Origin of the sequence: Jonquetella sp. BV3C21 (assembly GCF_000468895.1) — a bacterium.
Lineage (GTDB): Bacteria > Synergistota > Synergistia > Synergistales > Dethiosulfovibrionaceae > Jonquetella > Jonquetella anthropi.
The window spans coordinates 54,961-111,006 of record NZ_AWWC01000018.1 but is presented as its reverse complement, the minus strand read 5'-3'; the positions used below and the strand labels follow the sequence as shown (position 1 = coordinate 111,006).

Here is a 56,046-nt window from a genome sequence, read left to right as displayed (position 1 = left end):
CGACGACAGAACCTGAGCCAAGTCGTCCGGCCCGACCCTGCTGCCGCTCATACGCCGGCCTCGGCGCCAAACCGAAAGGTTTTCTTCCAGCTGCTGGGCCGTCTCGGCCTCGTCGCTGCGGAACCGTCCGGCTAGCTCAAAATCAGCGGCCAGAATAGCCGCTTCTTTGTCGCGCCTCAGTTGGCCGAGCCGAGTCTTAACCTCTTTCAGCTCTGGGGGCCAGTCGGACCGATCAAGTTGAGCTTTCGCGCCAGCCTCGTCAATCAGGTCAATGGCCTTGTCGGGGAGCCGCCGGTCCGTCAAAAAGCGAGACGAAAGCCGAACCGCTGTCTCGGCGGCTTCCGGCGCGTAAACCACGCCGTGGTGTTCCTCATATCGGGGAAGCAGGCCGGACACGATGGCCACGGCCGAGTCAAAGTCAGGCTCGGCGATGTCGATCGGCTGAAACCGCCGTTCCAGCGCCCCGTCGCGTTCGATATAGCGCCGGTATTCGGCCGCCGTTGTCGCGCCGATGATCCGCAGCTCGCCCCGAGCCAAGCTGGGTTTGAGCATGTTGGCGGCGTCAAGGGAGCCTTCGGCGTTGCCGGTCCCGATCAGGGTGTGTATCTCGTCGATAAACAGGATGTCCTTGGACTTGGAGGCCTGAGCGATGAGCTTTTGGAAACGCTCCTCAAAGTCTCCCCTGTATTTTGCGCCGGCCACGAGGCTGCCCACGTTTAGCTGAAGGATTTTCTTTCCCTTCAGCGGGTCCGGCACCATTTCGGACTGAATCAGCTGGGCCAGCCCTTCCACGACGGCGGTCTTCCCGACTCCGGGATCGCCTACCAGCACCGGGTTGTTCTTCGTCCGGCGGCAGAGCACCTGCATGAGCCGACGGGTCTCTTTCTGGCGCCCAACGATCGGATCCAGCTCGCCGGCAGCAGCCCGCGCCGTGAGATCGACGCAAAACTGACCTATGATCGCGAGCTCCGCTTCATCCCCCTCGCCGTTTCCGGCCTTCGGGCTGTGAACGGGGCTTTCCTCCCGCTTAGAGGACGCGAGAAGCTCCGCTGCTCGCTCCCTCAATGTTTCTGGGGAAACTCCCAGCGTGGCCAGCAAACGGCACGCGCCGTTGTCATTGACTTTCAGCACGGCCGCCAACAGGCACGACGGGTCTACCAGCTCGGCGTCCAGAGACCGGGCGCTGTTCAACGCCGCGTCGAGACACCCTCGGGCTCCGTCGCTGAACGGCAGATCGGTCTGCTCGTCCGGCTCAGGGATCGTCTCGTCGATCTTCAGCGTCCGTCGAAGGCCCTCCGCCGTCACGCCGTTTGCCTCGAGCAGACCTGCCGCGCTGGACGTCCCCTCGGCGGCAATTCCCAGAAGCAGGTGAGCCGTGCCAATTTCTTTGCTACGCATTTTCAGCGCTTCCCGGTGAGCTATTTGCAGAGCACGCTTACAGGAATCGCTGAAGAACTGCCACATCATAAAACGACTCACCTCCCATCAAGAAGCGTAAATCAGGCCGCGGAACACCCGCTTGGCCAGCTCGGCCCTCATCGCGTCGCGCCGGAACGGGGAAATATCAAACGCGCCGTCTGCCAGATCGGACAGGTGGCGAAGGGATATCTCCACGATAAGGCGTTCCCTAGGCGTGATCAGCCCACGTTGCTGAAAAAGGGTCAGAAGGCGCTTCGCGTCCTGCTCGGTCAGGCTGTCGCCAACGATATCTTCCACGTACCGCTGTTTTTCTTCGGGCTGCTCGTAGCTGATCTTGAGAATACGGATGTACCCGTTTCCGCCCCGCTGGCTTTCGACGAGGAAGCCCCTTTCCGGGGTGAAACGGCTTCGAATCACGTAGTTTATCTGGCTTGGCACGCAGCCGAACCGTTCGGCCACGTCCTTGCGGCGCAGCGACACCCGATCCTGGTCCTGCTCCCTTTCCGAGTCGGCGAACAGGCTTTGAATGTACTGCTCAATCACTTCGGTCAGGCTCATCGACATGTCATCACCAACCTCTCGGTCATTCATGAGCTTATAGTACCTTATGGTCAGTGAATATCAATCGTTATTTTTGACCAATCCTGTTCTCCGTTCCGCGCATAATCCGCCCGACGTTCGACCTGTGGCGCCAAAATGCCAACAGAGCCAGGCAGACGCCGAGCCAAACGCTCTCAGCGGGAACTTTAGCCAGGGCCAGCAGGACCGGCGCGGCAGTCAGGGCGATAAGAGAGGCCAGCGAGACCATCCGCCACAGGTAGAGACAAAGGCCCCACACGACGCCGGCCAGAGCGATCGCCGCGGCCGACCACGGTAGGGCGCAGAAAAAGAGCGTTCCAAAGGTCGTAGCCACGCCCTTGCCGCCCCGAAACCTCAGCCATATCGGGTAATTGTGCCCTAAAACGGCGGCCAAGGCGCCGCACATGACCAGCCAATTGGGAAGTCCGGCAAGGCGGAACAGCCCGATGACGAGGGCACCCTTGAGCATGTCGAAGACGATGACTCCCACGCCCCACTTCCGGCCCATCAGCCGGCCGACGTTTGTGCCGCCGGTGTTGCCGCTTCCAAAGGTCCGAATGTCAATGCCGCGGACTAAACGGACCGACAAGTATCCGGTCGGAATCGAACCGATCAGGTACGCCAAGGCCAGCCATAAAAACGAGAGGGAAAAATTCACTGTCGGCTCCTTTCCGTCCGCCGGATAAACGCGTCGGCAATCTCGGCGGCGTTTGGTCGGACGAAAATAGGATTGATATCAAGAAGTTCCAGATCCGGCTCGCAGTCCCCCATGACGGACATCTGGGCGATTGTCCTGGCCAGCTCGTCGCTGGCCAGCGGGACGCCGCTCCACGATCCGGTAATGAGCGAAGCGCCTTTCAGAGAGCTGATCATTTCCTGAGCCTCTTCAAACGTCACAGGCGCCGGGCGCAGGGCGATGTCCCGCGTCATCGCATAGTAGGCCCCGCCGAGCGCGACGGCGACCACCGGGCCAAAAAGCGGGTCCCTCTTCAGGCCGATCATACACTCCAGCCCGTCGGTCACCATGGTCTGGACGAGCACGCCGCGAAGTTTCGCCTCCGGATGGCCTCGGCTCACCCGTTCGAGCACCCGGCCGTAGGCGTTGCGCAGTTCTTCCGGCGTGCGAAGGTTCAGAGCGACGCCGCGCGCCTGCTGCTTGTTCAGCAGCGACGGCGAGACGGCCTTGAGGACCAGCGGGAACCCCAGCTCGTCAGCCGCACTCATGACCTCTGCCAACGAAGAGCAGAACCGGGAGGGAACCAAGCTCAGCTGATAAGATTTCATCAGGTCCATGACCTGCGCCTCGTCAGGCCGTTCCGGCAGCTCCGGCAGTTTGGGCGCAGGAGGGACCGGCTGGGACGGCAGGGCGCGAACGGACGATGCGGAGATTTTTTCTGCCAGCGCGATCGCCCGAGCCGCTTCGGCCGGGTCCCGGTACACCACGACGCCGGATCGGGCCAACAGGTCCCCATAGCCGGCAAAGCGACGCCAGTCTCCGAGACAGCACAGGACGATCGGGCTGGCGATGTCTCGCCCGGCTTCGGCCAATTCGGAGACCACCCGGGCCACTTCGTCGCCGCCAAGAGCTCCGAGGACGACGAACGGCAGGCAACGCCCGCCGGAATGAATGCGCCGCAAAGCCTCAGACAGAACCCCGTCTGACTGAACAAGCGACTCGGTGCCGCTGATCGGGTTGACCGCCTTCGCCCTCGGCGGCAGGACTTTCTCCAATTTTTCCGTGAGTTCGGGAGAAAAAGCCGGCAGCGCGACGCCGGCGCGGAAACAGCTGTCGCGCAAAAGCAGCGCCAGCCCCACAGACGAGGCCAGCCCGGCTATTGAGAGCCCCTGCGCCGGCCGAGAACACCCGTAGAGCTTGGCAAACGCCAACAGCTCTCCCACGTCCGACAGGAGCGTAACGCCGTAGCGTTCCGCGACAGCCCGCCAAGTTGCGTCGTCGGCCCAGTTTCCGTCTGGGTGGCGAAGGCGGGCCCTTCGATCGATGCCTGGGAAGACACCGCACCGCAGCAGGACGACCGGAACGCCCTGGCGAACCAGCCGGGCAGCCCGTTCCATGACCCGGCGGCCCTGCACAAACGACTCGGCGCAGAGGACCACCAACCGGGTCTGCCCGTCTTCAGCGCACTGGTCCAAACACTCGAGCAGGGCGCCGTCGTCCTGACACACTCCTAAGGAGACGACCTGACGGAACTTAACGCCCGCCTCAAGGGCCATGTCGAAAAGCGAGAAGACGACCGCGCCGCCCTGCCCGATCAGAGCCACGTTGCCGTCCAGAGCCGCTGACGGCTGGACGGCCGGCGTCCAGCTGACGAAAAGATCCTGAAGAGGATCGAGGACGCCGCGGGATCCGGGGCCGAGGACAAACGTCCCGCCCCGGCGGATTCGGGCGAGCTGGCCACTGGAAGCGCCAAAGTCGCCGTCTGAACCAACGACAAGGCGCTGGGGCTTCCAACGCTCGCACCAGTCGAGAAGCTCGGGCCGGTCGCAGCTCGGCGCGAGCAGCACGACGTCCCGGCCGCCGAACGCCTCGCCGGCGGCGAGCACTTCGGACTGGGACGCTACTGTCAAAGACGCTAAGCCTATTCGATGAATTGACTCCAACGGACGGACGTCTTCCTGGGTCGGCTGATCACCGGTAACCAGCAGCACCTGCTTCATCTTCTCACCCACCATCTCTCGGCTGACACCGACAAAAAACGCGGCCTCGCACATTGGCGAGGCCGCGAACTTCTCAAAAGGCTACTTCTTGCCGCCCTTTGCGCCGCTCTTGCTCTTTGCGCTGCTCTTCGCGCTCGGCTTCGTGTCGACAGCGCTGCGAAGAAGCTTGCCGGCCTTGAATACGGGAACCTTCTTCGCCGGGATATGAACGGTCTTTGTCGGATCCTGCGGGTTACGGCCAGTACGGGCGCTGCGCTGGCGAACCTCGAAGGTGCCGAAGCCGACCAACTGGACCTTGCTGCCCTGACTCAGCGCACCGGAGATCCCTGCGACGACTGCGTTCACTGCTGCGACGGCGTCGCTCCTCTTCAGCTGTGCGTTCTCCCTGACAAACTCAACCAGTTCTGTTTTCGTCACACCTGACACCTCCCAAATGAGTTTCTTTATACGCGGTACTGCATGGGCTGAGTATATCACAGGTTTTCGGAAGTTCAATACCCCTCAGCCCTTTATTCATCAGCTTTTGTGAATCAAATATGAATGACCCGCCTGAAAACAGCTTAAAGAGACAGTTTTTTCCTTCCCAAAACCGCTGAAAACACCCGTCCCGTCACAGCATGAGACTTTTTGACGACTGGGAAAGCAGGTCTTCCAGCGTCATGCTCCGGGACAGCTCCAAGACGGCCGAGCTGAGCTTTCGCCAGAAAAACGCTGACGGGCAGACGCTTCCTCTCTGTCTCGCCAGTTCGCACCCCTTCTCGTTGAACGCGCACTCCGGGAACTCCAGTTTTTCCCCCGACGCTTGGACTATTTCCAGTATGGTGATCTCCGACGGATCTTTCGCCAGCTCGTACCCTCCGTTGGCCCCCCGATAGCTGCGAAGCAGCCCGGCCCGGCGAAGCTTGGACACAAGCTGTTCAAGGTACGTGTCCGACAGCTCCTCCCGCTGAGCGATATCCATCACGGAGACAGGAACGATCCCGCTCTTTTCCATCTGCGTAATCGTCACCATAGCCCGCAGGCCGTAGTGTGCGCGTGTCGATACTTTCATTTTCTATGCCCCCAGTTCTCTTCATCATCTGCCGAAAAGCGCTGCACTGGCTCTCCGGCATTTGCCCCAAAATTTTTCTGTATCACTGGCCCGACGCGGCGTTTCCCCCTCGGCGGCTCCTTGTCTGCACCTGTGCCCGGGCGATCAAAAACAGCAGGTTGTCGTCCAGCGACGGCTTCTGCCCTGCTCCGGCCAGAAGCCCCGAGGTGACCCGGCCGGACGAGAAACGTCTCGTCATCGCGTCGAGCAACGCGCCGGCCTGCTGTTCGCTACCGGCCATACAGTACAGCACCGCACACAGCGCCCCGATCCCGACCGACGGTTCTGCCCCTTCGACGAGGGCATACGGCCACTCCCTCAGCCGAAGCCGAAATTCTTCCAGTCCCCGAAGGGGAAGGAACCCCATCTCCGTCAGGTAGACCAACGGGAGCAGGTATTCCCTGCCGTTCTGTGGGGTTTTTTCGTCCTGCCACGGGACGACACAGCCGGCCGCAAGCTCGCCCAGCGATTTCTGGGCCTGCTGTTTCCACGCCTCGTCCCACCGGGACAGCCGATCCATCACCGCCACGTCCAGCAGGAACAGCGGCGCCTCCGCGCCCCGGTCGATCAGGTGAACGCCCCATATTGGGTCGCGCCACGACACCGACTGGGCAAACTTTCCCCGGTGCCTCAGGTACTTGAGCACGGAACGCCCAATCGACAGCTCAGCCGCTTTTCGCTCCTGGCCGCCCCACCGGCCGTAGCCTTCGGCTAAGGCCCGGCAGGCCGTCATATTGTCGGCCAGCCAGCTTTCCTGGCCCATGGGCTGGAAGGCCTTATCCAGACTGTGATAGACCAGCCCAAGCGGGGACCGAAAGGCTCCCAGCAAAAACTTTTCAAGCTTCTCGTAGGCCTCCCGGCGGCCGCACTGGGCCTGATAGATCATGTCCAGCGCGAGCGTCCTCGTAAACATCTCTCCAGCCTGTCGGTCGCACAGCAGCCCCGAGTTGTTTCGATACGACTCTACAGCTTCTTCGAGCGGGTCGGCGCGCAGCGTCCGGACGTTGACGAAGCACAGCAGAACGCACAGGATTGCAGCGGCGAACGGCAATCGTTTCATCCCGTCTCACCTCCCGCAGGTCATTTCTCGTCCCATCTTCATCCGCTCTGCAGCCGTCAGTGCGGCATTTGCAAGAATTCCGACCAGAGCAGAATGCAGAGATATTATAACTGGTCTTGCAGAACTGTGGCATTGACAAGTTCCCTACTTAGGGGTACAAAAGATCCGTGGAACTGGGGGAGTCGGCAGCCGCCGGCTGAGAGGAGCTCGGAAGAGCTCGACCCCGGAACCTGATCCGGATCATGCCGGCGCAGGGAAGGGCCTCCCGACGACTCGTCGTCGGTCATACGCACCGCCCGCGCCCGCCCGGTCATCTCGCTCAAGTCAGAGCGAAACAGGGAGGGCTTTTTTAATGGAACAGAATCGCTCAATGGGAAAGACCCGCGTGTTGGTCGAAGGGGCGCTGGTCGTCGCGCTGACGGTCCTTCTGTCGGAGTGGAAGATCTGGAAGATGCCGCAGGGAGGCTCGATTACCCTTGGCGACGTGCCTCTGCTCATCTTCGCCCTGCGCCACGGCGCCAAGTACGGCATCGGCACCGGGCTGGTCGCCGGACTGCTCCGGCTCCTTCTTGGTGGCTACGTCCTCACGCCGGTACAGGCCGCTCTCGATTACCCGATCGCCTACGGCGCCCTCGGGCTGGCCGGGCTTCTGAAAGACGTTGGACCGGCTGGAGCTGCCGGCGTCGTTCTGGGCAGTGCCGGACGGCTGCTCTGCAGCGTCATCAGCGGCGCGGTGTTCTTCGGCCAATACGCGCCGGCCGGACAGAATCCGTGGGTCTACTCGCTGATCTACAACGCCACGTATATGGTTCCGAACGCGATCATCGGCATAGTCATCACTGCCATTCTTCTGCCCAGACTCAAACGCTTCTGATCCTACAAAGTAAGCGCCCTGCAGAAAACTGCAGGGCGCTTTATTTTACTGGCCGTTTTCGCCGAGCAGGTAGCGGCTTGCCCGGGGTTTGAACGCGCTTTCGTCCAGAGAGTCCACGTGCTCGGCCAAAATTCGCCGCATGAACGCGGATCTGGTGCTTCCCGAATTTCTCGCCAGCTGATCAAGGTGAGCGACCAGTGATTCTTCAAGACGAACTGATATGGTGATGTATCGCTCCTGCATCTTCTCTCTTCCCCTCCAAATAGCGCCCCTCATGCCGTCATTTACTTTTCGTCTGGAACGACGACCGCCCCCCGGCGGTCAAACGACGCGCGTACCATCTCGCCAGGTTCTATGAGGCGAGTGCCAACGAGAAAGGGAACGGAGGAGTCAACCGGCCGGCCGTCCCCCAGACAGCCGGAATAGTTGATCCGATCCCCTTCAAACAGGCGGCGGTCAACCCGAAACGAGAGAGAGCCGTCCGATTCGTCCCCTTCAAGGGAAATATTTTCCGGCCGAACCACCAGCACGACCGACTGTCCCTCCTGCATCTGACGCCCTCGAACTAAACGGGCGACCGCGCGGCCGACGGAATTTCCCAGATCGACTGTTCCGAACTCGCCGTTGATCTGGGCCAACCGGCCCTTCAGCAGGTTCGCCTGACCGATAAAATCGGCCACAAACAGGCTGGCCGGATCGGCGTACAGATCCATCGGCGAGCCGAGCTGTTCGACGTGCCCCCGGTTCATCACCATGATCCGGTCGGACATGGTGAGAGCTTCTTTCTGATCGTGAGTGACGTACAGGCACGTCAGCGACAGTTCCTGCTGAATCCGGCGGATTTCCGTCCTCATGTGGAGCCGAAGTTTGGCGTCCAAGTTGGAGAGCGGCTCGTCCATCAGCAGGACTTGCGGTTTGAGCACCAAAACGCGGGCCAGCGCGACCCGCTGCTGCTCGCCGCCTGACAGCTGAGACGGGTACCGCTTGGCCGCCGCCGGCAGTCCGACAAGCTCCAAAGCGCCGGCAACCGCCTGAGCGATCGTTCCGGCGTTTTGTCCCCGCACCCTCAGCCCGTAGGCCACGTTGTCAAAAACCGTCATGTGGGGAAACAGCGCGTAGTTCTGGAACACGAACCCCACGTTTCTCTGGTTGGGCGGCAAATCGGTCACGTCGCTGCCACCGATGACGATCTTTCCCGAGCTGGGCGTCTCGAAACCGGCGATCATCCGCAGGGTCGTCGTTTTCCCGCAGCCGGACGGACCAAGAAACGTGAGGAACTCGCCCTGCCCCACTTCCAAGTTCACGCCGTCAACGGCGGCAAACTTTTGGCCGTCCTTGGTGTAAGTTTTGCTCAGCTCGGACAATTTCAGCGACAGCGCCATTATGCCACTCCTCTCCCGCGGTACAGAGCTCGGGCCAGGAGATTCAAAACCCCGCCCGCCACAAAAACGATAAGAATCAGGACGATTGAAAACGCGCAGGCGTGCGCGAACTGCAGTTCGGTCATGCACTCAAGGATTCGCGTCGTCAGCAGGCTCCATCGGACAGAAACGAGGAAAATCGTCGCGCTGATAGCCGTCATGGAGTGGATGAACAGGTACTTCATCCCTGACAGCACGGCCGGCAGGACCAACGGAAGGGTAACCAGCCGGAACGTCCGGCCGCTGCCCGCGCCGAGGCTCGCCGAGGCCTCCTCAATTGACGGGTCGATCTGCTGCATCGTCGCGATGACCTGACGGATTCCAGCGGACGCGTACCGAAACACGTACGCAGCGACCAAGACACTTATGGTCCCGGTGAGAACGAGCGGCTTGGAGTTGAACGCCACCACGTAGGCGATGCCCACGACCGTCCCCGGCAGGGCGTAGTTGAGCAGCGAGACAGTTTCCAGCGTCTTGCGGCCCCGGATTTTCCACCGGGCCGACGCGGTGCCCACAAACACGGCCAGCAGGCCGCCCAAAGGCGTCGCGATCAGCGCCACGAGCAGCGTGTCCATAATCGCCTTCCGGCCGAACGAGAACACGTACGCGTAGTTTTGAAGCGTCGGCGTCGGGTTAACGCCCCAGACCTTCACCACCGAGCCCCAGAGAATCAGCCCGTACAGGTACAGCACAAACGCCAGAACGAGGTCCATCACGCCCATCATGGCAGTCCGGGCAGCAGGCCCAGGCCCCTTGACGCTCGACCGGCCGCCGGATTTGCCGCTGATCGTCACAAAGCTCTTCTTCTCCAGCCACAAGTGCTGGAGAGCGTACACGGCCAGAGCCGGAGCCAACAGCATGAACGACAGGGCCGCTCCGCCCTTTAAGTCGTACAGCCCGGTGATCTGAAGGTACGCCTGAGTCGGTAGAACCGGGAACGAGTGGCCAGCCAAGACGAGCGGCGTCGCAAAGTCGGCCAGCGACGCGGCAAACAGCAACAAAAACGAGTTCGCTACCCCCGGAAGCGACAGAGGCAACGTGACGGTCCGAAACGTCCTCCAAGGGGACGCCCCCATGGAATAGGCCGCGTCCTCCAAGTTGGGATCCAGACGGGAAAGAACCGTCGCCAATGTCATATAGGCTATCGGGAAATACGTCAGCGTCTCGGAAATGAACGTCCCGCTGAACCCGTAGAACCCGATGGACTTCAGACCGAACAGCTTGAGCAGCGTCCCGTTCGGCCCAAGCGACAGGGTCAGGGCGATGCTGCTAGTAAAGGGAGGCGAGATGAGCGGCAGCATGACTACCGCGTTAATAATCCAGGTAAAGGGCTTTGACAGGTGCAGGCGGGTCACCCCATAGGCGAAGAGGAACCCGAGCGCAGTTCCGCAGGTTGCCACGGCCAAGCCGAGCAGAAGACTGTTGCGGAACGCCAGTTGGTTGTACCAGTTCGTCGCGACGGGAATCAGCGTCCCCAGACTGGGAGCGCCATCGACGGTGAACGTTATCCACAGAAGGCGGACGAACGGGAACACCACAAAAACGCCCAGCGACAGCCACAGAGCAGTGACGACCGCCTTAGCGGCAGAATCGAGCTTGACCGGACTTCCCTTCAAGAGGTCACACCATCCTCAATGGCGCTGCCGGGGATACCCCGGCAGCGCGTGATCTGCATTTTTAGAGCGCAGCAGGTGCCGGCTCTACTTGATGACCTCGTTCACCCACCGCTCCACAAGCCGGTCGCGGTTGGCGCCCTTCCATTCGGTCGGCACCTTCTGAAGATTGATCTTTGACAGGTCAAGCAGCGGGTTCTCCGTCTTGACGCTCGGCTGGGTCGGCACGTAGTTGATCTTGTTCTCGACGATGAACTGGGCGTAGTTCACGCTGGTCATCCAGTCGACAAACTTTTTGGCCAGATCCGGATGAGCGCAGTTCGCCACAATGCCAACCGCCTCGATGCCGTAGGTCACGCCGTCGGACGGGTAGGTGATCTCTACAGGATACCCCTGCTGCTGAATCTGCAGCGCGTCGCAGATGTAGAAAATACCAGCTGCAGCCTGTCCAGTCGCAACGGGCATCGCGCCGCCGGCACCGCTCTTCGTGTACATCTGCACGTTGTCGTTCAGCTTCTTCTGATAGGCGAACGCCTCGTCCTCGCCCATCACCTTCACCAGCGAGTAAATCCGCTCCGTCGCCGTGCCGGACGTGCGGGCGTCTGCCATCTGGAGCCCCTTCTCGTAGGCCGGGTTCAGCAGGTCAGCCCAAGACGCAGGAGCCTTCAGGTTGTGGGAAGCCAGAAAATCGGTGTTCGTCAGGAAGCAGAGCGGGATAATCCCGATCCCAGTCCAGAATCCCTTCGGATCCTTCAGATCCGCCGGGATCGTCTCGGCCGACGGGGAAACGTAGGACGCGAACACGCCCTTCTCCATACCGGCCTCGTAGGTGTCCGCCGGGCCGCCGATCAGCACATCAACCTGCGGGTTGTCCTTCTCCGCCACCAGCCGAGCCAGAGCCTCGCCGGCAGAGAACCGCATGAAGTTGACCTTAATACCAGTCAACCGGGTGAATTCTGCCGTCACAGGAGCCGCGTACATCTCCGGCATAATGGAGTACGCGTTAATCTCCTGAGCCGCCATAGCGCAGGACGCGCACAGGGCACCAGCAAAAAGCCCCGCCAATACAGCATGTCTCCTTCTCACCTGAATCATCTCCTCACGAATCGCCGGGCCAGCGCCCAGCTGAAAGTATGTTGATTATAGCGCGTCCGTGACCTGCCGCAAAGATGGTCAGGCGTTCTCCGGCGTCTCCAAGACCCTTTTCATCGTCTCGATCAGCGGCGAAAGGAACTCGTGGCCCCCTTTAATCAGCTTTCCATCCGGCGACGCGAAAGCGTGCTTCGTCCACCCTTGGGCGCGAAGCTCCCCTTCGGCCCCCAAAAGTCGATAAGAAAATGAAACGCTGACCCGACTCACCGAATCCAGGGTCGTGACCAGCCGCAGCTGTTCGTCGTACAGGGCCGGCCGACGGTACCGACACGACACTTCGGCCAGCGGCAGAATGACTCCGGCCTTCTCCCATTGCTCATACGGCACGCCCCACAGGAGGCACAGCTCGGAACGTCCCATCTCAAACCAGACAAAATAATTGCTGTGGTGGGCAATGCCCATCTGATCCGTCTCGGCATATCTCACCCGAAACGTCACGTCACAAGATCGACAAATCAAACTGTTCCCTCCTCCTGAAAACCGACAAAGACTTTCATGACAAACATATCACACCTCCGTGATATAATACATCGCACGGAGGGATGGCCGAGCGGTCGAAGGCGACGGTCTTGAAAACCGTTAGGCGTCAGCCTCAAGAGTTCGAATCTCTTTCCCTCCGCCACCTGCAGCCCCGCCCCGGCAATCCGAGCCGGGGCTTTTTCTTTGCCCCAGATCTGCCAACCTTTGTCAAAAATGACGCGTCCTAAAACGAGAGGCCCCGCACAGAGCGTGCGGGGCCTCTCGTTAAAGTTCTTTGTTGTGAAAAGTTACAGGACGTACTTGACGAACGTCGCGGGCTTCATCTTCTCCATGTACTTCTCATAGGTCAAGCCCTTGTGAACGAACGTGCCCCACCAGCCGTGATACTCGGGCTTGGTGAGCAGATCTTCAGCGCTTACCTCGCCGTAACGGAAGTGGAAGTGCTGGGGATCGCCGTGCAGAGGAATCAACACCAGGTGAGTCAGCTGGCTGTCCTCAGGTGTGCCCTTGGCCTCGAAAGAATACCAATCTTCGCCGTCCGCATCCTTCACAGCGCCCTTGAACTCGTAGTCAACGCGAACGCTCTTGCCGTCTTTTGACTCAAAGGTGATGCCGTTCTCGTCAACCACAGCAGCCTGATAGTCCGAATGATACATGTCGGACATCTTCTGCTTCACCTGATCAACGGTAGCCGGCTTGCCCTGCTTCTCGCCCTCTTCGACGACTGCCTTGAAGAAGTCCTCAGTCCGAGCATCAGTCCAGAACGTCTGAGCGCTCACGTACTCGCCGGCCCAATCTTTCAGCCCAGTGATCTCAGCCTTATCCTGAGCAGCGGCGATCCCGCCAAAGGCAAAAAGCCCCAGAGCTACGGAACAAAGCAACGAACGAAACTTCATTGACATCCTTCCCTTCACAAAAGATAGTTGTATCTTACACGTGACACGTTTTGATAAAACAGTATCTAACCTTGGGAATAATATCAGTAGGACCGCTGAAAGAATTTCTCTCGAAAATTTCTGAGCCTGCCGGACGAGCGGCTGTCCATCGTCCTGACGGAGCGCGCCTTCAGCCGCTCGATCGCACAGCCATATCGGCGTCTTCTTGCTTACTCCCTTCAGACAAGACACTGCAAAAAATGAAAGGATAAAAAACCCGCGCGTTTCCGCGCGGGTTGAGAAAATCTTAGCCGGAAAATTACTCCATCTTCTCGGCGACCGCGGCCGGGTCAAGTTTGGACAGGAAATCAGCAGGTGCGAGATCCTTGTGGAACAGAACGCTGCACCACGCGGCGCCCGGGTTGTCAGCCAGCTCGGCTGCGCTTCCCTCTCCGCACCGAATCTGAAGCTGCTCAGGGTCACCGCTCAGATCGCTCAAAATCACATGAGACAGCTTGCTGTCAGCCGGAGCTTCCTTCGCGTCGAAGGCGTACCATTTCGTCCCGTCGGCGGCGCTGACGGCGCCCTTGAACTCGTAATCAACGTGAATGCTCTGACCGTCTTCCTTGATCTCAAACGTTATGCCGCTCTCGTCAATCAGGGCGCTCTTGAACTGGGACTCAAACTGCCCGCCGACGTTTTCTTTTACCTGATCAGCCGTCACGTCCTTGCCGGCCTTCTTCGCTTCGTCAACAACCTTCTGGCAGAACTCGTCTGCCTGCGGTGCGGACAAGAACGCGTCGGCGCTCACGTACTCGCCGGCCCAATCCTTCAAACCGCTCTTATCTTGGGCCAACGCCATGCCCCCCAGAGCCGCCACTAACGCGATGGAACCAAACAAAGAACTCAACTTCATGAAACTCTCCCCTTTCAAAGAAGATGGCCCCAGTATACTCATGCCACGTTTCCGACAAACCGTATTTAACGAAATAAAAGTTTACGATAAATCAATTGCATTATTCATTGCTTTATTATCAGCATTAATTAAACACCAGTGATATCAACGCCTTATAGAATCGCCCCAAAAGCCAGCTCGTGCAGATTACAGGAAAAACGCTATAGGATGACACGATGAACGACTGATGATCAATCAATTATGCACTAAAGTTTACTTATGCCCCCGTCACAAGGACAGCGCTGTCCCCTCTCGCTTTATCGTGGTCAGAAGGCAAAAATTGACGCTGTAAGCCCCCAAAATCACCTTCAGCCGCGAAAAAACGCTTGCAGTCTGGCAGAAAAAAGAGGGACAGAAACTGTTTCAAACTAAAAATACTAGGGACAACCACGTCCCGGACCGATCAGACGTCTGGTAGCCAACAGACCAACTCTTTTGCCAAACCGCCCGCCGCACGCGGATGGACGCAAGACAGCCTCTCAAGGCAGAGCACACCGACCAGCGCACACGAAAAATGCCGCGCCGCGAGAGAGGCGCGGCATTTAAAAAAGACGTTGCCTCAGCTCTCGAAGTTGGGAAGCTACGTCCTTTCCTTACAGATGACGAATGAGGGACGACCGCCGAAAGGCCCGGCCTAGGCCGGGCTTGGGGCTTGGGGCTTCGGGCTTGGGGCTTCGGGCTTGGGGCTTCGGGCTTGGGGCTTGGGGCTTGGGGCTTGGGGCTTGGGGCTTGGGGCTTGGGGCTTGGGGCTTTGGGCTTGGGACTTGGCCTTTTCCGTCAAACGAGGCCAGTCTGTGTAATCGTGCGGTCATGAGTTAAGACCTCATCACCCACCGTTTGCCAGTCGATCTCAAGGGCACGGGAGCAGCACAAACCTCAATGGAAAGCGGCTAAAGAAGCGTGACGGCATTTCTTTCTTGGCTAAACAACGAACAGAACAACTCGAAGTCATCAAAAAAAACAGTCCCCGCGGAAAAATTTCCGCGGGGACTGTAACCTTCTGGTGGGCCCACCAGGATTTGAACCTGGAACCTCCCGGTTATGAGCCGGCAGCTCTAACCCTTGAGCTATGGGCCCGAGTACGGGAAGTTTATTCCTCGACGATGATAGCGTCAACAGGACAGCTGGTCATCGCCTGAGACACCAAGCTGTTGCCTTCAGGGCGGATGACTTTTGCCACACCACGTGAGCTGGCGAGAGAAAACACGTCCGGATCTATCTGGACGCAGACGCCGCAGCCGATGCACCGTTCTTCGTTAATCGAGACCTTCATGAACGGCACCTCCCATGTGTGGGATTATAACACGGTCAAGCCTTCCGCGTCATCGTCGTACGGTTCGGTCGGGGCCTCCTCACCGGAGATATACAGCCGACGGCCCGGCGACAGACGAAGCAGGCTCTGACAGCCGGAAACGGCCTTCTTCGCCGGCTCGTCGGCGAGAATGAACGCGCCGACCCCGACGATTTGAGCGCCGAACTCCCTGGACACCTGACACATTCCCGCCACGGTACTGCCGCCCCGGACGAAGTCGTCCACGATGAGCACCCGATCGTCCGAACCGAGCTGTTTTGTTCCCATGTAAACAGCCCGAGCTTCTCCCGCCGGCGTCGGATAGTGGACGCACACGGCCGGCCCGTCGCTCGCCCTGTTGCGGAACCGGCAGAGAGCGAGAGGCAGCCCTAAGGCGCGGGCGGCGGAGAGTCCCAGCGGGATTCCCTTGACTTCCGACGTCATGACGATGGTCGGCTTTGAGGCGAGGAAGTCGGACGCCAGAGCGAGCCCGAGCAACTCGACAGTAGCCGGGTGAAACAGGACGTCGGCGTAGTAGATGAACCCGGCGGGCAGGCGGCGGGAACTCTGGCCCAGCCGCGCGACCATCTCGTCAAGGAACGTTTTCCGGCGAAGAGGCGACAGACTGGGAACGTAGGCCGCTCCGCCGGCTCGCCCCCGGTCGACGACGATCCGTCCGAAGCCTTCCAGCTGAAGCGTCTCGTCGATGACCGCCACGTCGTCGCTGATGACGGTTTTTGAGACCGAAAAATCGTCCGCCAGTCCAGTCAGCGAGATGGGACTGGACGGGGAGGAAAGAAATCTCGAAGTAATGCGAATCAGCCGTTCAATTCTTTGACCACGCACGACAGGTCTCCTTTCATCTGCTGCGCACGTCACAGGCGCAGAATCGTCCTGATCCAAGGTTCGTTCAGCTCAAGTTCCGGAGCCTTCCCGAAGGGCCAAACGCCGAACGCGGCGCTGCCGCTCCCGGTGAGCCCCCACGCCAGAGCGCCTGCGTCGGAAAACGCGGCAAAAAGTTCCCCGTACTCCGCCCGCTCGGCGGCAAGGGCTAAAAAGTCGTTGGGCAGAAGGCCGACTTTTTCTCCAGCACATAGCGCGTCCAACACTCGCATGGCTTCGCGTTGCGCCTCTTCCATGTCCTGCGGCTTGGCCCGTAGCCCGTCGAGCCGAGCGTACGCGCGAGCGGTGTTGGTCGGCCAGTTGGGACAGACGGCGATACAGGAAAGCTCCGCCGCTCTGCAGGGCGTCACGTCGTTTCCGATTCCCCTCATCAGGGCAGTCTGCGCTCCGGACAGGAAAAAATATCCGTCTGCACCGGCGGCGTCCCGCGCGACCGCAATTTGAAAGCCCAGAGTTTCGATGGCTTGAAGAAACGCCGCGCCGTTGCCGCTTCCGGCGCCAAGCCCAGATCCGGGCGGCACGCGCTTGTCCAGCGCGGTTGCCAGCGGAGGGACGTTTTCCCCTTCGGCGCGGATCATTCTCAGCGCCTTGACGAGGACATTTTCGCCTTCGATCTGACAGCCGGTCACCGACAGAGCGTCACGCGCCGCCGGCGCGATCGTCAGGCTCTCGACCGGCGGCGTCCGCCAGACCAGAGAGGTCAGTTCGTGATACCCGTCAGGCCGGCGAGGGCCGATGCGAAGCGTCAGGTTGATTTTGGCATAGCTGGGAACGGTCAGAGGGCTGACGGCGGCGGCCATCACCGAGCCCCGCTCCGACGGAGGACGATCCGCTTATCCCCGACCCGACGGGTGATCCCCTGTCCGTCCAAGTACTCCATCACCGGGACGGTGAACTTTCGGCTGCTGCCGGTCAACTCCCGCACGTCAGCCAGAGAGACGCCGCCCTGAACAGCCGACAGCTTTTCGACCAGCTGATCGACCATCTCCCGAGAGGTGACGAACGTCCCGTCCAAGACGACCGCGTCGCCGCTCTTTTTCAGCTGAGCCAACAGGTCGGCCAAGCCCTTTGCCTTCATCGAGACGGCGCCGCCGAGCTCTTCGATGGTGAGGAACTGATACCCGGCGGCTCGGCACGCGTCAAGGACGGCGGTCCGACTCTTCTCGAAGGCCTCGTCCCCCAGAGGGACGAACGACGGCAGACGAATGAGCCCGCCTTCAGAGGATATTTTCCCGGCGGCAACCAGCCGGTCGAGAATCGCCCGCCTAACCCTCCGGTCCGGCTCGGCGAACAGGCCGTTGATCAGCTCGTCGGGCTTTTCGCCGGGCTGGTGCGAGTACTTGGCGTGGTAGTCAGCCAAGGCAGAACAGATCTTTTCGACGTTTCGGCTGAACTCTTCGTTGGAGAAGACGACCGTTGAACCGGCCGCCACGACCGCCAAACGCTGGGACTTCTGAAGCTCTTCCAGCTGGGGAAGCAGGTCTTCTTTCATCTCCTGACAGGCGATCATCAGGTCGTTCAGCTCGATTTTGCCTCTCGCGCTGACGAGCCGGCAGACCCGGTCGTCTCGGTCAAGAGAGCCTTCAAGGTTCAGCAGCTCGCCGCTCATGCGCTCGCGGACGCGCCGGTTGCCCGGCTTACGGCCGTAAGGGTTGATGACGACGCCTCCGCCGATGGTCCGCAGGGGACTGTAAAAGCGGATGACGAACCTCTGGCCGATGGAAGCGGCGGCAGGTTCTTCAAGCACCAGCTGAACGGGCGCGTCCTCTCCCGGGTTCAGCTCCCGGGAGGACAGCAGGGACACGCGGGCGAGCACATCGGACGTTCCCAGATGGAGACGTACCCGCTGCCAGTGAGCCAGCGGCTCAGGAGCCGTTTTCAGCAGGGTCAGCCCCACGTCCAAACAGTCGGTCGCCTTGAAAACTCCGGCAGAGCAGACGACGTCCCCGCGCTTCACCTGATCCGTCTCGATGCCGGCCAAGCACAGAGCCGTTCTCTGGCCGGCCTCGGCCCGGACGACCGACGTCCCGTGAACCTGAACGGACCGCACTTTAGACGGCCGCCCGGCGGGCAAAACCTCTACCTCGTCACCGCGGGTCACCGAGCCGCGGCACGACGTGCCGGTGATGACCGTGCCGAACCCGGCCACGTGAAAGACCCGGTCGACCGGCAGAAAGAGCGCGCCGCTCCTGTCTCGCGGGGCCGTGCTGTCGACGAATCGGTCCAGCTCAGCTTTAAGCTCCGGAATGCCTTGTCCTGTGACGGAAGAGACCGGCAGAATCGGCGCTCCTTCAAGGAACGTTCCTCGGACGAGCTCCGTCACGTCCTCTCGGGCCATGCGGCAGATGTCCGCCTCGACGACGTCGCACTTGGTGAGCACGACGAGGCCTTTGGACACCCCCAAAAGCTGGAGGATATCCAAGTGCTCTCTCGTCTGAGGCATGACTCCCTCGTCAGCCGCGACGACAAGTATCACCGCGTCGAGGCCCGAGGCGCCGGCCACCATCTGGCGGATGAGCTTCTCGTGCCCGGGGACGTCGACCAGACTGACAACCCGGCCGCTGGGCAGTTCCAATGGAGTGAAGCCCAGTTCGATGGTAATGCCCCGCCGGCGTTCCTCTTCCAGCCGGTCCAGATCAGTTCCGGTCAGGGCCTTGACCAGCGTCGTCTTGCCATGGTCAATGTGTCCGGCCGTGCCGATGACCAGCGATATTTCCCGGCCGGCCACGTCACGCCTCCAGCGCTTGGCGCAGCGACTTCAGCAGGGCCGATTCGCAGTCGGGGGCAAGCGTCCGCAGGTGCAGGACGAGGGCCCCGTCGCCGGCGCCGGCCACAACGGGAAAGTCGGCGTGACGGAGCCGCTCTTGAATCGCCCCGGAGCTGAGGGACTCGGAAGACCTCACGGAGACCCCCCACCCGGCCAGAGGGCGTTCCGGGTAGGAGCCGCCGCCAACGGCGTCTTGGGTCTGAACGACGGCGGTTAGCAGGCACAGGTCCGCCAGCTCAGCGTCGATTTTCCTCTTCAGCGCTTCGGCGCGCTCGTACAAAACGGTGGCCGGAGCCGAGACCATGGCCAACGTCGGAACCTGCCTCCACTGGCCGCTCAGGTAAAGCCGAAGGGTCGCCTCGGCTGCGGCCAGCGACAGTTTGTCGCACCGGAGAGCCCGCAGCAGCTGGTGGTGACGCAGGCGATCGATGACGTTTCGGCGGCCGACGATCCCGCCGAACTGCGGCCCGCCGAGCAGTTTGTCCCCAGAGAACGTCACGACGTCGACGCCCGAGTCGAGGCACTGGCAAACGGTCGGTTCGTCCTCAATTCCCAGCGCTCTCGGATCGGCCAAGATGCCGCTGCCCAGGTCCTCCATCAGCAGGACGCCCCGGCGGTGAGCCAGTTCGGCCAGTTCCTCGCGGGGAACCTGGGAGTGGAATCCGGTAATTCGGAAGTTGGACGGGTGCACTTTGAGAAGCATGGCCGTGTCGTCGGTGATGGCCTTCTCGTAGTCGGAGACGTGAGTTCGGTTGGTGCAGCCCACCTCGACGAGCTCGGTTCCAGCGAAGCCCATGATATCGGGAATCCGAAAGGAGCCGCCGATCTCGACCAACTCGCCCCGGGAGACGACGGCCTGTTTTCCGCCGGCCAGAGCCGCCAGAGCGAGCAGAACCGCGCCGGCGTTGTTGTTCACGACGACGGCCGCTTCCGCCCCGGTGAGCTGGCACAGGAGCCATTCCACGTGGCTGTTTCTCTGGCCGCGGTGACCGCTCTCCAAGTTGTATTCCAACGTGCTGTAGCCTCGGGCCACTTCCGCGACGGCTTGAACAGCCTGTTCCGCCAGCGGAGAGCGGCCTAAGTTGGTGTGGATCACCACGCCTGTGGCGTTGATCACCGGGCGAAGGCTGGGCTTCTGACGCCGTTTCAGTTCTTCGACGATTTCGGCGAAAAAGGACTCGTCGCTGTACGTTTCTCTTTGGTCGGCCAAAATATCGGCCCGCCAGCGGTCCAATGTGCTCCGGCAGATTTTTTTCATCGTGCCTCGGTCGACAAGGTCATCGTACCCTGACAGCCTCGAATCGCTCAGCACTTTTTCCATGGCCGGCAAAGACCGCAAAAGAGCCTGCCTCTTATTCTCGTTGCTCACGTCCAACACCTGCCCTGTGGTAATCGTTGTCTCCCTGGGATATAATTTTATAAGTACTATACCAATTTTGAGGATGCTGTCCAACGGCACCCTGAAGATCGACGAGGTGACCTGTCATGAAAAAAGTAGACGCACGGGGCCAGCAATGCCCCCAGCCGGTAATGATGACCCGCGAAGCCCTAGCCAGCGCGCCCGAAGCTATTCAGGTAACTGTGGACAACGCCATTGCCGGACAGAACGTATCCCGCTTCTTGACCAGCCAGGGCTACGCGGTGAAGCTGTCAGCCGAGAACGACGACATCATCATCGAAGGCACCAAGGCCGTTTCGTCGCCGGCCCCGGCGAAAGCCGAGTGCCAGCCAGCCCGGGCGCTCAAGCCCGCCATGCTGATCACCCATCAGACGCTGGGCGGCAACGACGCCGAGCTCGGCGAAGTGCTGATCAAAGGTCTGCTGGGAACCCTGTCCCAGCTGGACGACCTGCGCCCTGCGGTCGTGGCCCTGATGAACGAAGGAGTCAAGCTGGCCGTGAGGGGAACTCCGACCTGCGAGGCACTGAACGCCTACGAAAAGGCCGGCGGCTCCGTGTTGGTCTGCGGCACCTGCCTCAAGCACTTCGGCCTGACCGACAGCATTGGCGTCGGCGTTGTGTCCAACATGTTTGAAATCGTCTCGACGATGCTGGCGTCCAACGCCGTCTGCCTGTAATCCGCTCTTCTATGCCCTCCCGCTCGGGAGGGCATTTTTATTCCCCGCAGAGCCGGCTGGCCGGAAAAACCAAGCCGGCAGGGCTCACGTAGCGGACTTCCGTGTTCATCCAAATGCCGGTACGGGCAAAGACCCGACGGCGCAGAAGCCCTATCAGGGCCACGGCTTGAGCGCAGGTACCGCCGCCTCGGTTGATGATGAAGTTGCCGTGTTCGGCGCTCACGGCCATTGAGCCGACCGCCGTCCCTTTGAGCCCCATCCGGTCGATGACCTTGCCGGGAGGGCCAAACCGCTCGAACAGCCCGGTGTCGTTGCTGAACACCGACCCGCAGGTTGGCCATCGAAGGGGGAACTTCCGCTTCCGGTCGGCCAAAACCGCGGCCATTTCGGCCAAGACGCCCAGCCGATCGGACTGGACAAGACGCAGGACCGCTGAAAGGATGATCCAACCGCCGGACTGAAAGACCGACGACCGGTACGAGAAGCCGCAGTCCTTCTGCGAAACTTCCTGAATTTGGCCTGTCGGGTCGAGGGCTTTCACCGAGACGACCGACTCGCCGATACAGCGCCGCAGGCTTCCGGCATTCATGAACACCAACCCACCCAAACAGCCCGGTACGCCGATCAGGTGTTCCAGCCCGGACAGCCCCCGCGAGCCGGTCTGACGGACGACCCCCGGCCCCCAAGCTCCCGCCTGCACGCGAACGGTTTCGCCGTCAATGACGCAGGCGCCGCAGCGGGATCCTATTTTCATCACCACGCCGCGCACGCCCTCGTCGTCAAACAACAAGTTTGACCCTTGGCCGATGACGACGAGCGGAACGCCTTCCCGACAGCAGAAGTTCCGAACCGCTTCGACTTGCCCGGCCTCGCCGGGGACGGCAAACAGATCGGCCCGTCCGCCGATTCGCCAGCTGCAGTGCCGGCTCAAATCCTCATCTCGAACTGACGGGACAACCCGCTCGATTTCCCGGATGATCTGCTCGTCCAAAAATCGACTCCCCTTTTCCTTCAAGCCGCCGTTTCGCGGCGTTCATAATTCAAGCAGTTCACTCCAAAGCGCGTTGCCCAGCCTCATGCCCTTCGGCGTTAGGCTCAGCCGACCGGCCCGAACGGCAAAACAATCCGGCGGCAGAAGGGACAGACGGCGTTCCAGCTCGCCCCGGGCCCGGCGGCCAAATTGGCTCTCCCAGGACGCCAAGTCGATTCCCTGGGCCATACGAGTGCCCAAGATAACCGCCTCGCTGGCGGCCCGGCCGCCTTTAAGTTCCTCCCAGCCGGCAAGAGGAAGCCGCCCGGCCGCCAAGTCAGCGGCCCATCGGCCGACGGTCGGCTCGCCGCACGTCCGGCACCCTTCCCAGTACCCCCAAGCCGACGGCCCGGCAGGCAGAACGTTGGCGCGGGTCCAGTACAGCTGGTTGTGCCGGCTTTCCTCGCCCGGCCCGGCGAACGACGCGATCTCGTACTGTCGAAACCCCTGACGCGGCAGGTACCACTGGGCCCATCGGTACGAGGCGTAGCCGCCGCCCAGTTCCTTTGGCCTATGAGCCCACCAGTAGCTGCCCGGCTCGATGGACAGCTGATACAAGGACAGGTGTCTAACTCCCGTGCTGACCAGCCTTTTCACCGTCTCGGCGAAATTCCTCAGCGTCTGCCCCGGCAGGCCGAACATGACGTCGCAGGACACCCGAAAGCCGAGCCGGACGCACTGGGCTGTCCGCTCCAGCGCCTGAACGGCACTGTGATGCCGGGACAGGCCGCTCAAGATTCGGTCGTCAAGAGACTGGACGCCCAAGCTCACCCGGTTGACGCCATGGTCCTGCCACAGCCCGATCAGCTCGTCTGTCAGGCTTTCCGGGTTCGCCTCGGCGGTAAACTCCGCGCTGCTTTCCCGCTTCAGCCATTCCAGCGCGGCAAACAATCTCCGCCACGCGTCAATCGGCAGGGCCGACGGCGTGCCGCCTCCGATATAAACTGTTTGAAGCTTCCCGCTGTAGCGGCTCGCGAGTATTCCAAGCTCCCGCTCGACGCCGGTCAGGTACTCGTCCAGCGCCCGCGCCGTGAGAGGCCGGCTGTAAAATGAACAGTACGGGCACTTGCCCCGACAGAATGGCACGTGCAGGTACAGCCCGCAGGGACCGGAGCCAGTTCCTCTGAACAGGTCAGCGGCTGTCCGCATCGTCCACGTCCAGAAAGCGCAGGAACGCCTCCGGCGGAATGGACACCCGTCCGATGAGCTTCATCCGTTCTTTTCCTTTTTTCTGTTTCTCCAGCAGCTTGTTCTTCCGCGTGATGTCGCCGCCGTAGCACTTGGCCAGCACGTCCTTGCGGAGCGCTTTCACGTTGGCTCGGACGATCACCCGCTTGCCGATAGACGCCTGAATGGGCACCTCGAACAGTTGGCGGGGAATCAGCTCCTTCAGCTTGGAAACGACCTTCTGTCCCCGGTGGTACGCGTCGTCGCCGTGACAGATAAACGAGAAGGCGTCCACGCTCTCGCCGTTCATCAGCACGTCGACCTTGACCAAGTCCGACGGCTCAAAGCCGATGTGATCGTAGTCCAGCGACGCATAACCCCGGGTGACCGTCTGAAGCCGGTCGTAAAAGTCGACGATGAACTCGGCCAACGGCAGCTTGTAAATGGCCCGCACCCGATCCGGCGTGATGTACTCCATCGTCTCGAACGTGCCCCGCTTGTCCTGACAGAGCTGCATGACTTTGCCGACGTAGTCCGACGGCGTGTAAACGGTCAGGCGGATCATCGGCTCCCGAACCTGGTCAATCTCGCCGGCGTCAGGGAAGTCGGTCGGCCGGTGGGCTTCCAGTATAGAGCCGTTTTTCAGCAACAACTGATAGACCACGTTGGGGAACGTTGCCACCAGCGACACGCCGAACTCCCGTTCCAGCCGCTCTCGGGTAATGTCCATGTGGAGCAGCCCCAAAAATCCGCAGCGGAAACCGAAGCCCAGCGCTGCCGACGTTTCCGGGTCAAAGCTCAGCGACGCGTCGTTCAGCGCCAGTTTTTCCAGCGCGTCCCGAACCTGCGGGTACGAGTCCCGGTCCACCGGGTAAATGCCGCAGTACACCACCGGCTTGACCGACTTGTACCCCGGCAGGGGGCTCGACGCCGGGACGTCGTCTGACGTGACCGTGTCGCCGACCCTCGCCTCGTGCAGGGTCTTGATGCTGGCGGTAAAATATCCCACTTCTCCGGGCCCCAGTTCGCCGATCGGGTTCCAGAGCGGGGAAAAGACGCCAACCTCTTCAACTTCGTAGGTGGCGCCTGTCGCCATCAGCCTGATTTTTCGGCCGGCCTTCAGCGTGCCGTTGACCATTCGGATGTAGCAGACCACGCCCCGATAGTTGTCGTACACCGCGTCAAAGATGAGCGCCTGCAGCGGCGCTTGTGGGTCTCCCGACGGCGGAGGCACCAGCGCGACGATCTGTTCCAAAATTTCTTTAATGCCGATCCCCTCTTTGGCGCTGCAGGGAACCGCCTTGGACGCGTCGATGCCCACCACGTCCTCTACTTCCTTGCGGATTTCCTCCGGACGGGCGGACGGCAGGTCGATCTTGTTCAGCACCGGCAGAATTTCCAACCCTTGGTCGAACGCCTTGTACGCGTTGGCCAGCGTCTGGGCCTGAACACCTTGGGTCGAGTCCACGACGAGCAGAGCGCCCTCGCACGCCGCCAGCGATCGGGAAACCTCATAGCCAAAGTCGACGTGACCGGGCGTGTCGATCAGGTTGAGCACGTAGTCCTCGCCGTCTTGGGCCCGATAGGCCATTCGGACCGGCACCGACTTGATGGTGATGCCCCGCTCCCGTTCCAGCTCCAAGGTGTCGAGGACCTGATCTTTCATATTTCTGGGATCAATGGCTCCGGTGAATTCCAGCAGCCGGTCGGCCAAGGTCGACTTGCCGTGGTCAATGTGAGCCACGATAGAAAAGTTGCGTATTTTAGAGATCTCGGCGGTCACGTGAGTCATTCCTCCGTTTTGCCGGGCGAACCCGAACTAAGCTGATATTAAAGTATACCCTAAAGAATACGTTCACGAAACTGGCAAGCCTTGAAGCTTCGGCGGCGCTTTGCCGGTCAGCCTCGCGAACCGGCGGCCTTTTGAGTATAATAACCTCACTTTTCCCATCAAAAGCAGTAAGGAAGCGAGAAATATGAGCCTAAATTCTTCCAGCCGGCGGGAGTTGCCGTCGTTCGCCCAGATACGCCAGCTTCATCAGCTTCACGGGACGCCACAGCGGGTGAGACGTCATGAACGGGCTGTCGCCTTGACGGCCCTTCGCCTCGGCCGGGCGCTCGTCCGAAATGGACGGGCCGTCGACCTGTCGCTGCTCGTCGCTGCGGCCCTGACTCACGACCTGCGGCGAACCGACGGCATGGGGCACGACCAAACAGGAGCCCGCGCCCTCCGGGAAGCGGGGTTCCCCGCGCCGGCCAAGCTGGTCGCAAGACATTTTGAGCTGGGGCGCTCGCCGTCAGTCGAGGCGAAGCTGCTCTATCTGGCCGACAAGATGACCAGCGACCATTCGCTCTGCACCATCGACGAGCGGGAACGAGCCATGCTGGCGAAAATTCCGCCGGCGGCGGCTCAGGCGTGCCGAGCCCGATTGGACGCGGCCCGGGCCGTCGCTGACGAGTTTCTCCGTCTGACCGGCAAGGACGCCGGCGAGGCAGCAGGCAGGCCGTCAAAGCGCGTCCGGTCAAAGCCGTCCGTCGGCCGCTCATAAAAACACCCGGCATCACGGCTGAGCGGCCAGAGTCTTGTGGCACCCAGACCATCTCCTTACCGCTGCTTCCTTCCGGACCTGACGGGGTTGGGGAGCGTTCTGCCGCACAAGGCTGACCGCTCAGCCGAAACGCCGAGCGACAAGAGTCATACTAACGTGAGAAGCCGGAAATATCAAGGGGGACGGCTGCGGGAGAGACGAATTAAAGTTTTTCGTTGAATCGGTTCCCTCTTCAGCCTTGCGGCTCTCTTTGGTACGTGTTACAATTGCCGCGTTGCGGAGAGGTGTCCGAGCGGTCGATGGTGCTTGCTTGGAAGGCAAGTGTACCCACAAGGTACCGAGAGTTCAAATCTCTCCCTCTCCGCCACTTAGGACAAACGATCACCCGCACAGCGGGTGATTTTTTTACGCTGAAGACAGCTTCAGAACAACTCACCGCCGCGCCCTCAATGAGCCAGCGGGAAGAAGGAGGAAAGCGCCGTGGCCTTTCATGTCAGTTCCGAAATCGGTCGTCTCCGAGAAGTTATCATGCAGCCGCCCGGGTGCGGGATCGAACGCTGCACGCCGACAAACGTCTCATCTCTGGCATGGGACGCCGTGCCGAGTCCCAAGAAAGCGCTGGAGGAACACAAGGAGTTCGTCCGCGCGGTCGAGTCGTTCGGCACGAAGGTCTTCCTCTTTGAAGACCTGCTGCGCGAGACGCTGGAGAACCCGATTGCCCGCGCTCAAGTTGTATGCGGCGTGATCGACATCGAGCGTCCCTTTTTGGACGAGCAGACCTGCGAGACCGTCGCGGACTTTCTCTCGTCGCTTTCCCCGCAGCAGCTCGTCGACAGGCTGTTCTACGGGATGACCAAGCTGGAACTAAGCGAGGCCACCGACGGCGTATCCCTCAGAACTCTGGCGGATAGCACGACCCACTGGTGCCTCTACCCGATGACAAACGTCCTCTACAGCCGAGACCCGGCCATCATTATGGGCGACCGGCCGATCTTCGGCGTGATGAACAACCCGGACCGGCACAAGGAGCCCCTCTGCTACAAGGCCATTTTCACCTACCATCCTCACTTCGCCGACTGGAACAAACAGGCGTGGTACGGGAAGGCGCCCGGCGATACGGCTCCGATTGAGGGCGGCAACGTCCACTGCTACAGCAGCCAGCTGTTCGTCGTGGGAGTCAACGACCGGACGCGCCCACAGGCGATCGAGCAGCTGGCCCGACGGACGATGGACAACGGGCCGATAACCGACGTTCTGGCCCTGATGTTCGACAACCCGCGAATGAACGCCGCCGACCCGATGGGAATGTACCTTCACGTGGACATGTTCCTGAACATGATTGACCATGACGCGTTCCTGTTCTACCCGTACGTGGAGGAGAAAATCACGGCCCTCCACATCACCCGGGGCGCGAAGAACACACTGAAGGTTCACCGTGAAGATTCGCTCTTCGGCGCCATCAAGCGGCTTTTAGGGCTGAGCGCCGTCCGCATCATCAAGGTGGGCGGCGAAGAGGCGCACGACGTGGCGTTCGCCGAACAGCGCGCCGGCTCGGGCGGCAACACGGTAAATCTGGAGCCCGGCCGGGTTTGCATTTGGGACCGCAACGAGGTGACCATCGAGGCACTTCAAAAAGGCGGCATCAACGTCGTGGCCGTCAAGGCCGACGAGCTGGTCAAAGGCGGCGGCGGTCCGAGATGCTCCACCATGCCGCTGATTCGGGACGACTTATAGACGACTTAAAAAGCGCCCGCTAGGCAAAAAGCCTAGCGGGCGCTTTTTGTATGCCGTTAAAACGTTACGGGCACGGGCGCTCCTGTCCCAGCTTGAGAAACGTGTCGTGCAGGGCAAACAGCGGCTGGGGCCCCACCGGCGGATCGATGAACGCGACGCCGGGCGCGCCGCGAAGCGACCGGGCCAACGAGTCCGACACGGTCCAGTCGACGATGAGCGTGGCGCCTTTCCATGGCGGCGAGGTTTTGCGGCGAAGCGAATCGGGCAGGGACAGCCAGTGCTGCACCTCCGCCTTGGCTTCCGCGCCGCTTTTTTCTACCTGACAGCCCAACGCCTGCCAGAACACGGACAGACACCCGCCAAGTTCCCAGAACCTTCGGCCGCTCAGCTGCTGCCGGCCCGACAGGATCGTGCTGTTGAGCCGGGACTCGAACTCGGCGAGCCGGCGCTGAAAAAACGAATAGTGCTTCGGCTGGAGCGACGCGGCGACGGTCATGACCTTCTGGGCCACGTACGGCAGCCGAGCCGGATCGAGGTAAAAGACTTCGTCAGGCTGACCGTCGGTCTGAGGGCGCTCGTCGTACAGAACCGACACGTGAGGCAGGAGTCTCCCGTCCCGTCCAACCAGACGGAACCGCTTCGCCTGCGCCACGTCGAGAGCCAACAGGGGCGTTTTGCCGTCCCAGCGGTGCTTTTCGGTTTTGCCGTCGACCTGCCACGGCGTGATCGGCGCCACCGGCAGGTACGTCCCGCCCAAAAACGCGCCGATGCTTCCAAGCCACGGGTCAGTTGTCATCAGGTCAAACGAGGCGGCGCAAGCGGCAGAGCTGACCGCAAGGCACAGGCCCAGCGCTAGAACCGCGGCGCTCCGGGCGGCGCCGCGCCTCATTTGGACAGGTCTCTGCTCCCCGGTTTCACAGGCGGCGTTCCCAGTGAAGCGCAAAGAGGGCACTCGCTTTCCTCGTAGGTCGGGAACGAAATTTTCATCAGCGAGATGAGCGACGGGCCGATGACGTTGTCGCCGCCGCTGCGGTCGACGATGCAGGCCGAGCCGACCCAGCGGCACCCGAGCGATGCCACGTGAACGGCCGTTTCCTTAAGCGAGCCGCCGGTCGTGATGACGTCCTCGACGACCACGAACTTTTTACCCTCCGGCGCCGGGAACCTCCGCAGCCGCATGGCTCCCGCCTCGCGCTCGCAGAACAAAAACGGAACGTCAAGCGCCCGAGCCACTTCGTGACCGATGATCAACCCGCCAAGAGCAGGAGAGACGATGAAATCCGGCTCCAAAGGCCGAAGCAGCTTGGCCAGCTCCGCGCCGGCGAACGCGGCCTTTTTGGGGTAGCGGAGCATCATGGCGCACTGCATGTAGTTGCCGCTGTGGCGGCCCGACGTGAGCCGGAAATGCCCTTGAAGCCACGCGCCGCTCTCGATCATCATTGATTTAATCTGCTCTTCTACGGTCAGACCCGACATGATAATCCCTCCTGTATGGACTGTTTGATTGCATCCATCGCGCCTTCCAGATCTTTTGCTTTGTAGATCGGACGACCCATGACCAGATAATCTGCCCCGGCGATAATCGCGTCTTTCGGCGTGGCAACCCGCGTCTGGTCGTCCCCTGCCGCAGCCAGACGGACGCCCGGGACGACTTTCAGCAACCGAGGCGACGTGCAGCTTTTTACGATCGGCAGGTCGAGCGGCGAGCAGACGAGTCCGTCAAGCCCCGTATCGTCGCAGAGCTTCGCTCTGGCTCGGATCGCCGCTTCGATGGACGTTCCGGGAGCCACCTCCGACCAACTTTCCTCCGAGAAGCTGGTCAGGACGGTGATCGCCAAGATCTTCATCGACGAGCCTCGGGCGTTTCGGGCGGCCACAGCTTCTTCCAGCATGCGCCGTCCGCCGGCGCCGTGAACCGTCACGCACCACAGCCCGGCGTCGGCCAAGGCCTCGATCGCCAGCCGAACGGTGTTGGGAATGTCGTGAAGCTTCAGGTCGAGAAACAGGTCAAAGCCCCGGTCAACGATCTCGTCGATGAAAGGGCGTCCTCCCAGAGAGTACAGTCTCGGCCCGATCTTGATTCCCCGGACCAGCCCGGCCAAACGGTCAACAGTCTGTCGGGCCTCCTTGAGGGTGTCAAGGTCCAGAGCGGCAAAAAGCGGCAGGTCTTTCTCTGTCATCGTCTCATCCTCTCCTGTAAATCCCGGTCAGGCCTCGCCAGACCGACCAACTCGCCGACTGATTGAAAACCTCGGCGGGATACTTCCTCTTCAAGCCCTCGGGCGATGCGCTCTAAGACGCTGAAATCGGAAAAAAGCGCCATCCCCACTTCGACCGCCGCCGCGCCGGCCATCAGCATGGCAACGGCCGAGTCAGCCGAGGCGACGCCGCCGCAGCCCACGACGGGAATATCCACGGCGCCGCAGACTTGCCAAACCATCCGAAGGGCCAAGGGGAAAATCGCCGGGCCGGAAAGTCCCGCCACAACCCGGTCAAAAGCCGGACGGGCTTTGACCGTGTCGATTGCAGCTCCCAACCACGTGTTGGCGACGACAAGAGCGCTGGCCCCCGCGTCCTGGGCGGCCTTGGCCACGGCGCACGGATCGGGCGCCTGCGGGGTCAGCTTAACCCACAGCGGGCCGCTCCACCGGCGGCGGACCTGCTGAACCGCTTGGGCCGTCAGGGCAGGATCCACGCCCCAGCTCATGCAGCCTTGATCGACGTTAGGACAGGACACGTTCAGCTCCACGCAGTCAACCGACGGCGCGACTGGCTCCATGGCGTCCAATATCCGTTCCAAGTCGGAAGAGCTTTCCATCGAGACGTTCAGCAGAAGGGGCTTCCCGTAGCTTCTGAGCCGGCCCAGCGTGCCGCCGAAAAACGACCCGGCGCCCTCGTTTTGAAGACCGATGCTGTTCAGCATGCCGCAGGGCGTTTCCCATACCCGCGTTCCGGGGTTGCCCGGCCGCGGATCGGCCGTGATGGCCTTGGAGCACACGGCCCCGGCAAAGTCGAGGTACTCGCCGGCCCAGTACTCTTTTTCGTACGGCCATATGCCCGAGGCGATGACGAGCGGCGAGGTCAGATCCAGCCCGCCGACGTGACACGTCAACTTAGAGATGGAGCTCATCCCAGTCCACCTCCTTCGCCTGAAAGACCGGCCCGTCGATGCAGAGACGCCGACGCCCGGTTTTAAGGCTGACGACGCAGCCGAAGCACCCGCCCATGCCGCAGCCCATCCGTTTTTCCAAGCTGACCTGCATGTCGCTCACAGTCCCGCCCCAGCGGCGGTACAGCGCCGCAAGCATCGGGTTCGGCCCGCAGGCCAGTACTGACCGGCCACTCAGGTCTAAGCCGTCGAGCCCTTGAGTGCAGAACCCTTTCAAGCCGATTTCCCCGGTGTCGCAGTAAAGCTCCGTCTCGCCCGCCCTGCCCGCGACCCAGCGGGCGAACGGCTCCCAAGAGCCGTTCGGCACGCCGAGAAACATTTTCTCAAACGGACCGAAGACCTGCCGGGCAAAAAGGAGCGGCGCCACGCCCAGCGTCCCGGCAACCGCTATCGCCGGGCCAGTCGGCCGACTGAACGCCCCGCCTGTCGGCCCTCGGAACAGGAATTCCGTTCCGGGCTGCCAACGGGTCATCAGCTCGGTTCCCCGCCCGACTTTTCGATAGATCATCTCAAACATGTCGCCGCTCGTGCCGCTGATTCCAAGCGGCCTCAGCAGACGCAGGCTGCGGTCCCTCGGCGAGACCAGCACGAACTGCCCGGGCTGGGCCTGCCGCGCCACGGGAGCGCACTCTACAACTGCAGCGTAAAGGTCAGGGCCTATCTGCTCCTGAGCCCTCAGCGTGCCTATCCAGTCCTTCGTCATCCCCTGTTCCCCTCCTGAGCTCCCCCGCTTGGCAAATGACCACCCGATCCTCGCCGTCCAACTCGCTGAGCCTCACTTCCACGGTCTCGCTTAAAGCCGTAGGCACCCGTCGGCCCAGAAAATCCGGCTGAATCGGCAGCTCCCTATGTCCCCGGTCCACCAGCACGACCAGCTGTACCGACGCGGGACGCCCCAGATCGGTCAGGGCGTCAAGCGCTGCCCGAATCGTCCGGCCGGTATAGAGCACGTCGTCAACCAGAATGATCTTCTGCCCCGTCACGTCGCCGGGCAGGGACGTGCTGTGAACTATCGGCTCGTCGCTCAGCAGCGTCAGATCGTCCCGGTACAGCGTGATGTCCAGCTGCCCTTTAGGGACCTTCACCTTTTCGGCGTTCTGAAGCAGGTCTGCCAGCCGGTTAGCCAAGTAAACGCCTCGGCGCTGAATGCCCAAAAGCATCAGCCCGGCGGCTCCGCCGTTGTGTTCTAGTATCTCGTCGGCAACCCGGCGCAGGGCCCGCTCGATGTGAGCGCCGTCCATGATCGTCCGTTTTTCCCGCAAAGCTCACGCCTCCTGCAGTCCGGCGAACCGGGCGTCGTCCATGTCGCGCCACGTGAACCGACCGCCAAGAACGGTCAGCTTGACCCGTCCAATCAGAGTTTCTCCGTCCCACGGCGTGTTGCGCCCCTTTGAGCGAAAACGGCTTGCATCGACGGTCCACCGCTCTTTCGGGTCAAAGACGACGAGGTCGGCCGGCGAGCCGCTTTTCAGCGTGCCGCCCGGAAGGCCGAGAACAGCAGCGGGACGACAGCTCATTCGGTCGATCAAAAGCGGGAGAGAAAACCGCGGGCTAGCCGACAGTTCGGTCAAGCAGACGGCCAGAGCCGTCTCCAAGCCGACGACGCCGTTCGGCGCTTTCGCTAGTCCCTGCGCTTTTTCCTCCGGCGAGTGGGGCGCGTGGTCCGTGGCGATCACGTCCAGCGTGCCGTCCAGAAGTCCCGTCTCGACAGCCAGTCTGTCCGCCTCCGTCCGAAGGGGCGGGCTCATTTTCGCGTTCGCGCCGCATCGCAGGACCCGCTCTTCCGTCAGGCTGATGTGGTGTGGCGTCGCCTCGGCCGTGACATGGGCCCCCCGGGACTTCGCCCAGGCGATCAGCGCCACGCCCCGGGCGGTCGACACGTGCTGAACGTGCAGGTGAGCGCCGGCCGCTTCGGCCAGCACGATGTCCCGGGCGATGCCGGTCTCTTCCCCTGCCGGCGGGACGCCTTCCAGCCCGAATCGGCGCGACACGTCCCCCTGATTGACCGACCGGTCGCCGCCAAGGCCGGGCGTCTCCGGGTGAATGCTCACGGCGAGGCCCAGAGCAGCCGCCTCCTTGAAAGCGGCAAACGCCACGTCGTTTCGGGCCACCATCAGCCCGTCGTCGGTCAGGCAGCTGGCTCCAGCTTCAGCCAGAGCGCGAAAGTCGGTCAGCTCCTGCCCCTTCATGCCCCGGGTCACTGCGGCCGCGGGAAAGATTCGGCAGTCCAGCGGCTGGGCGTTTCGGAGCGTCCAGCGAACCATCTCCGAGCTGTCGATCGGCGGCGTCGTGTTGGCCATGGTGACGACCGCCGTGTACCCGCCGGCAGCGGCGGCCTGACAGCCTGTCGCCAAAGTCTCCTTATGAGTCTGTCCCGGCTCCCTGAAATGGACGTGCAGGTCTATCAGCCCCGGCGCGAGGACACAGCCGCCGCAGTCAATTGTCCTGTGGGCTTCTGTTCCTTCCGGGATCTGAGAACCGCTCCAAAGAATAACGCCGTCTTCGGCCAGCAGGGCGCCCGGCCCGTCCAAACCTTGGGACGGATCGACCAAACGGCAGTTGCAGAATAACGTCTTCATGACGCACCGCCTTTCAGACTCAAACGCTTTCGGCCGATTATAACAACTCCGCCTCAGTTGGACAACCGATTGCGCACTCTCCCCGCTCTTCAAGAGACCGGATGACCTTCCCCGCAGCGTCCTGCTCAGCCGCCAGCCGGCTCGGCCCTTCGCCGCAGGCCGTCTCGCTGCCGGCCTGAACGCGGACGAAGAAGTGAGGCTCGTGATCCGGGCCGGTTCGTCCCGTCTCCTCGAAAGTCACCGTTACCCTGCAGGAGGCGCCCCACTGGCACAGCAGGGTCTTCGCGTCCAGAGGCGCGAGCGGCTCGGACAGGATCAAGTCCACCAAGCCGCGCATCGCTTCGGCGCCGCCGTCCAAGTAGAGCGCCGCAGCCAAGGCCTCAAAGGCGTCCGCCTTCATGGCCTCGGTCGCCTCCGTCTGTCCCCGCCCACGCCGCAGCAGTTCCCCTAAGCCCAGCTTATCGGCGCAGCGGGCCAAAGACTTTTGGCAGACGAGCCGGGCGCGCCGCCTCGTCAGTTTCCCCTCGTCGTCGTTCGTGCGGGAGCAAAACAACTCGGCGCTGACGGCCCCTTCGATCAGCGCGTCGCCGAGAAATTCCAGACGCTGGTTGTCTCCCCCGCCCCGCTCGGCGGCAAACGACCGGTGAGTCAGAGCTAAGTCCAGCAGTGCGGGGTCACGAAAAACAAGACCTGAGCGCTTTTGAAAAGCGCTCAGGTCTTGAGCTCGGCTTGTCCTGCCGGCTATTAGCTCCTGCATTTTTCGATCGCGATGACGGCGTTGTGTCCGCCAAAGCCGAAGCTGTTGACGAGAACACGGTCAACCGGCCGGCGAAGCGTCTCCTTGACCACGGTGACGTTACACTCCGGGTCCTGATTTTCCAAGTTCAGCGTTCGGTGAATGATTCCTTCCTCCAAAGACTGAATGGCGGCGACGGTCTCCATGCCGCCGGCCGCGCCCAAGCCGTGGCCGATCATCGACTTGGTGGAGTTCACGAGGATATCGGGCGCCGCGGCGCCGAATACCCGGTTGATCGCTTGAGACTCCATCACGTCGTTGAGACCGGTCGACGTGCCGTGAGCGTTGATCAGGTCGACTCGATCCCAGCCGGCTTCTTCCACCGCCATCTGCATGGCCCGGGCTGCGCCTTCGCCGTTCGGGTCGGGTGCGGTAATATGACTGGCGTCACAGGAACTGCCGTACCCTCTGATTTCGCCGTAGATGTGAGCGCCCCGCGCCCGCGCCCGCTCCATATCCTCCAAGACGAGCACGCCGGCGCCCTCGCCGACGACGAAACCGTCCCGATCCCGGTCAAAAGGACGGGAAGCCCGGCCCGGCTCGTCGTTGCGGGTGGAAAGGGCCTTCATGGCCGCAAAACCGGCCACACAAATACTGCACACCGCCGCTTCGGTGCCGCCCGCCAGCATGACGTCAGCGTCGCCCCGGCTGATAGCCCGAGCCGCCTCGCCGATGTTGTTCACGCCGGTCGCGCAGGCCGTAACGACGCAGAAGCACGGGCCCTTCGCTTTCTGCTGAATTGCCACGTACGCCGCCGCCATGTTGGTGATCATCATGGGGATGAAGAACGGGCTGACCCGCCGGTGTCCGGCGGTGATGAGAGTCTGGAAGTTCTCGAAGCAGGTGGAAATTCCGCCCTGCCCGGAACCGATGTACACGCCGAAACGATAGGGATCCACCGATCCAGCGGCAAGCCCCGCATCGTCCATGGCCATCTGACTGGCCGCGACGGCGAACTGAATGGCCCGATCGGCCCGTTTGGCTTCCTTTCGGGGCATATAGTCTTCAGGATTAAAGTCTTTCACTTCAGCGGCAATTCGTACGGGGAACTCGGACGCGTCGAAGGCGGTAATCGGCCCGACGCCGTTCGTCCCCGCTTCAAGAGCCCGCCAGTAATTGTTTTTGCCACTGCCGATTGGGCTCACGACGCCCAGTCCGGTAATAGCTACCTTCCGTTCAGTGATGGTCACTGAATTCACTCCTCTCGCGGAGTCAAATGTAAACCTAGCCCGCCGGGTTCTCCCCTGCGGGGAAAAAGGACACAGTTTGCCGTCGAATACAGGGGAGGCCCTCAGGGCCTCCCCTGAAATGCGGCTGGAGCAAGGCTAGCCTTCGATTCCCAGCTTTTCACAGGCGTAGTTGATAGCCTCGCCGACGGACGTGAGCTTCTCAGCGTCTTCGTCCGGGATCTCGATGTCGAATTCCTCTTCGATGCCCATGATGAGCTCGACAATGTCAAGGGAGTCAGCCCCCAGATCCTCTACGAACGAGGCCTCGGGCTTGATCTGCTCCTCGTCGACGTCAAGACGGTCGATGATGATCTCCTTCAGTTTTGCGAATACTTCTTCTCGAGTCATGGTTCCACCTCCTTTCAAGGAAGGGTGATGAACTTGTTTATTGCATCGTCATGCCGCCGTTAACGGCTAAGACTTGCCCTGTGATAAACGCCGCCGCGTCTGAGACGAGAAACGCCACAGCAGACGCGACGTCCTCCGGCTGACCTGCCCGGCCAAGCGGCGTGCTCGCCAGCATTTGATCCTTGAGTTCCTGCGACAGGCCGGCGGTCATGTCCGTCTCGATAAACCCGGGCGCCACGCAGTTGAACGTCACGTTCCGGCCGCCGTACTCCCGCGCCGCGGAACGGGTGAGCCCGATGGCCCCAGCCTTGGCCGCCGCGTAGTTGGCCTGCCCGGCGTTGCCGGCCAGCCCGACGACGGACGTAATCGTCACGACCCGACCCCACCGCGCCTTCGTCATGCCCTTGAGGGCTTCTCTCGTACAGTAAAACACCGACGTCAGGTCCGCGTCAAGGACCGTTTTCCAGTCCTCGTCCCTCATGCGCATCACTAATCCGTCCTTCGTCGCGCCGGCGTTGTTGACCAGAATTTCAGGGCTGCCCATCCGCGACTTGATCAGGCCGAACATCTCGGCAACCTGAGACGAATCGGTCAGGTCGGCGCCGAAAATCTCCGCTTCGCCGCCGGATGTGCGAATCTGCTGAGCCGTTTCTTCGGCGCCGGCTGCAGACGACCGATAATGAAGGGCGATCCGGCAGCCGTCCTGGGCCAAACGCAAAGCGATGGCCCTGCCTATGCCGCGTCCGGCTCCTGTGACCAGAGCCAGACGGCTCACTCCTGATCCTCCGACGCGACGAACTCAGCGACCCGGCTCAGGTCTCCGGCGGTTTCGACTGACAGGCAGGAAGCGTCCTTCTGAATTTTCTTGATCATCCCAGAAAGGACCTTGCCGGGGCCGATCTCGACAAACCGGCTGACGCCTAAGCCGCACATGGTTCGGACCGACTTAACCCACTGAACCGGGCTGTAGGTCTGCTCGTACAGCCCGTCCCGGATATCCGAAACAGAGCTGACCAGCTGACCGGACACGTTGGCCACCAGAGGAAACGCCCCCTGATTCCACGTGCAGGCCTTCATGGACTCGGCTAGCCGATCGGCCACAGGCCGCATCAGAGAGCAGTGGAACGGCGCGCTGACGTTGAGCATGACGGCCCGACGGGCGCCCCGCTGCGTCGCCAGATCGGCGGCCCGCTTGACGGCTTCCGTTTCGCCGGAAATGACCAACTGAACAGGCGTGTTGTAGTTCGCCGGCTCGCAGACCGACGCTTTCCCGACCTCTGAGCAGATGATCTCCACCTGATCCGGGTCCATGCCCATAATGGCGGCCATGGCTCCCTGCCCTTCGGGAGCCGCTTCCTGCATGAACGAGCCGCGGCTGTGAACCAGCCGTACCCCGTCGGCCAGCGACAGGACGCCGCTCGCCACAAGGGCCGTGTACTCGCCCAGACTGTGGCCGGCGACGCACTCGGGCGACAGTTTGACGCCGCAGTCGACGGTCAGAGCCCGGTAAAGGGCGATGCTCGTGACGAGAATAGCCGGCTGGGTGTAAGCCGTCAGGGTCAGACGCTCCTCCGGACCGTTGAAGATGATGTCGCTGAGCTTAAAGCCCAGCGCGTTATCGGCCTCGCTGAACGCCGCCTTTGCTGCCGGATACGTCCCGCACAGGTCGGAGCCCATGCCGACGTTCTGCGAACCCTGCCCCGGGAATATCAGCGCGTATTTCATCTATTCCACCTCCGAAACTGCCGTCCCAAGGGACGACAAGATCTGCTGGGCCTCCCGCGTCATCTGGGAGATGATCTGAGCCGCGGGAAGGATATCGTTCACGAGGGCGGCGGACTGGCCGGCCATTACCGACCCCATCACCACGTCGCCGTCCACAACGGCCGCCCGAAGCCGGCCGGTACCGAACTTCTCAAGGTCCTCAACCGGCGCGTGGTCAAACTCCATTTTCTGAAACGCCTGGGTCAGTTTGTTCTTAATGCACCGAACGGGATGCCCTGTGCTCTGCCCAGTCACCTCGGTGGCCCGCTCCCGGGACTTGACGAACGCCTCTTTAAACGCCGGGTGAGCGGTGCACTCGTCGCAGCAGACAAAACGCGTTCCAAGCTGGACGCCTGACGCGCCCAAGGCGAACGCCGCGGCCATTCCGGCCCCGTCGGCAATTCCGCCGGCGCAGACGACAGGAATGGAGACGGCGCGGACGACCATCGGGGTCAGCACCATGGACGTCAGCTCGCCGATGTGGCCGCCGGCTTCCATACCCTCGGCGATCACCGCGTCGGCGCCCTGCTTCTCCACCCGCCGGGCCAGAGTCCCAGTCGGAACGACCGGCATGACGATCGTTCCCAGCGGCTTGAGGCGCTCGAGCACCTTGCCGGGCGATCCGGCGCCGGTGGTGACGATCGGCACGCGGTGAAGAGCCGCCAGTTCCAGCGCGTCGTCGGCCGTCGGGGACATCAGCATGATGTTCAGCCCAAACGGCTTGTCGGTGAGCTTTCTCACCTTGATGAGTTCCTGTTCCAGAATTTCCGGCGGCGTCGCGCCGGCAGCGATAATTCCCAACCCGCCGCCGTTGCTCACGCCGGCTGCCAGCTCCGCGTTGGCCACCCAGGCCATGGCGCCTTGGATAACAGGATATTTAATTCCCAAAAGCTTCGTCAGTCTCTCTCCGATCATTCGGCCTCCAGCCTCTCTTTCGTCCTATCTGCTTCGTCCGAAGCGTCTGATCCGGCCCTGCGCCGAATGACGCCCACAATATCCCCCTGAACAGCCCGAACCGCCGCGTCCATCGCGCTGGTGATCGCCGGGGCCTTTGACCGGCCGTGGGCTTTCACCACGACCCCGTCCACGCCCAACAGCGGCGAACCGCCGTAGCGCTGATAGTCGAGCTTCGCCTTCAGGCGGCGGGCCCCAAAATAACACAGTCCGAGCCCAATTTTCCCCAAGAGACCTGAGAGCACCTCGTCCTTGATCAGCTGCATGCCGTAAGACACCAGCCCTTCAAAGGACTTCAGCATGATGTTGCCGGTGAACCCGTCGGCCACCACCACGTCGGCTTTGCCGAACGTGACCTCGTTGGGCTCGATGTACCCGCCGAAGTTTACCGTCTTGTCGGCCGACAGGGCTTCGCGAGCCAAAGCGATGACGTCGTCGCCTTTAATCTCCTCCGAGCCGTTGGACAGCAGGCAGACCCGCGGCGCGTTCAGCTCCATCTGAGAAGTCATATAGGCCGAGCCCATTCGGGCGAACTGACACAGCGTCTCGGGCTTGCACCGAACCGTCGCGCCGCCGTCGATGAGCAGCGTCGGTTTGAGGGTCGGCAGCAAAACTCCCAACCCCGGGCGCGCGATGCCCCGAATCCGACCCACCACCAGCACGCCGCCTGCCACAATGGCCCCGGTATTCCCGGCCGACAGGCACCCGTCCGCCTCGCCGGAACGAACCATCTCCATAGCCAGCCGAAGGCTGGAGCGGCGCTTTGTCCGTATCGCCTGAGACGGGTGCTCGTCCATTCCTACCGCTTCAAGCGTATGGACGACCGAAACTCTGCCGGCCGCGCCCGAAGCGTCCACATACGGCTTGATTTTTTCCTGATCGCCCACAAAAACGACGGTCAAGTCCTGATGACGCTCGCAGGCGGTCAGGACGCCGGGACAGACAACCGACGGGCCGTAGTCCCCTCCCATCGCGTCAACGGCAATTATCATAACGTTTCTCCTCCATCATGGTGTAAACCTTGAGGGTCGTGAGCCACAGCTATGAACCGGCCGACGAAAATTTCTTTTCCCTCGACAGCCGTTCTGACGCTGATAATGTACTTTCCCATTTTATGGACGCCGACTCTGGCCGTGGCAATCAGCCGATCGCCGATTTTCGCCGGAAGCCGGTACCTCACCCGGGCCGATCCGACGATGACCCAGTTAGCTTCGACAACCGCAATTGCCAGAGCGCTTGCCTGAGCGTAAATGTAATGATCCCAAATCAGGTCCGTGTGCCGAAACGCCATTTCAGCCCCGGCAATGAGCTCTGACACGGCGAATCTGTTCGGCTCCAGCTCCAGCAGCCGGCCGATAAACTCGTTCTCCCGCAGTGACCGAAGCCTGCTCACCGCCTGTTCCGCCATGGAACGAGCCCGCTCCCGAACTTCAGGCACGCCGAGCAGGATCCTATCCAGCCGAACGGTGCTCAGGCTCACGTTCAGGAGCTCCGACAGATCCTCGTCTGTGGAAAGCGGACTGCGGCGCAGCAAATCCAGCAGCTTCTGATGCCGCTCTGCCCGAGACGATACTCTGGTCATCCAGTATCCCCCCAAAATTACAATCAACTCTCAATATCAGATGTGAAATAGTATATCAGACCGCCGCCGCCGGTCAAGAATACCCCGGCGGAGCCGCCGCCCGGTCAGATGGTCTCTTGACAATTATGTTAGCTAAAACTAATATAACAGAGTTATATCACTGAGAGGGGCGAGGAATCATCGTTCAGTCAACGCAGGAGGCGATTTTGTCCGCAGCGCGGGCGGAATTCAGTCAGAAGGGGTTTCGGAACGCGTCGCTTCGTCGGATTGCCGCTCGGGCTGGCGTGACGACCGGCGTCTTGTACGGGTACTACCGGAGCAAGGACGAATTGTTCGACGCGCTGGTCGCCGTAGCTGGCGCGGAGTTTGAGGTATCACTCCGCAAGTACATCGCCGCCTTTGAGGCGTTGGACGAGCGGACTCAGCACGAGACCATGGGCCAGTCAGACCCAGAGACGTTCAGCGAGATGGTCGACTACATCGTGAGCCACAAGGCGGAGTTTCGGCTGATCCTCACGGCTGGCGGCGGAACGCGGTGGGAGCGGTATCTGGACAACCTGACGAGCATTGAGAACTCGGCGACGCGCCGCTATTTTTTCCGAATGACGTCCGCAGGGATGAAGATCACACCGGTTGACGAGCTGTTCAGCTACTCCATTTCGCGGGCGATGTTCGCCTGCATGTTCGAGATCGCCATCCGGGAGATGAACCGAGAAGAGGCGTTCGCCTACGCCCGAGCCGTGCAGAACTTTTTTGTCAGCGGCTGGCTCACGCTGATGAAAAATCCGGCGCCGGAGGCGACGCCGAAAAAGTCGTAAAGAATCGAGGTTGGTAACATGGAACAAAATGCCGCTCAAAAACCTTCTGCCGGAAAGACGTTGGCACGCCTGTTCCGCATTGCCGGATCGCTTCGGTGGTTCTTGCCCCTGTCGCTAATCCTGTCTGCCGCAGCTGCCGTCTCGTCCCTTCTGCCGCTAGCGTCCGTGTGGTACGTGCTCAATCTGGTGCTGAGCCGCTGGGGAACCGGCCAGCCGTTCGGCATCGGCCCTTGGGTCGTTCTGGCGTTTGCCGGGGCAGCCGGCGGGGTGGTCCTGTCGTTTCTGTCAGCGTACTGTTCCCACCTGACAGCGTTCCGCGTGGAAAAGCAGCTTCGGTTCGACGCCATGTCCCGGCTGATGTCCCTTCCCTTAGGGTTCGTTCAGGCCACGACGAGCGGAAACCTGCAGAAGGTGATCAACGAGAACGCGTCGCTGACCCACTCGCTGCTCGCCCACCTGCTGCCGGACGTGGCGGGGACCTTAGCGTCCCTTCTCACAGGGCTGATCTTCTTGGTCTACTTCGACTTCCGGCTTGGCCTGATCTGCTTCATTCCGCTGGCCGTCGGGTTCTGGTTCCTCGCCCACATGAACGACTACATGAAGGATCAGTCGATGAGCAAGTACATGGACGCGCTTCAGTCGATGAACGGCGCGGCAGTCGAATACATCCGAGGCATTCCGGTCATCAAGACGTTCCAGCAGACCGTCCACTCGTTTCGGAAGTTCAAAGCGTCAGTCGAGGCCTATTATCACTTCGTCAATCAGTACGCTCTGGACTTTCGACGCCCCTACTCGTACTTCGTGACGGCTATCAACTCGCCGGTGCTGCTGCTGATCCCTGCCGCGCTGTTTTTAGCCGGCCGGAGTTCCGACCCCAAGCAGCTGGTCGCGTCGGTAATTTTTTACTGCCTCTTGACGCCAGCCCTGTCAGTTTCGATATCAAAGATCATGTACGCCTCCGAGAACGTCTCCTTGGCCATCGAGGCGGTCAACCGTATCGACCAGGCTCTGAACGCTTCTCCCCTGTCGGTTCCCTCGGCCCCCCGCCGGCCGTCGGGATTTGACTTGGAGTTCCGCGACGTCTGGTTCACCTACCCGGGAACAACTCGGCCAGCCCTGCGGGGCGTGAGCTTCCACCTGCCGCAGGGGCAGGTCTGGGCGCTGGTGGGACCGTCGGGCGGCGGAAAAAGCACAATCGCGAGTCTGGCGGCCCGATTTTGGGATCCAGACAAGGGCGACGTGCTTTTAGGCGGAGAACCCGAACGGGAGATGGACCCGAAAGAGCTGATGAGCCATATCGGCCTAGTCTTCCAGAACGACCGGCTGTTCAAGACGTCGATTCGAAACAATATCCTTGCCGCCCGGCCGGACGCTGGCGAGGCGGAAGCATTGAAGGCGGCGAGCAGCGCCCAGTGCGGCGACATCTTGGAGAAACTGCCCCAGGGCCTCGATACGGTCATCGGCGCCGGAGGAGTCTACTTGTCCGGCGGCGAGACTCAGCGTATCGCTCTGGCGCGAATGATCGCCAAGGACGCGCCGGTCGTGATTCTGGACGAAGCGACCGCGTTCGCCGACCCAGAAAATGAGGCACAGATACAGAAAGCCCTCACGGAACTCGCGCGGGATAAGACGACGCTGATGATCGCTCACCGGCTCTCGTCGGTCCGAAACGCCGACAGGATTCTAGTGATCGACGACGGACAGATCGCCGAGTCGGGAACCCACGACGAACTGCTCGCTTCCGGCGGGCTGTACGCCAAGATGTGGGCCGAGTACCAGAAAGCGGCCCAGTGGAAAGTGGCTAGCGAGGAGGCCTCAAGATGATCCGGCATATGCAGCGTCTGTTCGCCCTCTCCCGCACGGGAGTTTGGGGCATGCTCCGCGCGTCGCTGTGGGCAGCCTTAGCTAACCTGTCGTTCATGATCGCTCCGGGCCTCGTGGCTCTGGCCTTCATCGCTCTGCTGAACTTCCTTTACGGTGCTTCTCCCGTCCCAGCCTTCGCCTGGGCCCAGTACGCGCTCTACTCGGCCGTCGCCGTCGCCGTCATCTGCCTGATTCAGTTCGGCCTGTACCAGTCGACGTTCATCACGACCTATAAAGAAAGCGCCAGCCGACGAATCTCTTTGGCCGAGAAGCTGCGCCAGCTCCCGCTGTCGTTTTTCAGCCAGCGAAACCTGAGCGACCTGACGACCACGATCATGAACGACTGCGCCGAGCTGGAGCAGCTTTACAGCCACTGCGTGCCCCAGCTGCTGGGTTCGGCCCTCTCCACGCTGATCATCGTGGTCGGCCTATTGTCGTTTGACTGGCGCATGGGACTGGCCGTCCTGTGGCCTCTGCCGGCGGCGGTTTGGATTCTGCTGGCCGGACGAAGCAAGCTGGGAAAGAAAAACCGCCAGTTCAAGGAGGCGACGCTGAGCAGGAACGAGGCGTTCCAAGAGGGCATTGAGACCTTCGCCACGATCAAGTCCTGCGGCTTTGAGGACCGATACCTGAGCGGACTGAAAGAGAAGCTCGATGTGGCCGAAACTCTCCAGATGTCGGCCGAATGGCTCGGCGGGACGATGGTCAAGACTGCTGAAGCGGTCCTGCGGCTCGGGCTCGTGTCCACCCTGCTGACGGGCGTCTGGCTGCTGTCAGAGGGAACTCTCGGCCTGTGGGAGTTCGTCGTCTTCCTCTCCGTCGCCAGCCGCATCTATGACCCGCTAGCCTCCGAGATGGTTTTCATCGCCCACCTGCTGTTCGTCTCCGAGCCGATCGCCCGGACGAAACAGATTGACGACGAGCCGGCCATGACCGGCCGAGAATCGTTCCGGCCCGACCGGTTCGACCTGTCGTTTGACGACGTGTCGTTCAGCTACGGCTCCGCGCCGGTGCTGCGTCACGTCACCTTCACGGCCAAGCAAGGCCAAGTGACCGCGCTGGTCGGCCCGTCGGGCGGCGGCAAGAGCACGACTGCCCGTCTGGCGGCTCGCTTCTGGGACGTCTCCTCGGGCCGGGTCTGCCTCGGCGGAACCGACGTGCGTGAGATATCGCCTGAAACGCTGCTGGCCCACTTCGCCATCGTCTTTCAGGACGTCGTCCTGTTCGACGACACGGTGCTGGAAAACATTCGACTGGGCCGCCGAGACGCCTCAGACGAGGAAGTCTTAGCCGCGGCGAAGGCCGCCCAGTGCGACGAGTTTGTGGCCAAAATGCCCAACGGCTATCAAACCGTTCTGGGCGAAAACGGTTCCCGCCTCTCCGGCGGCCAGCGGCAGCGAATTTCTATCGCCCGGGCACTCCTCAAGGACGCCCCGATCATCATCTTGGACGAGGCGACCGCGTCCCTTGACCCCGAAAGCGAGACGGCCGTTCAGGAGGCCATTGGCCGGCTGATCAGAAACAAGACCGCTCTGGTCATCGCTCACCGGCTGAGGACCGTGGCCGGCGCCGATAAGATCGTCGTCCTCTCAGACGGGCAGATTGCCGAGCAGGGGACGCCGGACGAACTTCTGAAAGCCGGCGGCACCTTCGCTGCCATGGCCGGCCGTCAGACATCCCAAAGCGGCTGGTCCATCGGCCGAAAATAAGTCCTCTGCCCCGCTGGAAACGCAAAAAAGGTCCGAAACATCCGTTTGGATGTTCCGGACCTTTTTATTTTCGATGATCTGTCCTGTACTCCGAAACCTAGCAGGTCCTGCCGGGATAGACGGCCAGAGCTTTTTTGAGCAGTTCGGCGGCCCGAAGGAGATCCGCCTCCTTCAGGACGTAGGCGACTCGGGCCTCGTGAACGCCCTTGCCCGGCGTGCCGTAGAAGCCGGCGCCGGGAGCCAGCATCACCGTCTCGCCGGCGTCTTGGAACTCCTCCAGAAGCCACTTGGCGAACTTCTCGCTGTCGTCAACCGGCAGGGTAACCATCATGTAGAACGCGCCGCTGGGCATTGGACACTTAACGCCCGGGATAGCCATCAGAGCCTTGTGCAGCGTGTCGCGGCGATGGCGGTACTCGTCGTTGACCGACTTTAAGTACGTGTCGGCCGTGTGCAGGTACATTGCCTCAGCGCCGATCTGCTCCAGCGACGGCACGCAAAGCCGAGCCTGACAGTACTTCATGCTTTGGGCAATCAGCTCTTTGTTGTGGGAGAGCAGCGCTCCGATACGGGCGCCGCAGGCGCTGTAACGTTTGGACACCGAGTCGACGATGAGCACCTGATCCCGAATATCGTCGAACGACGCCATACTGGTGTAGGAGCCCTCGTACACGAACTCGCGGTACACCTCGTCGGCCAGCACAAACAGGCCCCGATCCTTGACGATTTTGGCCAGCCGCTTCAGCTCATCGGCCGTGTAGACCGAGCCGGTCGGGTTGCCCGGGTTCGTCAGGATCACCAGCTTCGTCTTGTCGGTCAGGCTGGCGAGGATGGTCTTATCGTCCGGCAGGTGATATCCCGTCTCCGGGTCGGTGGCGACGGCTCTCGGCGTCACGTTGAACGCCTTGGCCAGCGACGAGTAGTTGGCGTAGTACGGCTCAAACACGAGGATTTCGTCGCCCGGGTCGCAGACGGACAACATAGCGATAATGAGGGCCTCGGTGCCGCCGTGCGTGACGATGATCTCTTCAGGCGAGTACGGAATGTTCCACTTGGCATAGTACTTGGAGATGGCTTCCCGCAGCGGCTTTTCGCCCTGCGAGTTCGTGTACGCCACGGTCGTCAGCTTCGCCTCGCGGATCGCCTTGAAGTAGACGTCCGACGTGGCGATGTCGGGCTGGCCGATGTTCAGATGGTACACCTTCACCCCTCTGCTCTTGGCCGCCTCCGCGTAGGGAGCCAGCTTGCGAATCGGCGACGCTGTGAGCTGCTGAATGCGACGGGACAGTTCCATTGAAATCTCCTCCTCTTCTTCGTATCGCCAAGACAAAAAATTGCGACAATATAGTTTCTGCGTCATAAAAAGTATATACCATTTTACCAGTTTGCACAAATGAGCCTGACTGAATGGCCATCTGAACGGTAAAAATACCTTTTCTTTCAAGGCGCCGTTCCCCAGCAGAACGACTGACAGAAGGACTTCCATTCGGCAAGCTCTTTTCGTCAAGCGCCTGAAAATTTGAGGCTATCTCCCTTAATATTTATGCTTTCAACAGAAATTTATCATTTTAAGATCTTTAAAAACGCAGATAATACGTGGCTTCCCAATGGATTTTTCCACGCAATACTCTTCTGCCATTTCGGTTGACTGAGCTACCCAGTAAGCTATAATGATTATGCTGTAAATTTCACAAAGAGGTGGAAACTCCTTGAACTGTCGCACAAACCCCACAGGGGTTCTCTCGTCGCTGGACCACGGGACTTTGACGAAAGACCAACTCCGAGAACTTGAAAGCGCTCCCCTGACAAAAAAGAGGGCAGCTCTTGACCTTTTGATTCGGGCCATGCCGATATTCGCCGGACTTCTCGCCATGGCTGAATACCTGTGCCTGCCCGACCTTGAAGGCAACTCCCACACGATGACTTACGCCTATTTCCTCGGCGCGCTTATCGCCGCCGCCGCAGCCGCGTTCATCGGGTCGTTTTTCTCCCGACGGGTCTACGACCGGCTGCGCCACGGGGCGCCGTTCTACTCGCTGGTGTTCCTCCTGCTGCTGGGGTACGACTGGGTGACCTTAAAAACCGGGAAGTTCGTCCTGCCCTATTTCCCTTGGGTCGACCAGATCCTCAACGCGGCGATCGAAGACCGGCTCCAGTTGCTGGACTGCACGTGGCATTCGCTGATGCTCCTTTTCACCGGGTACTTCACCGGCGCGCTGCTCGGACTGCTCACCGGCGTCGCCTGCGGCTACAACAAGCGGGTAGATTACTGGATCGCCCCGTTCATGCGGCTTTTGGGCGCGATCCCCTCCACCACGTGGATTCCGGTTGTCATGGTTTTGGCGTCGTCGCTGTTCAAGGGGAGCGTCTTCATCATCGCGCTGGGCGTGTGGTACTCCCTCACGATCGCGACCATAACGGGGATACGGAACATCGACAAGTCGTTCTACGAGGCCGCGCGGACCCTCGGCGCCAAGACGCGGCATTTGGTGTTCCGGGTGGCCCTGCCGTTCGCCCTGCCAAATATCCTTCAAGGGCTCACTCAGGGCATGAGCAGCGCCTGCATGGCCCTGATGGTCGCCGAGATGATCGGCGTCGAGTCCGGGCTGGGCTGGTACGTGACTTGGCAGAAGAGCTGGGCCCAGTACGGTAAGATGTACGCCGCGATCGTCGTGCTGTGCGTCGTGTTCGTGGCGGTGAACTGGCTGCTGAATAAGATCAAACGGCGGCTGCTTCGCTGGCAGGAAGGGGCTGTTCAGTCATGAACGTGCTGAAGCTGGACGGCGTTTACAAGAGCTTCGCCCGGACGGAAACGGACGACGTAACCAACGCACTGAGCAACATCAACATGACCGTGACGGACGGGGAGTTCATCTCCATCGTCGGGCCGTCGGGCTGCGGCAAGTCGACGATCCTTCGGCTTGTGGCCGGCCTCATCGTCCCCACCAGCGGAACCGTCCAGCTGAACGGCCAGCCGGTTCAGGGGCCGTCGCCTGAGCGGGGCATGGTATTCCAGAAGCCGACGCTCTTCCCCTGGATGACGGTGGAACAGAACCTGACGTTCAGCCTGAGAATGGCCGGAACGCTGGCGGGCCGGGAAGACGACGTGAACAAGCTGCTGGAAATAGCGGGCCTTTCGGACTTCCGAAACGACTTTCCGCACCAGCTGTCGGGCGGCATGGCCCAGCGATTGGCGCTGATTCGGACCATGATCAACCACCCGAACGTTTTCCTGCTGGACGAGCCGCTTGGCGCGCTGGACGCGTTCACCCGCATGAGAATGCAGGACGAGATTTTGGCCCTGTGGCGGACTTCGGGACACATGACCCTGATGGTGACCCACGACATCGACGAGGCTCTCTACATGGGCACGCGGGTTATCGTCATGGCCCCGCGCCCCGGCCGAATCCGCGAGGACATCAAAGTTGACCTGCCGTACCCGCGGAACCGCGCCGGCAACGAATTTTTAGGGTATCACGCCAAGGTTCTCGAGATGCTCGACTTTGGACGTATCGACTGAACCGAAGCGACAGCCCCCGTACGGGGAATCACAAAGGAGGAGTTCGTAATGAAGCGCATCTGCACCATCGCAGCAATGATGGCCCTCGCGGCCAGCTCGGCATTCGCCATGACTGCCGAAGAGGAGAACGAAGCTTGGAAGAAGGAACCGGCGTACAACCAGACGATCCGCGTCGGCTACAACGGCGGGCTCTGCCTTGGCACGTTCGGTATCGCCCAGGCGAAGGGCTTCTACGAGGCCGAAGGCCTGAAGACGGCTATCACGAAGTATCAGGGCGGCAGCAGCGCCCAGGGCGACGCGATCGGCACCGGCAAGATCGACTTGGCCGGCGACCATATCGCCACTCTGCTCGTCCCGGCTCTCCGGGGCGTCCGCATGGTCTTCACCGCCGGAATCCACACGGGCTGCAAGACCCTTTACGTGCTGAACACCGACGAGTACAAGTCCACCGCCGACCTGAAGGGCAAGACGATCGCCGTTCCTGACGGAATCGGCGCTTCCGATCAGAACATCACCATGCGCCTGCTGGCGGCAGACGGCATCGACCCGTTGAAGGACGTAAAGTACAAGGTCGTCGAGAGCGGCGCCGCCGTCCTGGCCCTTGAAAGCGGAGAGATTCAGGCCATCCTGCTGAGCGATCAGTTCGCCCGCCAGTTCGTCGACCAGGGCAAGATCAAGGCCATTCGTTCGATCACCACTGACCCGGACTTTGAGCGCGACTGCTGCTGCATTCACGCCGTCAACCTTGACTTCTACAAGGCAAACCCGATCACCGTCAAGAAGCTCACCCGAGCTCACGAGGCGGCCAAGAAGTTCATCTGCGAGCACCCCGACGAGGCGGTCGAGATCCTCAAGGCCAACGGCTGGGCCAGCGGCGACATCGAGCTGGTCAAGAAGATCTTCAAGACCTTCCACTACGACCTGACCGACGCCGAGACCGAGTCGACCCTCCGCCGCACCATCGCCGACTATCAGAAGTTCAACATTCTGCCCGCCGGCGACCCCGACGAAATGCTGAAGCGCGTCTGGCACCCGGTTCTTGAGGAAAACTAGTTCACAGCAAAAGAGCCGCTCCGTACGGAGCGGCTCTTTTTTTACGGAGCGGAAGCTCGTTTAACCGTCAGATTCCGCGAGGAAGTCGGACATCGCGCGGGCCGTCTCTTCAGGATGGCGGTAAAAAAATCCGTGCCCGCCCTTCACGCAGAGGTACCGGCTGCCCGGTATCATCTTGGCCGTGCGCTCTACTTCTGACGGGCTGACTAGTCCGTCGTCCCGCCCGGCAAGAAACAGCGCGGGGCCTCGGAGGGCCGACGCCCGTTGGGGGCGAAAAGTCCAACGCAAAAGCGCCTGACGGTACTCCTCAAGGACCGCGCCGGTTCCGCCGAGCTCGGCCGAACCGGAAGCGCCGTCAAAGGCCAGAGCTTTCATCAAAAACGTCCCCCACTCTCCGCTGGAACAGTGAAGCAGCCGGTCCAGGGACGTCCCGGGCTTGGGGGCTTGGCTCAGCGATGACGCCAGAAAAACGAGGGGAACTTTTTCCTGCACCCGACAGGCCAGTTCAAAAGCGACGCTGGCACCCATGGACCAACCAAGGACGGCGCAGGGGCCGACCTGCTGAAATATCTCGCAGGCGTCGGACGCTAAAAGCTCAATCGTCAGCGGCGAGCTTCCCCGGGACGACCCGCCGAGACCCCGCGGGTCAAACAGCACGGGGGCCAAGCCCGCCGCTTCCATCACGCGGGGCAGGCGCCCCCAGCACCCGCTGTCGCCGCCAAGCCCGGGGATCATCAGCACGCGCCGTCCGGCGCTGGGGGCCGACCAGGCGACGACGACCCCGTCGCTGAGGCGAAGCCTTTCGGACAGGAATATTTTTCTCCGACGCACGGTTCAGCCCTCCCGTCTCAGATCTCCCGAACCTTGCCGCTCAGCAGGAGAAGACAAAACGTTCCCGAAAACAGCCGTCTTCGGGAACGTTGCGTTTCTTGACAAGCCTAGCTACTCCGCCAGCCTCATGCAGGCGTCTTTAAAGCACTCGCACAGCGTGGGGTGAGAGTGAACGGAAAAAGCCACGTCGTGAGCCGTCAGGCCCTTTGACACGGCCAAAGACGCTTCGCCCAACAGCGACGCGGCTTCCGGCCCGATGATGTGGACGCCAAGCAGCCGCTTGTCCGACGCCCGGGCAACGACCTTGATGAATCCGTCGCCCTCGCCCATGGCCAGAGCCATGCCGTTGGCGGCGAAGTACGCCTTGGAGGTTACGATTTCCTCTCCCCGCTCCTTCGCCTGCTCTTCCGTCAGGCCGACATAGGCCACTTCGGGGTCGATAAACACGCAGGCCGGCAGGGCATCGAGGTCGACGCTGTAGTCGTCGCCCAACATGTCGAACGCCGCGCTGACGGCCTGATACTCGGCCAGATGAGCCAGCATGGCGCCGCCGGTGCAGTCGCCGATGGCCCACACGCCGGGCAGGCTGGTGCGCATATGACTGTCAACGGCGATGCAGCCTTTTTTAATTTCCACGCCGCTGTCTTCCAAGCCGAAGCCGTCCAGAATCGGGACCATGCTGGACGCGAGAATCAGCCGGTCGCAGGCGACTTCAAGCGGCTCCTCGCCGGCCGTGCCGGACAGGACGAGACCGTCGCCCTCTTGGCGGGCCGACGTCAGGTGCACGTAGTCGTACACGGTCGTCTTGCGCTTCTTGACGGTTTGAACGACCTTCTTCTTCAGGTCGCCGTCGATTCGCCGCAGGATCTGGTCCGAGTGCTTGAGCAAAATCACGTCCTTGCCCAGCCCCTGAAGGATCATCGCCATTTCAAGGGCGATGACGCCAGCGCCAAGAACGGCAACCGTCTTCACTTGGCCGTTGCGGTCCGGATCCCAGAGTTGAGGGTCAATAATCGCCCAGTCGCCGGTAAGAACCTGCGGCAGGTCGTTGCCCGCAAAGTCGGGCACCACAGACCGAGCGCCGGTAGCAATCAGCAGTTTGGGCGCTTCCAGAACCTCGGTTGAGCCGTCCGGCTTGACGACCGACAGCTTTTTCGTCTCGCCCCAGCTCGTTACAGTTCCAACGCCCTTGATGACGTTCACTTTGGACAGTTTCAATGTCTGGGCGGCGCCGGTTCTCAGCTTTTCGACCACGCCTTCCAGCCGGCTCCAGAGCCCTTCCCGGGCTCCCTTGCCGCCGATGACGTGAGAATACAGGGCCTTCGTGGGAATACAGCCTCGGTTCAGGCACGTGCCGCCCAAGTGTTCCTTCTCGACCAGCGCGACTTTCAAGCCGCGGCTCCCTGCCACTTCGGCGGCTTTCATGCCGCCGGGGCCGCCGCCTAAAACGATAAGATCGTACATGTGTCAGCCTCCTTCTCCGCCAACTACGCCAGAGCTTCGTCAGTCGCGGCTTTCGCCTGATCTCTCAGCAGGGCGGTCTTTGCCAGCGTCTCTTCCATGGCCTGCCGGCACTGGGCCGCGTATGCCTCGTCCTTCAGGCCTTTCAGGTTGATTTTCACGTTCCAGCTGGCGGCGTTGGCCGTCAGACAGGCCAAGTCCGCCGCGATAGCCGCGTCGGTGATGGCGCCCTTGTTGCCCCGAAGGGCCGCTTTCAGGGCCAGCTCGCCGATAGCGGCACAGACCGAAAGGGTCTCCATGGGAACGGAAATCGCCTTCTTCGTGGCATCCTGTATGGCTTCCCGACGGGCCGCCTTCTCCGCCTCTGTGTCCTTGGGCAGGTGCAGGGCCGCCATGAACCCGTCGAAAACCCGCGCGTCGTCGTCCATCAGGGCAAGGCATTTGCCGATCAGCTCCGACGCTTGGGCGGCGACGTCTTTCATCTCCGGCCAGTTGGCCTCGTACTTTTTGTTCTCCAGCGCAAGGTTTGCCACCATGGACGCCAAAGCCGCCCCAAGCGCGCCGGTCAGACCTGCGACCGCACCGCCGCCCGGCGCCGGCTTGCTGCTGGCTAAATCGCGCAGGAACTCTTCCATCCGCATCTCAAACAGTTTCATTTGCTCATTCCCCCAAATTCAGCTGCAATGATGACAAAAAGCGACAGTGGCCGGCCCCGACGGGGTCGAGCCGCTGTCGCCGCAATGGAAACGGTTGTTAGAACTGCCAGCGAAGCACCGGCGTACGGGCGGCCTTCGTCTCGTCAGGTCTGGCGATCGGGGTCGACACGGGCATGCTGTGGAACGGCTCAGGGCCTTCAGCCTTTGCCTTAGCGACGATGGCCTTCAGCGAAGCGGCAAAGCCGTCCAGCGTCCTCTTCGACTCGCTTTCGGTCGGTTCGATCATCAGCGCCTCGTGAACGATCAGCGGGAAGTACGTCGTCGGCGGGTGGTACCCTGCGTCAATCAGGGCCTTGGCGACGTCGAGAGTCGTCACGCCGGTCTGGTGCTTCAGCGGCTCGCCGTCAAGGACGAACTCATGCTTGCAGAATCCCTTGTGGGCGACCGGGTAGGTGTCCTTGAGCTGAGACGCGAGGTAGTTGGCGTTCAAAACGGCCGTCTCCGACATTTCCTTCAGCCCGGCAGCGCCAAGCGTGCGGATGAACGTGTAGGCGCGGACCAACACGCCGAAGTTGCCGAAGAAGCTGCGAACCTGTCCCAGAGACTCGGGCCGCTGGCAGCTGCACTCCAGTCGGTAGGTCTCGCCGTCCTTCACGATGACGGGGACCGGCGAGAACTTCGCCAAATCCTTGGACATGCCGACAGCACCGGCGCCGGGGCCGCCGCCGCCGTGAGGCGTGCTGAACGTCTTGTGCAGGTTCAGGTGCAGCACGTCGAATCCCATATCGCCGGGGCGGACCTTGCCCACGATGGCGTTGGCGTTGGCTCCGTCGTAGTAAACCAGCCCGCCGGCCTTGTGGATGATGTCGTTGATCTCGACGATATGCTTCTCGAAAATGCCCAGCGTGTTCGGGTTGGTGAGCATCAGACCGGCAGTCCGCTCGCTGACCAGCCCTTTCAGGGCGTTCAGGTCGACCATGCCTTCTGGGTCAGACGGAACCTCGATGACCTTGAAGCCCGTGATGGCCGCGGAAGCCGGGTTGGTTCCGTGAGCCGAGTCAGGGACGATGACCTCATCGCGGTTCTTGTCGCCCCGCGACTCGTGGTACGCCTTGATGATCATCAGCCCGGTCTGCTCGCCGTGGGCGCCGGCCGCCGGCTGAAGGGTGACAGACGCCATACCGGTGATCTCGGCCAGATAGGTCTCCAAGTCATACATCAGCTTCAGGGCGCCCTGAATTGTCTCCTCAGGCTGAAGCGGGTGAAGCCGGGCAAACCCAGGCATACGGGCCGCCGCTTCGTTGATCTTGGGGTTGTACTTCATGGTGCAGGAGCCGAGAGGATAAAAACCCTCATCGACGCTGAAGTTCATCTGCGACAGGCCCGTGAAGTGACGAATCACGTCGACTTCCGCCACTTCGGGAAGACGCGGCGCCTCAGCGCGGCAGTTTCCGCCCAGAACGGCGCAGCAGTCCACGTCCGGAACGTCAAGCGGGGGAAGCGCCACGCCCATCAGACCAGGGTTGCTAAGCTCAAACAGAGTCTCCATCGGCCCGTGTTTCATCAGCACTCACCTCCAGCCACGGCGACCATACGGTCGATTTCTTCCTTCGTCCGCTGTTCGGTCACCGCCAACAGCCAGCCGTTGCCCAGATCAGGATACTCGGCCTTCAGGTCGTAACCGCCCAGAATCCCTGCCTTCAGCAGGCGGGCGTTCAGTTTTTCCACCGGCTCGTCAGAGATCAGGACGACCTCGCGGAAGCAGCCGGCCTTGGGGAACGCCACCTTGAACTTGCCGGTGGCGACCAACCGGTCAACCGCGTACGCGGTCTTGGCGAGAATCTGATGGCCCACCTCAGCGAGCCCCTTGGGTCCCATGAGGCTCAGGTAAACGGAAGCGGCCACGGTGCACAGGTTCTGGTTCGAGCAGATGTTCGACGTGGCCTTCTCGCGGCGGATATGTTGCTCGCGGGCCTGCAGCGTCAGGACGAAGCAGCGGCGGCCTTTAATGTCCTCCGTCTGTCCCACAATGCGACCGGGCATCTTGCGCATCAGCTTCTGCGTGGTCGCCATGAATCCGAAGTGCGGGCCGCCAAGGCTCATGTTGTTGCCGCAGCTCTGACCGTCGCCGACGACGATGTCAGCGCCCAGCTTGCCGGGCGCCTCAATGCTGCCGAGGGCCAGCAGGTCGGTTGACACGATCAAAAGGGCTTTGGCGTCGTGAATCGGCTCAGCCAGCCCGTTTAAGTCCTCGATAACCCCGAAGAAGTTGGGCGACTGGACGACCAGCGCGGCGATTTTCCCGCCGGCCAGCTCAGTCTCCAAGGACTTGCGGCACAGTTTGCCGTCAACGTCCGGCAGCTCAGCGTACTCGAAGCCTCGGCTCCAGCAGTAAGTCTTGAGCACCGCGCGGGTCTCTGGCGACACGGTCCGGGCGACCAGCACCCGATCCTTCTTCGTGTGGGCCGCAGCGATAACGGAGGCCTCAGCGGCCGCGCTGGCGCCGTCGTACATGGAAGCGTTGGAGACGTCCATGCCGGTCAGCTCACAGACCATCGTCTGGTACTCAAAAATGGCCTGCAGGGTTCCCTGAGCGACTTCGGGCTGATAGGGCGTGTAGCTGGTGGTGAACTCACCGCGCGAGACGATCGTGTCGACCGCAGCCGGCACAAAATGGTCGTAAACGCCCGCACCCAAGAAGCACACCAAGTCCTCAGCGCTCTTGTTCTTGCCGGTCAGCTTCTTCAGATCCCGAACCATCTCCGGTTCGGAGAGGCCTTCGGGAATGTCCAGCAGTCCTTTGACGCGGACCTTCTCCGGAATATCCGAGAACAGGTCATCAATTGACTTGACGCCGATTGCGGCCAGCATCTTCTGGCGGTCGGCATCGGTTACTGGGATGTAACGACTCATTGACGAACCTCCTTTAGTGAAGCAAATGAAAAACCTTACCCTGTCGCCTCTCCGTTATTCCGCTTCAGCCTCCGCGACGAGCTTCTCATACGCAGCGGCGTCCAGAAGGTCATTCGGAACCTTGACGTCTTCCAGCTTGGCGATCCAGTTTGCATAAGGATCGGCGTTCAGAAGTTCAGGAGAATCGTCCAGCGCTTCGTTCACAGCGCAGACTTTACCGGCCACAGGGCTGAAAACGTCGTTCGCGCCCTTGACGGATTCGACGACGACAAAGTCCTGATGGGCCTCGACTTCCGTGCCGATCTCCGGCAGCTCGACGTACACGATGTCGCCCATAGCGTGCTGAGCGTGATCAGTGATGCCCATGACGGCCTTGTCGCCTTCCATCTTGTACCACTCGTGGTCCTTCGTGTACTTCAGATCAGCTGGGACTTTCGACATAGTAAAGTTTCCTCCTCAAGAATTTGATATGGTTCGCCGGCCGCGCCGGCGCCTTTCACCCAGTTAATTTCTGCCGCGAGACGCGATTGCTTTTGTCAGTTTACTTCTTGTAGCTCTTCTTGTAGTACGGCTTGGCAACGACTTCGACCTTCTTGGCCTTGCCGCGGATCAGGATCCACAGGTTCTCTCCAACGGCCGGAACAGGCATGTTCACAAGGCAGCTGGCGATGTTGGCGTCAAGCGACGGGGCATATCCGCCGGTGGTCACGCAGCCGACTACCTTGCCGCTCGCGTCAGCCACTTCCATCTCGTGACGCGGCACGCCCTTATCAATCATCTTGGTGAACACGATCTTGCGCTTCAGTCCCTCAGCCTTCTGCTGACGGAGAACCTTCTGACCGATAAACCCGTTGGGCTTGTCAACCTTGACGAAGAACCCGTAGCCAGCCTCAAGAGGTCCGAGGTCGTCGGTGTATTCCTGTCCGCAGAGCGGAAGTCCGGATTCAAACCGAAGGCTGTCCCGAGCGCCCAGACCGATCGGCATCAGGCCTTCCGGCTTACCGGCTGCGATGATGGCATCCCACAGCTCGGCGCCCTTGGACCAGTCGACGTAAATTTCAAACCCGTCTTCGCCGGTGTAGCCAGTCCG

The 56,046-nt window shown here is 61.5% G+C and carries 55 protein-coding genes, 3 tRNA genes, 1 other RNA gene and 1 riboswitch (2 of these 60 cut by a window edge); of the genes, 12 read left to right on the top strand and 47 right to left on the bottom strand.

Annotated features, from left to right (window positions below; all coding sequences use genetic code 11):
* The 7 genes from HMPREF1249_RS04740 to HMPREF1249_RS04710 form a co-directional block, all read right to left on the bottom strand.
* Window positions 1–1,464 carry the 5' portion of an ATP-dependent Clp protease ATP-binding subunit gene (locus HMPREF1249_RS04740; protein WP_255348310.1) on the bottom strand. 1,014 nt of this gene lie to the left of the window's left edge, so only the first 1,464 of its 2,478 coding nucleotides appear in the window; its start codon is at window positions 1,462–1,464; the stop codon falls past the left edge of the window.
* A 21-nt stretch (window positions 1,465–1,485) separates the two neighbouring features.
* Complete coding sequence (locus tag HMPREF1249_RS04735) at window positions 1,486–2,010, bottom strand: CtsR family transcriptional regulator (RefSeq protein ID WP_008520488.1); 525 nt, start codon at window positions 2,008–2,010, stop codon at window positions 1,486–1,488.
* A gap of 37 nt (window positions 2,011–2,047) precedes the next feature.
* On the bottom strand, window positions 2,048–2,656 hold the full coding sequence (gene plsY / locus HMPREF1249_RS04730; protein ID WP_021775912.1) for a glycerol-3-phosphate 1-O-acyltransferase PlsY: 609 nt from the start codon (window positions 2,654–2,656) through the stop codon (window positions 2,048–2,050).
* Window positions 2,653–4,674 carry an acetate--CoA ligase family protein gene (locus tag HMPREF1249_RS04725; RefSeq protein ID WP_231286721.1) on the bottom strand — a complete coding sequence of 674 codons (2,022 nt, stop codon included), beginning with the start codon at window positions 4,672–4,674 and terminating at the stop codon, window positions 2,653–2,655. Before HMPREF1249_RS04725 ends, plsY begins: the two co-directional genes overlap by 4 nt.
* A gap of 81 nt (window positions 4,675–4,755) precedes the next feature.
* On the bottom strand, window positions 4,756–5,091 hold the full coding sequence (locus tag HMPREF1249_RS04720; RefSeq protein ID WP_008522649.1) for an HU family DNA-binding protein: 336 nt from the start codon (window positions 5,089–5,091) through the stop codon (window positions 4,756–4,758).
* Between the two features lie 193 nt (window positions 5,092–5,284).
* Window positions 5,285–5,725 (bottom strand): RrF2 family transcriptional regulator, encoded by a 441-nt coding sequence (locus HMPREF1249_RS04715; protein ID WP_021775873.1) that lies wholly within the window; start codon window positions 5,723–5,725, stop codon window positions 5,285–5,287.
* Between the two features lie 82 nt (window positions 5,726–5,807).
* Window positions 5,808–6,824 (bottom strand): hypothetical protein, encoded by a 1,017-nt coding sequence (locus HMPREF1249_RS04710; protein ID WP_021775919.1) that lies wholly within the window; start codon window positions 6,822–6,824, stop codon window positions 5,808–5,810.
* A gap of 165 nt (window positions 6,825–6,989) precedes the next feature.
* A riboswitch (TPP riboswitch) is annotated at window positions 6,990–7,098 on the top strand.
* Window positions 7,099–7,176: 78 nt separating this feature from the next.
* Here HMPREF1249_RS04710 and thiT point away from each other — a divergent pair.
* Window positions 7,177–7,698: an energy-coupled thiamine transporter ThiT gene (thiT, locus tag HMPREF1249_RS04705; protein ID WP_021775902.1), complete on the top strand. Its 522-nt coding sequence runs from the start codon at window positions 7,177–7,179 to the stop codon at window positions 7,696–7,698.
* 45 nt (window positions 7,699–7,743) lie between these two features.
* On the opposite strand, the gene HMPREF1249_RS04700 is transcribed toward thiT, so the two are convergent.
* The 5 genes from HMPREF1249_RS04700 to HMPREF1249_RS04680 all read right to left on the bottom strand — a co-directional run bounded on the left by HMPREF1249_RS04700 (window position 7,744) and on the right by HMPREF1249_RS04680 (window position 12,343).
* Window positions 7,744–7,941, bottom strand: coding sequence for a ribbon-helix-helix domain-containing protein (locus tag HMPREF1249_RS04700; RefSeq protein ID WP_008522639.1), 198 nt, complete (start codon window positions 7,939–7,941; stop codon window positions 7,744–7,746).
* Between the two features lie 41 nt (window positions 7,942–7,982).
* Complete coding sequence (locus HMPREF1249_RS04695) at window positions 7,983–9,080, bottom strand: ABC transporter ATP-binding protein (protein ID WP_021775885.1); 1,098 nt, start codon at window positions 9,078–9,080, stop codon at window positions 7,983–7,985.
* Window positions 9,080–10,735, bottom strand: a complete 1,656-nt coding sequence (locus tag HMPREF1249_RS04690; RefSeq protein ID WP_021775917.1) for an ABC transporter permease — start codon at window positions 10,733–10,735, stop codon at window positions 9,080–9,082. Before HMPREF1249_RS04690 ends, HMPREF1249_RS04695 begins: the two co-directional genes overlap by 1 nt.
* Before the next feature lie 84 nt (window positions 10,736–10,819).
* Entirely contained in the window at window positions 10,820–11,827 is a 1,008-nt protein-coding gene (locus HMPREF1249_RS04685; protein WP_008520468.1) for an ABC transporter substrate-binding protein, read from the bottom strand.
* A 78-nt stretch (window positions 11,828–11,905) separates the two neighbouring features.
* Window positions 11,906–12,343, bottom strand: coding sequence for an acyl-CoA thioesterase (locus HMPREF1249_RS04680; protein ID WP_008522635.1), 438 nt, complete (start codon window positions 12,341–12,343; stop codon window positions 11,906–11,908).
* Between the two features lie 77 nt (window positions 12,344–12,420).
* Here HMPREF1249_RS04680 and HMPREF1249_RS04675 point away from each other — a divergent pair.
* Window positions 12,421–12,506: transfer RNA gene (locus HMPREF1249_RS04675), tRNA-Ser, on the top strand.
* A gap of 145 nt (window positions 12,507–12,651) precedes the next feature.
* Here HMPREF1249_RS04675 and HMPREF1249_RS04670 read toward each other — a convergent pair.
* From HMPREF1249_RS04670 to selA, 8 genes are all read right to left on the bottom strand, one after another.
* Complete coding sequence (locus tag HMPREF1249_RS04670; RefSeq protein WP_021775910.1) at window positions 12,652–13,260, bottom strand: ZinT/AdcA family metal-binding protein; 609 nt, start codon at window positions 13,258–13,260, stop codon at window positions 12,652–12,654.
* Between the two features lie 298 nt (window positions 13,261–13,558).
* On the bottom strand, window positions 13,559–14,155 hold the full coding sequence (locus HMPREF1249_RS04665; protein ID WP_021775889.1) for a ZinT/AdcA family metal-binding protein: 597 nt from the start codon (window positions 14,153–14,155) through the stop codon (window positions 13,559–13,561).
* Window positions 14,156–15,195: 1,040 nt separating this feature from the next.
* A tRNA-Ile gene (locus HMPREF1249_RS04660) sits at window positions 15,196–15,271 on the bottom strand.
* A gap of 13 nt (window positions 15,272–15,284) precedes the next feature.
* Window positions 15,285–15,467 (bottom strand): ferredoxin, encoded by a 183-nt coding sequence (locus HMPREF1249_RS04655; RefSeq protein ID WP_021775918.1) that lies wholly within the window; start codon window positions 15,465–15,467, stop codon window positions 15,285–15,287.
* Window positions 15,468–15,491: 24 nt separating this feature from the next.
* Window positions 15,492–16,331 carry a phosphoribosyltransferase family protein gene (locus HMPREF1249_RS04650; protein ID WP_021775879.1) on the bottom strand — a complete coding sequence of 280 codons (840 nt, stop codon included), beginning with the start codon at window positions 16,329–16,331 and terminating at the stop codon, window positions 15,492–15,494.
* A gap of 29 nt (window positions 16,332–16,360) precedes the next feature.
* On the bottom strand, window positions 16,361–17,188 hold the full coding sequence (locus tag HMPREF1249_RS04645; RefSeq protein WP_008520448.1) for a 4-(cytidine 5'-diphospho)-2-C-methyl-D-erythritol kinase: 828 nt from the start codon (window positions 17,186–17,188) through the stop codon (window positions 16,361–16,363).
* Window positions 17,188–19,116, bottom strand: coding sequence for a selenocysteine-specific translation elongation factor (gene selB, locus HMPREF1249_RS04640; protein ID WP_021775892.1), 1,929 nt, complete (start codon window positions 19,114–19,116; stop codon window positions 17,188–17,190). The genes HMPREF1249_RS04645 and selB overlap by 1 nt, the downstream gene beginning before the upstream one ends.
* Before the next feature lies 1 nt (window position 19,117).
* Window positions 19,118–20,533, bottom strand: a complete 1,416-nt coding sequence (gene selA, locus HMPREF1249_RS04635) for an L-seryl-tRNA(Sec) selenium transferase (protein ID WP_008522626.1) — start codon at window positions 20,531–20,533, stop codon at window positions 19,118–19,120.
* A 107-nt stretch (window positions 20,534–20,640) separates the two neighbouring features.
* On the opposite strand from selA, the gene yedF reads away from it, so the two are divergent.
* Complete coding sequence (yedF, locus tag HMPREF1249_RS04630; RefSeq protein WP_008522624.1) at window positions 20,641–21,231, top strand: sulfurtransferase-like selenium metabolism protein YedF; 591 nt, start codon at window positions 20,641–20,643, stop codon at window positions 21,229–21,231.
* Window positions 21,232–21,268: 37 nt separating this feature from the next.
* Here yedF and murB read toward each other — a convergent pair whose 3' ends face one another.
* From murB to lepA, 3 genes are read right to left on the bottom strand one after another with little or no spacing between them, the layout of a single operon-like run.
* Window positions 21,269–22,222 carry a UDP-N-acetylmuramate dehydrogenase gene (gene murB, locus HMPREF1249_RS04625; RefSeq protein ID WP_039873264.1) on the bottom strand — a complete coding sequence of 318 codons (954 nt, stop codon included), beginning with the start codon at window positions 22,220–22,222 and terminating at the stop codon, window positions 21,269–21,271.
* A gap of 42 nt (window positions 22,223–22,264) precedes the next feature.
* On the bottom strand, window positions 22,265–23,410 hold the full coding sequence (locus tag HMPREF1249_RS04620; RefSeq protein WP_008520439.1) for a coproporphyrinogen-III oxidase family protein: 1,146 nt from the start codon (window positions 23,408–23,410) through the stop codon (window positions 22,265–22,267).
* A complete protein-coding gene (gene lepA, locus HMPREF1249_RS04615) occupies window positions 23,394–25,220 on the bottom strand; it encodes a translation elongation factor 4 (protein WP_008520438.1) in 1,827 nt (608 codons plus the stop codon). The genes HMPREF1249_RS04620 and lepA overlap by 17 nt, the downstream gene beginning before the upstream one ends.
* Before the next feature lie 184 nt (window positions 25,221–25,404).
* Here lepA and HMPREF1249_RS04610 point away from each other — a divergent pair, with 184 nt between their 5' ends.
* Entirely contained in the window at window positions 25,405–25,977 is a 573-nt protein-coding gene (locus tag HMPREF1249_RS04610; protein ID WP_008520435.1) for an HD domain-containing protein, read from the top strand.
* 20 nt (window positions 25,978–25,997) lie between these two features.
* Here the strand turns inward: HMPREF1249_RS04610 and ffs are convergent.
* Window positions 25,998–26,096, bottom strand: an RNA gene (gene ffs, locus HMPREF1249_RS07790) — signal recognition particle sRNA small type.
* Between the two features lie 159 nt (window positions 26,097–26,255).
* Between ffs and HMPREF1249_RS04605 the strand changes: the two genes are divergently transcribed.
* Window positions 26,256–26,344: transfer RNA gene (locus HMPREF1249_RS04605), tRNA-Ser, on the top strand.
* Window positions 26,345–26,457: 113 nt separating this feature from the next.
* Window positions 26,458–27,711 (top strand): arginine deiminase, encoded by a 1,254-nt coding sequence (locus HMPREF1249_RS04600; RefSeq protein ID WP_021775875.1) that lies wholly within the window; start codon window positions 26,458–26,460, stop codon window positions 27,709–27,711.
* 64 nt (window positions 27,712–27,775) lie between these two features.
* Here HMPREF1249_RS04600 and HMPREF1249_RS04595 read toward each other — a convergent pair whose 3' ends face one another.
* The 15 genes from HMPREF1249_RS04595 to fapR all read right to left on the bottom strand — a co-directional run bounded on the left by HMPREF1249_RS04595 (window position 27,776) and on the right by fapR (window position 40,132).
* On the bottom strand, window positions 27,776–28,600 hold the full coding sequence (locus tag HMPREF1249_RS04595; RefSeq protein WP_008520431.1) for a hypothetical protein: 825 nt from the start codon (window positions 28,598–28,600) through the stop codon (window positions 27,776–27,778).
* Entirely contained in the window at window positions 28,597–29,187 is a 591-nt protein-coding gene (gene pyrE / locus HMPREF1249_RS04590; RefSeq protein ID WP_008520429.1) for an orotate phosphoribosyltransferase, read from the bottom strand. Before pyrE ends, HMPREF1249_RS04595 begins: the two co-directional genes overlap by 4 nt.
* Window positions 29,175–29,891, bottom strand: a complete 717-nt coding sequence (gene pyrF / locus HMPREF1249_RS04585) for an orotidine-5'-phosphate decarboxylase (RefSeq protein ID WP_008520427.1) — start codon at window positions 29,889–29,891, stop codon at window positions 29,175–29,177. Before pyrF ends, pyrE begins: the two co-directional genes overlap by 13 nt.
* Complete coding sequence (locus HMPREF1249_RS04580; RefSeq protein ID WP_008520425.1) at window positions 29,888–30,841, bottom strand: dihydroorotate dehydrogenase; 954 nt, start codon at window positions 30,839–30,841, stop codon at window positions 29,888–29,890. Before HMPREF1249_RS04580 ends, pyrF begins: the two co-directional genes overlap by 4 nt.
* The gene (locus HMPREF1249_RS04575; protein ID WP_008520423.1) at window positions 30,825–31,583 is read right to left on the bottom strand and encodes an iron-sulfur cluster-binding protein; all 759 of its coding nucleotides are present in this window, start codon (window positions 31,581–31,583) and stop codon (window positions 30,825–30,827) included. The genes HMPREF1249_RS04580 and HMPREF1249_RS04575 overlap by 17 nt, the downstream gene beginning before the upstream one ends.
* A complete protein-coding gene (gene pyrR / locus HMPREF1249_RS04570; protein WP_008522605.1) occupies window positions 31,531–32,142 on the bottom strand; it encodes a bifunctional pyr operon transcriptional regulator/uracil phosphoribosyltransferase PyrR in 612 nt (203 codons plus the stop codon). The genes HMPREF1249_RS04575 and pyrR overlap by 53 nt, the downstream gene beginning before the upstream one ends.
* Window positions 32,143–32,145: 3 nt before the next feature.
* Window positions 32,146–33,459 (bottom strand): dihydroorotase, encoded by a 1,314-nt coding sequence (locus HMPREF1249_RS04565; RefSeq protein WP_008522604.1) that lies wholly within the window; start codon window positions 33,457–33,459, stop codon window positions 32,146–32,148.
* A gap of 37 nt (window positions 33,460–33,496) precedes the next feature.
* A complete protein-coding gene (locus HMPREF1249_RS04560; protein WP_008520418.1) occupies window positions 33,497–34,216 on the bottom strand; it encodes a ribonuclease III family protein in 720 nt (239 codons plus the stop codon).
* Window positions 34,204–35,445: a beta-ketoacyl-ACP synthase II gene (gene fabF, locus HMPREF1249_RS04555; protein WP_008520415.1), complete on the bottom strand. Its 1,242-nt coding sequence runs from the start codon at window positions 35,443–35,445 to the stop codon at window positions 34,204–34,206. The genes HMPREF1249_RS04560 and fabF overlap by 13 nt, the downstream gene beginning before the upstream one ends.
* Window positions 35,446–35,580: 135 nt before the next feature.
* The gene (acpP, locus tag HMPREF1249_RS04550; protein ID WP_008520413.1) at window positions 35,581–35,832 is read right to left on the bottom strand and encodes an acyl carrier protein; all 252 of its coding nucleotides are present in this window, start codon (window positions 35,830–35,832) and stop codon (window positions 35,581–35,583) included.
* A 37-nt stretch (window positions 35,833–35,869) separates the two neighbouring features.
* Entirely contained in the window at window positions 35,870–36,607 is a 738-nt protein-coding gene (gene fabG, locus HMPREF1249_RS04545; protein ID WP_008520412.1) for a 3-oxoacyl-[acyl-carrier-protein] reductase, read from the bottom strand.
* Complete coding sequence (fabD, locus tag HMPREF1249_RS04540; RefSeq protein WP_008520410.1) at window positions 36,604–37,557, bottom strand: ACP S-malonyltransferase; 954 nt, start codon at window positions 37,555–37,557, stop codon at window positions 36,604–36,606. Before fabD ends, fabG begins: the two co-directional genes overlap by 4 nt.
* Complete coding sequence (locus HMPREF1249_RS04535) at window positions 37,558–38,511, bottom strand: nitronate monooxygenase (RefSeq protein WP_008520408.1); 954 nt, start codon at window positions 38,509–38,511, stop codon at window positions 37,558–37,560.
* Window positions 38,508–39,542: a phosphate acyltransferase PlsX gene (gene plsX, locus HMPREF1249_RS04530; RefSeq protein WP_008520407.1), complete on the bottom strand. Its 1,035-nt coding sequence runs from the start codon at window positions 39,540–39,542 to the stop codon at window positions 38,508–38,510. The genes HMPREF1249_RS04535 and plsX overlap by 4 nt, the downstream gene beginning before the upstream one ends.
* Window positions 39,539–40,132, bottom strand: a complete 594-nt coding sequence (gene fapR / locus HMPREF1249_RS04525; protein WP_021775915.1) for a transcription factor FapR — start codon at window positions 40,130–40,132, stop codon at window positions 39,539–39,541. Before fapR ends, plsX begins: the two co-directional genes overlap by 4 nt.
* Window positions 40,133–40,338: 206 nt before the next feature.
* On the opposite strand from fapR, the gene HMPREF1249_RS04520 reads away from it, so the two are divergent.
* Genes HMPREF1249_RS04520 through HMPREF1249_RS04510 form a run of 3 tightly spaced genes read left to right on the top strand, consistent with a single transcriptional unit; the run spans window position 40,339 to window position 44,522 of the window.
* On the top strand, window positions 40,339–40,950 hold the full coding sequence (locus HMPREF1249_RS04520; protein WP_021775877.1) for a TetR/AcrR family transcriptional regulator: 612 nt from the start codon (window positions 40,339–40,341) through the stop codon (window positions 40,948–40,950).
* 18 nt (window positions 40,951–40,968) lie between these two features.
* Complete coding sequence (locus HMPREF1249_RS04515; protein ID WP_008520401.1) at window positions 40,969–42,774, top strand: ABC transporter ATP-binding protein; 1,806 nt, start codon at window positions 40,969–40,971, stop codon at window positions 42,772–42,774.
* Complete coding sequence (locus HMPREF1249_RS04510) at window positions 42,771–44,522, top strand: ABC transporter ATP-binding protein (RefSeq protein WP_021775872.1); 1,752 nt, start codon at window positions 42,771–42,773, stop codon at window positions 44,520–44,522. Before HMPREF1249_RS04515 ends, HMPREF1249_RS04510 begins: the two co-directional genes overlap by 4 nt.
* A 97-nt stretch (window positions 44,523–44,619) precedes the next feature.
* On the opposite strand, the gene HMPREF1249_RS04505 is transcribed toward HMPREF1249_RS04510, so the two are convergent.
* The gene (locus HMPREF1249_RS04505) at window positions 44,620–45,816 is read right to left on the bottom strand and encodes a pyridoxal phosphate-dependent aminotransferase (RefSeq protein WP_008522601.1); all 1,197 of its coding nucleotides are present in this window, start codon (window positions 45,814–45,816) and stop codon (window positions 44,620–44,622) included.
* A 415-nt stretch (window positions 45,817–46,231) separates the two neighbouring features.
* Here HMPREF1249_RS04505 and HMPREF1249_RS04500 point away from each other — a divergent pair, with 415 nt between their 5' ends.
* The 3 genes from HMPREF1249_RS04500 to HMPREF1249_RS04490 are packed head-to-tail and all read left to right on the top strand — an operon-like array spanning window position 46,232 to window position 49,095.
* A complete protein-coding gene (locus HMPREF1249_RS04500; RefSeq protein ID WP_008522600.1) occupies window positions 46,232–47,287 on the top strand; it encodes an ABC transporter permease in 1,056 nt (351 codons plus the stop codon).
* Window positions 47,284–48,042: an ABC transporter ATP-binding protein gene (locus HMPREF1249_RS04495; protein ID WP_008520389.1), complete on the top strand. Its 759-nt coding sequence runs from the start codon at window positions 47,284–47,286 to the stop codon at window positions 48,040–48,042. Before HMPREF1249_RS04500 ends, HMPREF1249_RS04495 begins: the two co-directional genes overlap by 4 nt.
* Window positions 48,043–48,090: 48 nt before the next feature.
* A complete protein-coding gene (locus tag HMPREF1249_RS04490; protein ID WP_008520387.1) occupies window positions 48,091–49,095 on the top strand; it encodes an ABC transporter substrate-binding protein in 1,005 nt (334 codons plus the stop codon).
* A gap of 60 nt (window positions 49,096–49,155) precedes the next feature.
* Here HMPREF1249_RS04490 and HMPREF1249_RS04485 read toward each other — a convergent pair whose 3' ends face one another.
* The 7 genes from HMPREF1249_RS04485 to gcvT all read right to left on the bottom strand — a co-directional run.
* Window positions 49,156–49,926 carry an alpha/beta fold hydrolase gene (locus HMPREF1249_RS04485; RefSeq protein ID WP_008522598.1) on the bottom strand — a complete coding sequence of 257 codons (771 nt, stop codon included), beginning with the start codon at window positions 49,924–49,926 and terminating at the stop codon, window positions 49,156–49,158.
* 111 nt (window positions 49,927–50,037) lie between these two features.
* A complete protein-coding gene (locus HMPREF1249_RS04480; RefSeq protein WP_008520383.1) occupies window positions 50,038–51,390 on the bottom strand; it encodes a dihydrolipoyl dehydrogenase family protein in 1,353 nt (450 codons plus the stop codon).
* A gap of 23 nt (window positions 51,391–51,413) precedes the next feature.
* Window positions 51,414–52,043 carry a cyclodeaminase/cyclohydrolase family protein gene (locus HMPREF1249_RS04475; RefSeq protein ID WP_008520381.1) on the bottom strand — a complete coding sequence of 210 codons (630 nt, stop codon included), beginning with the start codon at window positions 52,041–52,043 and terminating at the stop codon, window positions 51,414–51,416.
* Between the two features lie 97 nt (window positions 52,044–52,140).
* Window positions 52,141–53,607 carry an aminomethyl-transferring glycine dehydrogenase subunit GcvPB gene (gene gcvPB, locus HMPREF1249_RS04470; RefSeq protein WP_008520379.1) on the bottom strand — a complete coding sequence of 489 codons (1,467 nt, stop codon included), beginning with the start codon at window positions 53,605–53,607 and terminating at the stop codon, window positions 52,141–52,143.
* Window positions 53,607–54,956: an aminomethyl-transferring glycine dehydrogenase subunit GcvPA gene (gene gcvPA / locus HMPREF1249_RS04465; protein WP_008520377.1), complete on the bottom strand. Its 1,350-nt coding sequence runs from the start codon at window positions 54,954–54,956 to the stop codon at window positions 53,607–53,609. Before gcvPA ends, gcvPB begins: the two co-directional genes overlap by 1 nt.
* Window positions 54,957–55,010: 54 nt before the next feature.
* Window positions 55,011–55,397, bottom strand: coding sequence for a glycine cleavage system protein GcvH (gene gcvH, locus HMPREF1249_RS04460; RefSeq protein WP_008520375.1), 387 nt, complete (start codon window positions 55,395–55,397; stop codon window positions 55,011–55,013).
* A 100-nt stretch (window positions 55,398–55,497) separates the two neighbouring features.
* Window positions 55,498–56,046 carry the 3' portion of a glycine cleavage system aminomethyltransferase GcvT gene (gene gcvT / locus HMPREF1249_RS04455; RefSeq protein ID WP_008522596.1) on the bottom strand. It continues 555 nt past the right edge of the window, so only the last 549 of its 1,104 coding nucleotides appear in the window; its start codon lies beyond the right edge, outside the window; it ends in the stop codon at window positions 55,498–55,500.

Coding starts and splice junctions, on each gene's coding strand:
- HMPREF1249_RS04695 (WP_021775885.1), bottom strand. CDS start 9,080: ATGGCGCTGTCGCTGAAATTGTCCGAGCTGAGCAAAACTTACACCAAG.
- lepA (WP_008520438.1), bottom strand. CDS start 25,220: ATGACTCACGTGACCGCCGAGATCTCTAAAATACGCAACTTTTCTATC.
- HMPREF1249_RS04645 (WP_008520448.1), bottom strand. CDS start 17,188: ATGGCCGCCGCCGTCAGCCCTCTGACCGTTCCCAGCTATGCCAAAATC.
- HMPREF1249_RS04510 (WP_021775872.1), top strand. CDS start 42,771: ATGATCCGGCATATGCAGCGTCTGTTCGCCCTCTCCCGCACGGGAGTT.
- HMPREF1249_RS04610 (WP_008520435.1), top strand. CDS start 25,405: ATGAGCCTAAATTCTTCCAGCCGGCGGGAGTTGCCGTCGTTCGCCCAG.
- plsX (WP_008520407.1), bottom strand. CDS start 39,542: ATGATAATTGCCGTTGACGCGATGGGAGGGGACTACGGCCCGTCGGTT.
- HMPREF1249_RS04710 (WP_021775919.1), bottom strand. CDS start 6,824: ATGAAACGATTGCCGTTCGCCGCTGCAATCCTGTGCGTTCTGCTGTGC.
- HMPREF1249_RS04620 (WP_008520439.1), bottom strand. CDS start 23,410: ATGCGGACAGCCGCTGACCTGTTCAGAGGAACTGGCTCCGGTCCCTGC.
- fapR (WP_021775915.1), bottom strand. CDS start 40,132: ATGACCAGAGTATCGTCTCGGGCAGAGCGGCATCAGAAGCTGCTGGAT.
- HMPREF1249_RS04665 (WP_021775889.1), bottom strand. CDS start 14,155: ATGAAGTTGAGTTCTTTGTTTGGTTCCATCGCGTTAGTGGCGGCTCTG.
- HMPREF1249_RS04535 (WP_008520408.1), bottom strand. CDS start 38,511: ATGATCGGAGAGAGACTGACGAAGCTTTTGGGAATTAAATATCCTGTT.
- gcvH (WP_008520375.1), bottom strand. CDS start 55,397: ATGTCGAAAGTCCCAGCTGATCTGAAGTACACGAAGGACCACGAGTGG.
- pyrF (WP_008520427.1), bottom strand. CDS start 29,891: ATGACAGAGAAAGACCTGCCGCTTTTTGCCGCTCTGGACCTTGACACC.
- HMPREF1249_RS04715 (WP_021775873.1), bottom strand. CDS start 5,725: ATGAAAGTATCGACACGCGCACACTACGGCCTGCGGGCTATGGTGACG.
- fabD (WP_008520410.1), bottom strand. CDS start 37,557: ATGAAATACGCGCTGATATTCCCGGGGCAGGGTTCGCAGAACGTCGGC.
- HMPREF1249_RS04685 (WP_008520468.1), bottom strand. CDS start 11,827: ATGATTCAGGTGAGAAGGAGACATGCTGTATTGGCGGGGCTTTTTGCT.
- pyrE (WP_008520429.1), bottom strand. CDS start 29,187: ATGTCGGGTCTGACCGTAGAAGAGCAGATTAAATCAATGATGATCGAG.
- HMPREF1249_RS04725 (WP_231286721.1), bottom strand. CDS start 4,674: ATGAAGCAGGTGCTGCTGGTTACCGGTGATCAGCCGACCCAGGAAGAC.
- HMPREF1249_RS04700 (WP_008522639.1), bottom strand. CDS start 7,941: ATGCAGGAGCGATACATCACCATATCAGTTCGTCTTGAAGAATCACTG.
- HMPREF1249_RS04480 (WP_008520383.1), bottom strand. CDS start 51,390: ATGTACGATCTTATCGTTTTAGGCGGCGGCCCCGGCGGCATGAAAGCC.
- HMPREF1249_RS04735 (WP_008520488.1), bottom strand. CDS start 2,010: ATGAATGACCGAGAGGTTGGTGATGACATGTCGATGAGCCTGACCGAA.
- HMPREF1249_RS04495 (WP_008520389.1), top strand. CDS start 47,284: ATGAACGTGCTGAAGCTGGACGGCGTTTACAAGAGCTTCGCCCGGACG.
- HMPREF1249_RS04515 (WP_008520401.1), top strand. CDS start 40,969: ATGGAACAAAATGCCGCTCAAAAACCTTCTGCCGGAAAGACGTTGGCA.
- HMPREF1249_RS04560 (WP_008520418.1), bottom strand. CDS start 34,216: ATGCAGGAGCTAATAGCCGGCAGGACAAGCCGAGCTCAAGACCTGAGC.
- HMPREF1249_RS04475 (WP_008520381.1), bottom strand. CDS start 52,043: ATGAAACTGTTTGAGATGCGGATGGAAGAGTTCCTGCGCGATTTAGCC.
- HMPREF1249_RS04490 (WP_008520387.1), top strand. CDS start 48,091: ATGAAGCGCATCTGCACCATCGCAGCAATGATGGCCCTCGCGGCCAGC.
- acpP (WP_008520413.1), bottom strand. CDS start 35,832: ATGACTCGAGAAGAAGTATTCGCAAAACTGAAGGAGATCATCATCGAC.
- HMPREF1249_RS04655 (WP_021775918.1), bottom strand. CDS start 15,467: ATGAAGGTCTCGATTAACGAAGAACGGTGCATCGGCTGCGGCGTCTGC.
- gcvPA (WP_008520377.1), bottom strand. CDS start 54,956: ATGAGTCGTTACATCCCAGTAACCGATGCCGACCGCCAGAAGATGCTG.
- HMPREF1249_RS04670 (WP_021775910.1), bottom strand. CDS start 13,260: ATGAAGTTTCGTTCGTTGCTTTGTTCCGTAGCTCTGGGGCTTTTTGCC.
- HMPREF1249_RS04595 (WP_008520431.1), bottom strand. CDS start 28,600: ATGAGGCGCGGCGCCGCCCGGAGCGCCGCGGTTCTAGCGCTGGGCCTG.
- HMPREF1249_RS04565 (WP_008522604.1), bottom strand. CDS start 33,459: ATGAAGACGTTATTCTGCAACTGCCGTTTGGTCGATCCGTCCCAAGGT.
- HMPREF1249_RS04575 (WP_008520423.1), bottom strand. CDS start 31,583: ATGACGAAGGACTGGATAGGCACGCTGAGGGCTCAGGAGCAGATAGGC.
- thiT (WP_021775902.1), top strand. CDS start 7,177: ATGGAACAGAATCGCTCAATGGGAAAGACCCGCGTGTTGGTCGAAGGG.
- yedF (WP_008522624.1), top strand. CDS start 20,641: ATGAAAAAAGTAGACGCACGGGGCCAGCAATGCCCCCAGCCGGTAATG.
- gcvPB (WP_008520379.1), bottom strand. CDS start 53,607: ATGAAACACGGGCCGATGGAGACTCTGTTTGAGCTTAGCAACCCTGGT.
- HMPREF1249_RS04505 (WP_008522601.1), bottom strand. CDS start 45,816: ATGGAACTGTCCCGTCGCATTCAGCAGCTCACAGCGTCGCCGATTCGC.
- HMPREF1249_RS04580 (WP_008520425.1), bottom strand. CDS start 30,841: ATGAGCTCCATCTCTAAGTTGACGTGTCACGTCGGCGGGCTGGATCTG.